Raw genomic sequence first — 57671 nt, forward strand, 5'->3', positions numbered from 1 at the left:
ACAGCAGAGCCAACGTGAACAACAAACGACTGAGGGCATTGAGCCTGACATAAGCCAGGCTCAATCACTCCAGATTACTGCGGAGCGTCAGCATCGGAGCTGCACAGGCAAGTCAGGTGACTCGAATCTGTACAGCACTCTGCGTCTTTTTACCATCTATGGCTCAACCGCGAAACTCGGCACGACCACGATACGCGGCCTTGGAGCCCAATTGCTCCTCGATGCGCAGCAGTTGGTTGTACTTGGAAACGCGGTCGGAGCGGCACAGCGAACCGGTTTTGATCTGACCGGCAGACGTGCCCACAGCCAGGTCGGCAATGGTCGAATCTTCGGTTTCGCCGGAACGGTGAGAGATGATCGCAGTGTAACCGGCAGCTTTGGCCATCTGAATGGCTTCCAGCGTTTCAGTCAGGGAGCCGATCTGGTTGAACTTGATCAGAATCGAGTTGGCAATCTTCTTGTCGATGCCTTCTTTCAGGATCTTGGTGTTGGTCACGAACAGGTCGTCACCGACCAGTTGGACTTTCTCGCCGATCTTGTCGGTGAGAACTTTCCAGCCATCCCAATCAGACTCGTCCAGACCGTCTTCAATGGAAATGATCGGATGCTTGCGCGTCAGCTCGGCAAGGTATTCGGCAAACTCGGCGGAGCTGTACTCGCCCTCTTCGCTGAGTTTGTACTTGCCGTTCTTGTAGAACTCGCTCGCCGCGCAGTCCAGCGCCAGGGTCACGTCGGTGCCCAGCGTGTAACCCGCATTGGCGACGGCTTCGGCAATAGCGTCGAGCGCGTCTTTGTTGGACGCAAGGTTGGGGGCGAAACCGCCTTCGTCACCGACAGCGGTGTTCAGGCCACGCGCCTTGAGCACTGCCTTGAGGTGATGGAAAATCTCGGTACCCCAGCGCAGGCCTTCAGCGAAGGTTTTGGCGCCGACAGGCTGGATCATGAATTCCTGGATGTCGATGTTGTTATCGGCATGCTCGCCACCGTTGATGATGTTCATCATCGGCACCGGCATGGAGTACACGCCCGGTGTGCCATTGAGGTTGGCGATGTGCGCGTACAGCGGCAGATCCTGATCCTGAGCCGCCGCCTTGGCAGCTGCCAGGGAGACCGCAAGAATTGCGTTTGCACCCAGGCTTGCCTTGTTCTCGGTGCCGTCCAGCTTGATCATCGCGTGATCCAGAGCCTTCTGGTCAACCGGGTCCTTGCCCAGAAGCAGGTCACGGATAGGGCCGTTGATGTTGGCTATAGCCTTCAGAACGCCCTTGCCCATGTAACGGCTCTTGTCGCCATCACGCAGCTCCAGCGCTTCGCGCGAGCCGGTTGAAGCACCAGACGGCGCGCAAGCGCTGCCAACGATGCCGTTATCGAGGACCACATCTGCTTCCACAGTGGGATTGCCACGGGAGTCGAGAACTTCACGACCTTTGATGTCGACGATTTTTGCCATTGTTGTAAACACTCCAAGATTGACGAAAACGACGCAGCTGGGAAAACAATGCTCGCAGTCAGACGCAGAAAAAGGCAGGTCTGAATGCGACAACCCCGTCACGAATGACGGGGAACGGCACTTTACCGGAGAACCCTGTTCAAGCGGTCTCTACGATCGGAAAACTTTTGACAAGTTCATCCAGTGACTTGAGCTGGGCCAGGAACGGCTCCAGCTTGTCCAGACGCAAGGCACACGGACCGTCGCATTTGGCGTTGTCAGGGTCCGGATGCGCTTCAAGGAACAGGCCGGCCAGATTCTGGCTGATGCCGGCCTTGGCCAGATCCAGGACCTGAGCGCGGCGGCCACCGGCAGAATCGGAGCGACCACCCGGCATTTGCAGGGCGTGTGTCACATCGAACAGGATCGGGTATTCGAACTGCTTCATGACGCCGAAGCCGAGCATGTCCACCACCAGATTGTTGTAACCGAAGCTGGAACCCCGCTCGCACAGAATCAACTGATCATTACCCGCCTCTTCGCACTTGGTCAGGATGTGTTTCATTTCCTGAGGTGCGAGAAACTGGGCTTTCTTGATGTTGATGACTGCTCCGGTCTTCGCCATCGCAACGACCAGATCGGTCTGACGCGACAGGAAGGCCGGCAACTGGATGATGTCACACACTTCAGCAACCACGGCCGCCTGATGAGGCTCGTGCACGTCGGTGATCAGCGGCACGTTGAAGGTGCGCTTGATCTCTTCGAAAATGCGCATGCCCTCTTCAAGGCCCGGCCCGCGGTAGGAATTTACCGAAGAGCGGTTGGCCTTGTCGAAGCTGGCTTTGAACACATAAGGGATACCGAGCTTTTCGGTCACCCTTACGTACTCTTCACAGACCTGCATGGCCATATCCCGGGACTCGAGTACGTTCATGCCGCCGAACAGCACCATTGGCTTGTCGTTGGCGATCTCGATCGAACCTACGCGAATTGTTTTCTGAGCCATGTGTGAAGTCCCTGTCAGGAGTTTTTCTGATGTTGAGCCAGTGCCGCCTTGACGAAACCGCTGAACAGCGGATGACCGTCACGGGGCGTGGAAGTGAATTCCGGGTGGAACTGGCAAGCGACGAACCATGGATGATCCGGTGCTTCGACCACTTCAACCAGCGCACCGTCGCCGGAGCGACCGGAAATCTTCAGGCCTGCCTCGATCAGTTGTGGCAGCAGGTTGTTGTTCACTTCATAGCGATGACGATGACGCTCGACAATCACGTCCTTGCGGTAGCAGTCGTGTACCAGCGAACCGGCTTCAAGCTGGCAATCCTGTGCCCCTAGACGCATGGTGCCGCCCAGATCGGAACTTTCGGTACGGGTTTCGACTGCACCGGTGGCATCTTCCCACTCGGTGATGAGACCCACCACGGCGTGCGCGCTGGTACGGTTGAACTCGGTGGAGTTGGCGTCTTTCCAGCCCAGCACGTTACGTGCGAACTCGATGACCGCCACTTGCATGCCCAGGCAGATGCCCAGATACGGCACCTTGTTTTCCCGTGCAAACTGGACGGCAGTGATCTTGCCCTCGACGCCGCGCAGGCCAAAGCCGCCTGGAACCAGAATCGCATCCACGCCTTCCAGCAGGCCGGTGCCCTGGTTTTCGATGTCTTCGGAATCGATATAACGCAGGTTCACCTTGGTACGGTTGGTGATACCGGCGTGGCTCATGGCTTCGATCAACGACTTGTAGGCGTCGAGCAACTCCATGTACTTGCCGACCATCGCGATGGTGACTTCGTGCTCGGGGTTGAGCTTGGCGTCGACGACCTTGTCCCACTCGGACAGATCGGCACCCTCGCATTGCAGGCCGAAGCGCTCGACCACAAAATCGTCCAGGCCTTGCGAATGCAGGATGCCCGGGATCTTGTAGATGGTGTCCGCGTCTTCAAGGGCGATAACCGCACGCTCTTCAACGTTGGTGAACTGAGCGATCTTGCGACGCGAGGACACGTCGATCGGGTGGTCGGAGCGGCAAACCAGTACATCAGGCTGCAGACCGATTGAGCGCAATTCTTTCACCGAATGCTGAGTCGGCTTGGTCTTGGTCTCGCCGGCAGTGGCTATGTAAGGCACCAGCGTCAGGTGCATCAGCATCGCGCGGCGTGCGCCCACTTCGAAACGCAACTGGCGGATGGCCTCGAGGAACGGCTGCGACTCGATGTCACCCACCGTACCGCCGATTTCGACCAGCGCCACGTCGGCATCGCCTGCACCCTTGATGATGCGGCGCTTGATTTCGTCGGTGATATGCGGAATGACCTGAATGGTCGCCCCCAGATAATCACCACGGCGCTCTTTGCGCAGGACGTGTTCGTACACACGGCCGGTGGTGAAGTTGTTGTTCTGGGTCATGGTGGTGCGGATGAACCGCTCGTAGTGACCAAGGTCCAGGTCGGTCTCGGCGCCGTCGTGAGTGACGAACACCTCACCGTGCTGGAACGGGCTCATGGTGCCTGGGTCCACGTTGATGTAGGGATCCAGTTTGAGCATGGTGACCTTGAGTCCCCGCGCCTCCAGGATGGCCGCCAATGAAGCCGAGGCAATGCCTTTCCCCAATGAAGAAACAACACCGCCCGTGACGAAGATGTAGCGCGTCATGAAAAACCCTAGAAGTCTGCGTTAAAGCGGTCAGAGCCGCCGGGGATAGCGAAGGAAGGCCGAAGCCCCCGATTACCGACAAAATTCACGGTGCACTCCCGAAACTGCTGCGTTGAAACCGACCGGCCGAAGCCAGTGTGGTGCGCGCTACATTTTAAGAATTACCCAGCAAACACTGGTTGGTAACCGGCAACTTGCGTTGTTTCAAAAGAACCAACAGAAGTTGTATCAAGAAGGGAGCGTAGTCTACCTGAAAGGGCCTTTCAGCTCAAACTTTGGTCGCTGGTCGGTACAACCCAGTGCAAACGCCAGCTTTCATTGGGCGAACCGTCCAGTCCAGGCAGGTTGGCGACGGCCAGCAGGTCATTATCGCAGTAGAGCAGCGGCAATCTGCCGCGCAGAAAAACCGGTACAGCCTGCTCATTTAGCAGCCGTTTTAGATCACGACTGCCGCGTCCGCCGAGGAGCATCAGCTCTCCTCCCTGCCGGTAGCGGATTTGCAGAGCGCCACACGGCGCATCACCTTCAAGGCTTACCCAGCCATTGCCCGGCAAGTGCAGCGGTGTGCGGCAGTCGGGCCAGTCTGTTACCCGGTGACAGTCGCGTCCCCAGTCAACCGGCACCCACCAAAGGCAGCCCTGCGCCCTGTGCAGCTCGCCATCGGCAAGCCGCCACAGCGGACGGGCATCCTGCGCCGCGTCGCGCAATGCCTCCCAGCCAGCCCAGTGATCGGTATCCGGCAGCCGCGTCAGCGGCGCAAGCCAATGGCGCAGTGCATTGCGCTGCCTTGCTGCGGACAGCACGGCAAGCGGGCCAATGCTCAGCACGGGCAAGCCAAGCCAGGCAAATGGCGTCGTGGCTTGGGCACTGGCCAGATCCTGCACGGCAAGCTCGTCCAGCAATTGCTGTGCTTCGCCAAGGTGGCCCGCAGTACGCGCCAGACTGGCCGCTGCCTGAGGCCATCTGGAGGTCAGCAATGGCAGCACGTCACTGCGCAAGAAGTTGCGCGAGAATCGGGAGTCGTCGTTGCTCGGGTCTTCGACCCAATTCAGGCCGTGCTGATGCGCGTAGCCTTCAAGTTCGGCACGAGACACTGCCAGCAGCGGTCGCACCAGATGCCCACGCCCCAGAATTCGCTGATCGGGCATGGCAGCCAGACCGCGTACACCAGCGCCGCGCAGCAGGCGGAACAACAGGGTCTCGGCCTGATCGTCACGGTGCTGGCCGGTGAGCAATACATCCCCCTCAGCCAGCCTGCCAGTGAAAGCGGTGTAACGCGCCTGCCGGGCAGCCTGCTCGATGCTCGCGCCAGGATCGACGCTTACCCGAACCAGCTCAAATGCCACACCCAGCGCCTGACAAACCTGCCGACAATGTTCAGGCCACGCATCGGCAGCGGCCTGCAGGCCGTGATGAACGTGGATGGCGTGTAAGACAGGCAGGGTTTCGCATTTGGCCAGTTCAGCCAGAAGATGCAACAACACCGTGGAGTCTAGGCCACCGGAAAAGCCGATATGCCAGGTTGGCGCGTTGCGCCAGGGAGCCAAAGCCTGAAGGAGCCTTGCAGGAAGGTCATGACCGCTATATGTGGAGGTGGTCATTGGTGTTTCTCACCGGACTTCGCTTATTCACGCACTGATCGGTCCAGTGCTCAAGCCAGCCCTTTCGCGAACAAACGAAGCGTCGCGCGGTTCGCTCCCACGTCCTTTGGGCAGAAGCCCGCAAGACGTGGAAACAATCGGGGCGACGCAGCTTACAGACCGTAGCTCATCAGACGGTCATAACGACGGGCCAGCAGCTCATCGTTATCGAACGCCTTGAGCATCGCCAACTGGCTGCTCAGTTCTTCACGAATCAACGCAGCGGCAGCAACCGGGTCGCGATGTGCACCGCCCAGCGGCTCGGCGATAACCTTGTCGACGATGCCCAGACCTTTCAGGCGATCAGCGGTGATACCCATCGCTTCAGCAGCATCCGGTGCCTTCTCGGCGGTTTTCCACAGAATCGACGCGCAGCCTTCCGGGGAGATTACCGCGTAGGTCGAGTACTGCAGCATGTTCAACTGGTCGCATACGCCAATCGCCAGCGCACCACCGGAACCGCCTTCACCGATAACAGTAGCGATGATCGGGGTCTTGAGACGGGCCATCACACGCAGGTTCCAGGCAATTGCCTCGCTCTGGTTACGCTCTTCCGCATCGATACCAGGATAAGCGCCCGGCGTATCGATAAAGGTCAGGATCGGCATCTTGAAGCGCTCGGCCATTTCCATCAGGCGGCAAGCCTTGCGATAGCCCTCGGGACGCGGCATGCCGAAGTTGCGACGAACCTTCTCGCGCACTTCACGACCTTTCTGGTGACCGATAACCATGACCGGCTGGCCGTCGAGACGGGCAATACCGCCGACGATTGCTGCGTCATCGGAGAAATGACGATCACCGTGCAGCTCATCGAACTCGGTAAAGATGTTTTCGATGTAGTCCAGCGTGTAGGGACGACGCGGATGGCGTGCCATGCGCGCGATCTGCCAGCTGGTCAGGTTGCCGAAGATGCTTTCGGTAAGCGTCTTGCTCTTGTCTTGCAGCCGGGAGATCTCGTCGCCGATGTTCAGCGAGTTGTCGTTACCCACCAAGCGCAGTTCTTCGATTTTGGCCTGCAAGTCCGCGATAGGCTGTTCGAAATCAAGAAAATTCGGGTTCATAGGCATCCGTCTTGGGTCGACGGCCAAGAGGCCGGCCGGTTGATCCGTCTGCGCCTTTCCTGTTCGGAACAGGCGCGGTCAGGTCGAAATTAAAATTCAGGGTTGAGCGCAAGTCGAGCCTGCGACGTTCAACGATACTGGAGAAAGACGTTCTCACGTCCGAACTGGTCACGCAGAGCTTGAATCAAGCTGTCAGCGGGATCAATCCGCCATGCTTCTCCCAATTGCAGCAATGCACGGGCGTCCTGCCCCGTGTAGTCCACTGTGATCGGACAGGCACCGCGATGGCGCTTGCACAGATCACCCAACCAGCGCAGCCGGTCGCCCTTGAGTGCTTCGGCGCGTACCGTCACTCGCAGGCTCTCGGCCAGATTGGTGCGCGCATCTTCGATACTCATGACCCGCTTGGCGCGCAACCGCAGCCCCCCGGAGAAGTCATCATTACTGACTTCGCCTTCGACCACCACCATAGCATCGGTCTGCAGCAGTGATTGAGCCGAATGAAACGCTTCGGCAAACAGTGATGCTTCAATGCGTGCAGAGCGATCGTCCAGGGTAATGAACCCCATCTTGTCGCCCTTCTTGTTCTTCATTACGCGCAAGGCAATGATCAGGCCGGCCACCGTCTGGGTGTCTCTGGCGGGCTTGAGGTCGATGATGCGCTGACGAGCGAAGCGGCGAATCTCGCCTTCATATTCATCGATCGGGTGACCGGTCAGGTACAGGCCCAGGGTTTCCTTTTCACCGCGCAGACGGTCCTTGAGGCTCAGCTCGCGGGTCTTGCGATGATTGGCGTAAACATCGGCATCCGCTTCAACGAACAGGCCGCCAAACAGGTCTGCGTGACCACTGTCGTGGCTGCGCGCGGTCTGCTCTGCCGCCTGAATCGCTTCTTCCAGCGCGGCAAGCAGCACCGAGCGGTTACGATCAATGTTGGCCTGATAGGCCTTGGGTTCCAGTTCGAAGTACGGCCCGAGACGATCCAGCGCACCGCTGCGAATCAGACCGTCCAGGGTTCGCTTGTTGACCCGCTTGAGATCGACGCGGGCGCAGAAATCGAACAGGTCCTTGAACGGCCCGTTCTGACGCGCATCGGTAATCGCCTCGACCGGCCCCTCGCCCACCCCTTTGATGGCACCAAGCCCGTAAAGAATGCGGCCATCATCGCTTACCGTGAATTTGAACTCCGATGTGTTCACGTCCGGCGCGTCGAGGCGCAGCTTCATCGTGCGCACTTCTTCGATCAAGGTCACGACCTTGTCGGTGTTGTGCATATCCGCCGACAATACCGCAGCCATGAACGGTGCCGGGTAGTGAGTCTTCAGCCAGGCGGTCTGATATGACACAAGTCCGTAGGCAGCCGAGTGGGATTTGTTGAAGCCGTAACCGGCGAATTTCTCCACCAGATCGAAAATGTTACCGGCCAGGTCCGGATCGATGTTATTGGTCTTGCAACCCTCAATGAAACCGCCGCGCTGCTTGGCCATTTCCTCGGGCTTTTTCTTACCCATTGCGCGACGCAGCATGTCTGCACCGCCGAGGGTGTAACCGGCCATGACCTGCGCGATCTGCATCACCTGTTCCTGATACAGGATAATGCCGTAGGTCGGTGCCAGTACCGGCTTCAGTCCTTCGTACTGATAATCGACGTGCGGGTAGGACAGCTCGGCGCGACCGTGCTTACGGTTGATGAAGTCGTCAACCATGCCCGATTGCAGCGGGCCGGGGCGGAACAGCGCCACCAGTGCGATCAAGTCTTCCAGACAGTCGGGCTTGAGCTTTTTGATCAGCTCTTTCATGCCGCGCGACTCTAGCTGGAACACAGCCGTGGTTTCGGCGCGCTGCAGCAGCTGATAGGTCGGCATGTCGTCGAGCGGGATGAACGCGATGTCCAGCGGCTCTTCGTTGACCTTGGCGCGGTCGCGGTTGATGGTCTTGAGCGCCCAGTCGATGATGGTCAAGGTGCGCAGACCGAGGAAGTCGAACTTCACCAGCCCCGCCGCCTCGACATCGTCCTTGTCGAACTGGGTTACCAGGCCGTCACCGGCCTCGTCGCAATAGATCGGCGAAAAGTCGGTCAGCTTGGTCGGGGCAATCACCACACCACCGGCGTGCTTACCGACGTTACGCACAATGCCTTCGAGCTTGAGCGCCATCTCCCAGATTTCCGCAGCTTCCTCATCCACCTTGAGGAAATCGCGAAGAATCTCTTCCTGCTCGTAGGCTTTTTCGAGGGTCATGCCGACTTCGAACGGGATCATCTTCGACAGACGATCCGCCAGTCCGTAAGACTTGCCCTGCACCCGCGCCACGTCACGCACCACCGCCTTGGCCGCCATGGAACCGAAGGTGATGATCTGGCTAACCGCATTGCGACCGTATTTCTCGGCCACGTATTCGATCACCCGATCACGGCCGTCCATGCAGAAGTCGACGTCGAAGTCAGGCATGGAAACCCGTTCCGGGTTCAGAAAGCGTTCGAACAGCAGATCGTATTCCAGCGGGTCGAGGTCGGTGATCTTCTGTACATAGGCAACCAGCGATCCGGCACCCGAACCACGACCCGGCCCCACCGGTACGCCATTGCTCTTGGCCCACTGGATGAAGTCCATCACGATCAGGAAGTAACCAGGGAAGCCCATCTGGATGATGATATCCAGCTCGAAATTCAGCCGGTCGACATACACCTGACGCTTGGCTTCGTAATCTTCGGTGGTGTCCTTGGGCAACAGGACGGCAAGACGCTCTTCGAGGCCATCGAACGAAACCTTGCGGAAATACTCATCGATGGTCATGCCATCGGGAATCGGGAAGTTGGGCAAAAAGTGAGTGCCCAGCTTGACGTCGATGTTGCAGCGCTTGGCGATCTCGACGGTGTTTTCCAGCGCCTCGGGCAGGTCGCTGAACAGCTCGGCCATTTCTTCCGGGCTTTTCAGGTATTGCTGATCGCTGTAGTTATGCGAACGACGCGGATCGTCCAGCGCCCGGCCTTCGCCAATACACACGCGAGTCTCGTGGGCTTCGAAATCAGTCTGCTTGATGAAACGCACATCGTTGGTCGCAACCAGCGGCGCACCGTGACGTTCGGCCAAGGCAACAGCGGCATGCAAGTGCTCTTCGTCATTGTTGCGATTGGTGCGCTGCACTTCGATATAGAAACGATCGGGAAATACCGCCATCCATTCGCGCAGCAGTTCGTCCGCCTCGCCGGGGTTGCCGCCGAGCAACGCCATGCCGATCTCGCCTTCCTTTGCAGCGGAAAGCGCAATCACGCCTTCACTGGCCTGCGCGACCCATTGGCGCTGGATGACGATCTGGCCGTTGCGCTGGCCTTCGATAAAACCACGGGAAATCAGTTCGGTCAGGTTCCGGTAGCCCTGGGCATTCATGGCCAACAGGCTGATGCGACTGAGCGCAGCGTCTTCATCCCTGCCCGCCAGCCACAAGTCGACACCACAGATCGGCTTGATACCAGAGCCTTGCGCGGCCTTGTAGAACTTGACCAGCGAACACATGTTGTTCTGGTCGGTCACCGCCACGGCAGGCATGTTCATGCCGGTCAGCGCCTTGATCAACGGTTTGACCCGGACCAGACCGTCAACCAGCGAGTATTCGGTGTGCAGGCGTAGATGAACGAAAGAAGCCGGCATGGTGATCCTATAAAACGCGAAAATACAAAAAACGAAGGGCAGGATTGTAACGGGCCCGGGATGAAACGTCAGTCCTGCAATAAACCGACTGGCAGCGGGATCGACCCGCCGATCATTATGGATGCTCGCGCTTCATGGGCTGCACGCACAGGTGCAAAGGAGCGTCGATGAATAGGCGTAGGCCCCAACCGGGCCAATGCCTCCAGGTGCACCGGGGTAGGATAACCCTTGTGCCCACCGATGCCATAACCCGGATAGATGAGTTCGAACGCTGCCATTTCCCGATCCCGGCTAACCTTGGCGAGAATCGATGCGGCCGCGATGGCAGGCACCTTGGAGTCGCCTTTTACAACCGGCGCAGAAGGCACTGACAACTGCGGGCAACGGTTGCCGTCGATGAGCGCCAGCTTCGGCGTGATACTCAACCCCTCGACGGCACGTTTCATGGCCAGCATCGTGGCGTGCAAAATATTCAATTCGTCGATTTCTTCAACTTCAGCCCGGGCAATGAACCAGCACAGGGCCTTCTCCTGAATTTCGACGTAGAGCTTTTCGCGCCGGGCTTCAGTCAGCTTCTTTGAGTCGTTGAGCCCGAGAATAGGCCGGGCAGGGTCGAGAATGACTGCCGCCGTCACAACCGCTCCGCACAGCGGGCCGCGGCCTACCTCATCAACACCTGCTACCAGATCCTCGACGAGTGTGAAATCCAGACCTGTTTGCATGATGGGCGACCTCACAGTGAAGACGACTGGCCGAGCAGGCTCAACACCGCATCAGCGGCCTGATTGGACGCATCTCGGCGCAAAATACGGTGAATGGCATCAAAGCCTGCGGTTTGCGCCTGACCGTCGTCGATCAGCGGCAGCAGCGTCCGGGCCAACGCTTCGGGGGTGGCGTCATCCTGCAGCAGTTCTGGCACCAGCAGGCGCTGGGCAAGCAGGTTAGGCAGCGACACGTAAGGGCTTTTGACCATCCGCTTGAGTATCCAGAAGGTCAGCGGCGCCAGACGGTAGGCCACCACCATCGGTCGCTTGTAAAGCAGGGCTTCCAGGGTCGCGGTGCCGGAGGCGATCAGTACCGCATCGCATGCGGCCAGCGCCACATGTGACTGACCGTCGAGCAGCGTGACTGGCAGATTGCGGCCTTGTAACAATTGCTCTATCTGAACCCGCCGCTGAGGGCTGGCGCAAGGCAGTACAAAACGCAGGCCAGGACGCTGCGCGAGAAGAAGCTCGGCAGCATCGAAAAACAACCCGCCCAGACGCCCTACTTCGCCGCCCCGGCTGCCCGGCATCAGCGCAACAACGGGCGCTTCCTGAGCAAAACCAAGCCCAGCGCGGGTCGCGGCGCGATCTGACTCCAAAGGGATGGTGTCTGCCAGCGGATGACCGACAAAGCGTACCGGTACGCCCTTCTCTTCATAGAAACGGGCTTCGAATGGCAACAATGTCAGCATCAGGTCACAGCCTTCACGAATCTTCAGCACACGCTTCTGACGCCAGGCCCAGACTGACGGGCTGACATAGTGCACGGTCTTGATCCCCGCGCGGCGTAGCTGAAGTTCGATATTGAGTGTGAAGTCGGGGGCATCGATGCCGATGAAGACGTCCGGCTTTTCCTTGATGAGGGTCTCTACCAGAAGCTTGCGCCGGGCCAGCAGCTCACGCAGCCTGCCTAGCACCTCGACCAGCCCCATCACCGACAGGCGCTCCATCGGGAAGTAGGACTGCATGCCCTCAGCCTCCATCAGCGGGCCACCCACGCCGATAAAACGGATATCGGGATGGCGCACCTTGAGGGCACGCATCAGGCCGGACCCGAGGATATCGCCGGATGCTTCACCAGCGACCAGAGCGATACATAATGGCTTGGTCATGATTAGCGAATGATACCGCGGGTCGACGTCTGGATAGACTGAAGGAATACGGCCACTTCAGGGAACTGCGCCGCCGGCTCAGCAAGGTCGGCCGCCGCCTGCGCGATGGTCAGCCCCTGACGATAGACCGTCTTGTAGGCTCTGCGCAGCGCATGAATGGCTTCTTCGGAAAAACCACGACGGCGCATGCCTTCGAAATTCATACTGCGCGCCTCGGCAGGGTTGCCAAACACCGTCACGAACGCCGGAACGTCCTTGCCAATGGCCGTACCCATGCCGGAAAAGCTGTGCGCACCGATGTGGCAGAACTGATGCACAAGGGTAAAACCGGACAGGATGGCCCAGTCATCGACATGAACGTGGCCTGCCAGTGCGGTGTTATTGACCAGAATCACGTGGTTGCCGATCACACTGTCATGGCCGATGTGCGCATAAGCCATGATCAGGTTGTGATCGCCGAGCGTGGTTTCAGCACGGTCCTGAACAGTCCCGCGGTGGATGGTCACGCCTTCACGGATCACGTTGTGATCGCCGATGACAAGACGGGTTTCCTCGCCCTTGTACTTCAGATCAGGCGTGTCTTCGCCCACCGATGAGAACTGGTAGATGCGATTGTGCTTGCCGATCCTGGTTGGTCCCTTGAGGACAACATGAGGACCGACGACTGTACCCTCGCCAATTTCCACACCGGCTCCGATGATCGACCAAGGGCCAACCTCCACGTTGTCGGCCAGAATGGCCGTCGGATCGATGATTGCGCGAGGGTCAATCAAACTCATAGTTTACGTTCCGCACAGATGATTTCGGCAGAGCATACCGCCTTGCCGTCAACTGTAGCCTTGCATTCGAATTTCCAGATCTGACGCTTGCTGCTCAGGAACTTCGCTTCAAGAACCAGCTGGTCGCCCGGCAGAACCGGTTGACGGAAACGCAGTTTGTCCGAGCCCACGAAATAATAGAGCGTACCGTCTGACGGCTTGGAGTCGAGCATCTTGAACGCAAGAATACCCGCAGCCTGTGCCATTGCCTCGATGATCAACACACCCGGCATGATGGGATGCTCAGGGAAGTGGCCGTTGAAAAAAGGCTCGTTGACGCTGACATTCTTGTAGGCGCGAATGTTCTTGTTCTCGATATCCAGCTCGGTCACGCGGTCCACCAGCAGGAACGGGTAACGATGAGGCAGATATTCGCGAATTTCTTTGATGTCCATCATTTCGAGGGGAAGCCTGTAGTAAAGATTAGGGGTGCGTCGCGACTGCGCAGCACCCCTCTACATCAAGGAGGCAGTTTATCGACTGTGCACGCTTGATATTAAAAAGGTATCAGCCATCAGATGAGCGATTATCGGAGCAGGTCACTGTCTCTACAGCCTTTTCGAGCTTTTGCAGACGCCGCGCCATGTCATCGATCTTGCGCAGACGGGCTGCGCTCTTGCGCCACTCGGCAGCGGGCTGCATTGCCGTACCCGACGAGTAGGAACCCGGCTCGGTAATGGAATGCGTCACCATCGTCATGCCGGTGATGAAAACACCATCACAGATTTCGATATGCCCCACCAGCCCTACACCGCCGGCCAGCATGCAGTGCTTGCCGATTATGGTGCTTCCGGAGATGCCGACACACGCAGCCATCGCTGTGTGATCGCCAACCTGTACGTTGTGGGCAATCTGAATCTGGTTATCCAGTTTCACGCCGTTGCCAATTCGCGTATCGGCCAAAGCACCGCGATCGATCGCCGTGTTGACGCCGATCTCGACGTCATCACCCAAGGTGACGCCACCGATTTGTGCAATTTTCTGCCAGACACCCTTCTCATTGGCAAAGCCGAAACCTTCACCGCCCAGCACCGCGCCCGACTGAATGACCACACGCTTGCCGATGCGCACATCGTGATAAAGCGTTACACGCGGTGCCAGCCAGCCACCTTCACCAATTTCGCAACGAGCACCGATGAAGCTGTGCGCACCAATGGTGACACCGGCTGCAATACGGGCACCGCTCTCGATAACTACGAAAGCGCCAATACTGGCGGCAGGATCAACCTGAGCATCGTCGGCAATCACTGCCGTCGGATGAACGCCCGCCACGCTTTTGGGCTTGGGGTCGAAAAAGTGCGAAATGCGCGCATAGGCCAGGTAAGGATCCGGGACCAATAGCGCATCTCCGGTGTAGCTGTCGGCATCTGCGGGCTTGAGCAGCACGGCAGCAGCCTGGGCATCAACCAGAAATTTACGGTATTGAGATTTTGCCAGGAAACTGATTTGACCAGGGCCGGCCTCTTGTAAAGCGGCCAGCCCGGTGATGTCCTTGTCCTTGTCGCCACGTAGCGTAGCGCCAAGGAACTCGGCCAATTGGCCGAGCTTGATGGTTATGCTCATGGTTACTTCAGCTGGTTCATGCGCTCGATGACCTGGCGAGTAACGTCGTATTGAGGCTTGACGTCAATCACTGCACCGCGCTCGAAGACCAGATCGAAACCACCTTTCTTGATGACTTCTTCAACAGCCTGATCCAGCTTTGGCTTCAACTGCTTGAGCATTTCACGGTCAGCAACTGCCTTGGCTTCGTTCAGTTCCTTGGACTGGAACTGGAAGTCCCGAGCCTTTTGCTTGAATTCAAGCTCCAGACGCTCGCGCTCAGGCTGAGCCATCTTGTCGCCGCCGCTGACCAGACGGTCCTGAATACCCTTGGCGCTGCTTTCCAGGCTTTTCAGCTTGGTCAGTTGCGGACCGAATTTTTTCTCGGCATCAACAGCGTATTTCTTGGCAGCGTCAGATTCCAGCAAGGCCATCTGATAGTTCAGTACAGCAATTTTCATGTCGGCAAATGCAGGGCTTGCAACCAGAACGGTTGCCAGCAGTACCAATTGAGTCAACTTACGCACAATACAACTCCTACAAAATTCGTTGCGTTATCAAAGATCAGACGCTTAGAAAGTCTGACCCAGGGAGAATTGGAAGACCTGTGTTTCTGCTTCGTCGTCCGGCTTCTTGATCGGCATCGCCAAGGCGAAGCTCAAAGGACCGAGCGCAGTGATCCAGGTGACACCGATACCCACAGAGCTGGCCATGCCGGAAAGGTCGATGTTGTTGCATTCGACGTTTTTACCACTGGCTGTCTTCCTGCTGGAATCGCAGTTTGTATCAAATACGTTGCCGACATCCCAGAACACGGAGGTGCGCAGGGAACGCTGGTCCTTGACGAATGGCAACGGGAACATGACTTCTACGCCACCCTGCACCAGGGCATTACCACCGAACGGCAGTGGATCCTGGTCCGGATCAGCCAACGTGCCGGGTTTTGAACCGTTACTCGGCGTACTACGCGGACCGAGCGTGCTGTCCTTGAAGCCACGAACCGAGTTGAAACCACCGGCATAGTAGTTCTCGTAGAACGGCAGACCCGAGGTCGAACCGTAGCCGTCACCGTAACCCAGCTCGGTGTGTAGACGCAGGGTGTAGTTATCGGTGATCGGGTGGAAGTACTGAGCACGGTAATCCAGCTTGAAGAACGACAGGTCGCTGCCCGGCAAGGTGGATTCAAACACCAGGCTTTGCGAGTGACCACGGGTCGCCAGTACGCCTTTGTTCAGAGTCGATTCAGACCAGCCAATCGAGCCCTTGAAGTTCAGGTACTTATCGCCTTCTTTTTCGACAAAGTCGAAGATCTCGTCAACGGTGTACTTGCCGGTCTTGATCTCATCCTGCTGCACGGTCAGGCCGTAGGTCAGGCGCGAGGTCTCGCTGATCGGGTAGCCGAGGTTGATACCGGCACCCAGGCTATCCACTGCGTAGCTTGCAACATCAACGTCAAGGTCATCGTAGTTGGTGGTGCGGTAGAACGCGTTGTAACCCAGGCTGACACCGTCCGGCGTGTAGTACGGATCGACGTAGCTGAAGTTGTAACGGCTCTGATATTCGCTGCGGGTCAGGCCGATGCTGACCTTGTTACCGGTACCGAGGAAGTTGTTCTGGCTGATCGAACCACCGAGGATCAGACCGGCGCTTTGCGCGAAGCCGACGCTGGCGGTGATCGAACCGGACGCCTGCTCTTCAACGGCGTAGTTCACATCGACCTGATCGTCGGTGCCTGGAACAGGTGGCGTCTCGACGTTGACTTCCTTGAAGAAGCCCAGACGGTCCAGACGGGTTTTCGACTGGTCAATCAGGTAGGTCGAAGCCCAGCCGCCTTCCATCTGACGCATTTCGCGACGCAGCACTTCGTCTTCCGACTTGGTGTTGCCGCGGTAGTTGATGCGGTTGACGTAGGCACGCTTGCCGGGATCGACCACGAAGGTGATGTCAACCGTGTGGTCTTCGTTGTTCGGGGTCGGCACGCCGTTGACGTTGGCGAAGGTGTAGCCTTCGTTACCCAGACGACGGGTGATCAGCTCGGACGTGGTGGTCATGACCTTACGCGAGAACACCTGACCCGGCTGTACCAGCAGCAGGGACTTGACCTGGTCTTCAGGAACCTTCAGGTCACCGCTGAGCTTGACCGACTTGACGCTGTATTTTTCGCCTTCGTTGATGTTGACCGTGATGTACACGTTCTTCTTGTCCGGCGTGATCGAGACCTGGGTCGAGGCGATATCCATGTTGATATAGCCGCGATCGAGGTAGTACGAACGCAGACGCTCAAGGTCACCCGACAGCTTTTCACGGGCGTACTTGTCATCATTCTTGAAGAACGACAGCCAGTTGCTGGTCTTGAGCTCGAACAGGTCGGTCAGGTCTTCGTCGGAGAAGACCGTGTTGCCCACCACGTTGATATGCTGAATGGAGGCGACGGTGCCTTCATTGATGTTGATTTTCAGGCCCACGCGGTTGCGCGGCTGTGGAACGACCTCGGCGTCAACCTCGGCAGAGTAACGGCCCTGGGCAACGTATTGGCGTTGCAGCTCGTTACGTACACCTTCAAGGGTTGCACGCTGGAAAATTTCACCCTCGGCCAGACCGGACTGTTTCAGCCCCTTCATCAGGTCTTCGGTGGAGATGGCCTTGTTGCCTTCGATTTCGATACTTGCAACCGAAGGACGCTCGACGACGTTGATGACGAGTACGTTGCCATCGCGACCCAGCTGGATATCTTGAAAGAAACCGGTTTTGAACAGCGAACGGGTAGCATCGACCAAACGACCATCGTCCGCCTGCTCGCCTACGTTCAGCGGCAACGCACCAAAGACACTGCCGGCGGATACCCGCTGGAGGCCGTTGACACGAATATCGGAGATGGTGAAGGACTCGGCGTGAACTTCAGCGATCATCAGTGCGGAAAGAACCGCAGTTAGCAGCAGACGTTTCATGAAGTCCTTTCTTATTCCAACTGGCAATAAACAAACTGCCGCAAAATGCGGCAGATTCGCAACTCGGCAAAGCGTTACAGTCGGCCCAGATCGTTGACCAGCGCGAGCAACATTACGCCCACCACCAGACTGATACCGATCTGCGCCCCCCAACCTTGAACCTTTTCCGAAAGGGGACGACCACGCGCCCACTCGATCAGATAAAACAGCAAATGCCCCCCGTCCAGGACGGGAATGGGCAGCAAATTCAGAACACCCAGGCTAATACTCAGATAAGCGAGGAAGTTCAGAAAATCTCCGATGCCCGACTGGGCCGAAGCGCCCGCCACTTTAGCAATGGTTATCGGTCCACTCAAGTTTTTTACCGAGAGCTCGCCGAACAACATTTTCTTCAGTGAGTCCAGGGTCAGCACACTCATGTTCCACGTGCGCTTTATCCCCTCGCCCATCGCGGCGAAAGGACCGTAGCTGACCTCGCGCAGCATTTCCGGTGGCCAATCGACAGCTTTGACGCCAGCCCCCAGATAACCCGCGGCCGCCTTGCCTTCGCCTTTCGCGGCGAGGGTTACAGGGACGTCCATTTGTACACCGTCACGCTCGATGCGCAGCGATACTTTTGCCTCAGGGCGCTCGCGCACCCGGTCAACAACCTGCTGCCACTCATTGAGCGGCTGACCGTCCATCGAAATCAGGCGATCTCCGGTTTTAAGCCCGGCACTCTGCGCCGGACCTTTCGGGTCGATCTCTGCCAGCACGGGCAACAAGGCCGGGCGCCACGGACGAATACCCAGCGACTTGATCGGATCAGGCTCTTCAGCCCCCCTGAGCCAGTCATTGAGTACCAGTTCACGAGACGTGTCGACCGTCGAACCCTGATCCCTGAGCTTCAAAGCGATGGTGCCGCTTTCACCCAGGCGGCGGACCAGTTGCAGATTCACCCCGGCCCAGCCCGACGTCGGCTCGCCATCGACTGCGACGATTTCCTGCCCGGCAGTCAGACCCGCCTGTTGAGCGATGCTTCCGGACTCGACGGCGCCGATAACCGGACGAACCTGTTCGCTGCCCATCATCGCCAGCACCCAGAAAAACGCGATGGCCAGCAGGAAATTGGCTGTCGGGCCTGCGATCACGATTGCGATACGCTGCCCGACGGTCTTGCGATTGAACGACTGGTCGGCAAGCTCGGGCGGGACATTGCCTTCGCGCTCGTCGAGCATTTTGACATAGCCACCCAGCGGAATTGCAGCGACCACATACTCGGTGCCCTGACGATCACTCCAACGCAGAAGAGGCGTGCCGAAGCCCACTGAAAAACGCAGCACCTTGACGCCACAACGCCTGGCCACCCAGAAGTGGCCGAATTCGTGGAAGGTCACCAGCACGCCCAACGCAATCAGGGTGCCGAGAATCATGTATAAAGCGCTCATCAGCCTTCTCCGGGTACCGACTGGTCGGCCAGTGTGTTAATCATCGCAGACTTCAAAAGCTGCCGTTGACGCACCACATCGACCCTTTCATTCAAATCCTGACGGGTCATCAGATCGCTATCGCCCGTTTCTTTCAAGCCATTGGCCCGCGAGCAAACGCGCTTTTGCATCCGCGGCAAACACCGCGTCGAGCCCTTCGACCGCAGTCACAGGCTCATGATTCAGAACCTCCTCGATAATACCGGCGATTTCCAGGTAACGGATACGCCCATCAAGGAATGCAGCGACGGCCACTTCATTGGCTGCGTTAAGCATGGCAGGCGCACTGCCTCCAGCCTCTGCCGCGTGACGCGCCAGCCGCAGGCAGGGGAAACGCTCCTCGTCGGGCTTCTGAAAATCAAGCTGGCCGATACGGAACAGATCCAGAGGCGCAACACCAGAGTCTACACGTGCAGGCCAGGCCAGTGCATTGGCGATGGGCGTACGCATGTCGGGATTGCCCAATTGAGCGAGTACAGAGCCATCAACATAATCGACCAGCGAGTGGATCACGCTCTGCGGATGGATGACCACCTCGACCTGATCCGGACGTGCGTCGAACAGCCAGCAGGCTTCGATCAGCTCAAGACCCTTGTTCATCATGGTCGCCGAATCAACGGAAATCTTGCGACCCATCGACCAGACAGGATGCGCGCAGGCCTGTTCGGGCGTCACATTCTGCAACTGTTCGAGCGGGGTTTCGCGGAACGGTCCGCCCGAGGCCGTCAACATGATCCGCCGGACACCCACAGCACCAAGCCCGCGAGCAAAATCGCCGGGCAGGCACTGGAAAATCGCATTGTGCTCACTGTCGATGGGCAGCAGCACTGCGCCGCTCTGCCGAACAGCCTGCATAAACAGGTCACCGGACATGACCAGCGCTTCCTTGTTGGCCAGCAAGACCTTCTTGCCCGCCTCGACCGCAGCCAGGGTCGGGCGCAGACCGGCAGCGCCGACAATGGCGGCCATGACTGCGTCGACGCGCGGGTGCGCGGCTACTTCACACAGACCACCCTCGCCTACCAGTACCCGGGTGTCGAGCCCGGCCGCAGCGAGGTCGTCCTGCAATTTACGGGCGGCGACCTGATCGGGAACCACAGCGTATTGCGGGGTATGCCGGACGCACAGGGCCAGCAACTCATCGAGACGACTGAAGCCCGTAAGCGCGAATACCTGATAAAGAGAAGGATGACGTGCGACGACATCCAGAGTGCTCAGACCGATAGAGCCTGTGGCACCCAGAATGGTGATGTGTTGCGGCCCACTCACATGACACCCCAGTCAGCGGCCCAGAGCAGAACCGCAAATACCGGAATGGCCGCAGTAAGGCTGTCGATACGATCCAGCACGCCGCCGTGCCCAGGCAGCAGGTTGCTGCTGTCCTTGACCCCTGACTGGCGCTTGAACATGCTTTCAGTCAGGTCGCCAATTACGGAGATGAACACAATCACAGCAGCGCCAAGCAGCCCGGCGATGAACTGAGCAACGGTCCAGTCGCGAGAAACACCCACAGCGGCCGTAATGCCCAGACTGACTGCCAGACCGCCGTATACGCCTTCCCAACTCTTGCCCGGACTTACCTTGGGGGCCAGCTTGCGCTTGCCGAACGCCTTGCCGGAGAAATAGGCACCAATGTCGGCAGCCCATACCAGCACCATCACCGACAGAATCAGCCAGTTACCCAGCGGCCACTGCTTGATCAGCACCAACCCCTGCCAGGCAGGCAGCAAAATCAAAAGACCGATCACCAGCTTGCAGGCCGCGCTTGCCCAGTGGTTGCTGGAGTCCGGATAGGTAAGGACCAGAAAGGTCGCCACGCCCCACCAGATGACGGCTGCGACGAGCACCCAGGGATCCAGCCCTGGCAGCAGATACATGAGGAATAGCAGAATTGCGACCACAGCCGCATAACCGATGCGCATCGACTGCGCAGCAAAACCTGCGAGCCGCGCCCATTCCCAGGAACCCAGCACGACAACCACCCCGATGAACAGGGCGAAGTACATGCCGGTCAGCAGGAAAAAACCGCACAAGGCGATCGGCAACAAAATGAGTGCCGTGATGATCCGTTGTTTCAGCATTAAGCCCGGGCCCCAGCCTCTACCTGTTCGCTGGTTTTACCGAAGCGACGTTGGCGAGAAGCGAAATCTGCCAGCGCGGCGCGCATGGCATCGTGTTTGAAGTCCGGCCAGAACAGGTCGGAGAAGTACAGCTCGGCATAGGCCAGCTGCCAAAGCAGGAAATTACTGATGCGGTGTTCGCCACCGGTGCGGATGCACAAGTCCGGCAACGGCAGATCGCCCGTTGCCAGACAGGTCTGCAGCAGCTCGGGAGTAATATCCTCCGGCTGCAGGTGCCCGGCCTGAACCTCGCGCGCCAGCCGCTGGGCAGCCTGTGCGATGTCCCACTGCCCACCGTAGTTGGCAGCGATCTGCAGCACGAAACGGCTGTTGCCGGATGTGCGCACTTCCGCCTCGCGCATTGCAGCCTGCAGCTCGGGATGAAAGCGCGAGCGATCGCCAATGATCCGCAGGCTGATGTCGTTCTCGTTCAGGCGCTTGGTTTCGCGGCGTAGCGCCGTGAAGAAAAGCTCCATCAGCGCACCAACCTCTTCGGCCGGGCGCTGCCAGTTTTCACTGGAGAACGCGAACAGTGTCAGCACCTCGACCCTGGCTTCGGCACACACCTCGATAACGGCACGCACAGCGTCGACGCCCGCCTTATGGCCAGCGACGCCTGGCAGCAGGCGCTTCTTGGCCCAGCGATTATTACCATCCATGATAATCGCGACATGGCGCGGTACCGAAGACGGCACGGCCGGTTTTATCTTTTCCATGAAAGCGTCCGAAACCTTAAACAGCCATCAGATCAGCTTCTTTCTGCTTGACCGCAACTTCGATTTCCGCAACGAACTTGTCGGTCAGCTTTTGCACGTCGTCAGCCGCACGACGCTCTTCGTCTTCGCTGATTTCCTTCTCCTTGACCAGATCTTTCAACTGGCTCAGGGCGTCACGACGAATGTTGCGTACAGCGACACGAGCGTCTTCAGCGGCATCGCGTGCCTGCTTGGTGAAGCCCTTGCGGGTTTCCTCGGTCAGGGCCGGCATGGAGATCAGCAGCAGCTCACCCAGGTTAGTCGGGTTGAAGCCCAGACCGGAGCTCTGGATAGCCTTGTCGACAGCGGCAAGCATATTACGCTCGAACGCCACGACCTGAAGAGTGCGCGAGTCCTTGACGGTCACGTTGGCAACCTGGCTCAGCGGCGTGTCGGCACCGTAATAAGGAACCATGACACCACCCAGAATGCTCGGGTGCGCCTTGCCGGTGCGGATTCGGGTGAACGCGTGGGTCAGCGACTCCAGACTCTTCTGCATGCGGGTCTGAGCGTCTTTCTTGATTTCATTGATCATTGTTGGGCTTCCTCGATCAGGGTCCCTTCAGCGCCACCATGGACGATATTCAGAAGGGCACCCGGCTTGTTCATGTTGAAGACGCGCAATGGCATCTTGTGGTCGCGACACAGGCAGATTGCGGTCAGATCCATCACGCCCAGCTTGCGATCCAGCACTTCATCGTAAGTCAGATGATCGAACTTCTCGGCATTCGGGTCCTTGAACGGATCTGCGGTGTACACGCCATCCACCTTGGTGGCCTTGAGCACTACATCGGCGTCGATCTCGATCGCACGCAGGCAGGCAGCCGAATCGGTCGTAAAGAACGGATTACCCGTACCCGCAGCAAAAATCACCACTTCCTTGGCGCTGAGATGGCGCATGGCCTTGCGGCGATCATAATGATCGGTCACACCCAGCATGGAAATGGCCGACATCACGATGGCCGTGATATTAGCGCGCTCCAGCGCATCGCGCATTGCCAGGGCGTTCATCACAGTGGCCAGCATGCCCATGTGGTCGCCGGTTACCCGATCCATACCCGCAGCACTCAAGGCCGCGCCACGGAAAAGGTTACCGCCGCCGATCACCAGGCCGACCTGAACACCGATACCGACCAGCTGGCCGACTTCCAGCGCCATACGGTCCAGCACCTTGGGGTCAATGCCGAACTCTTCCGAGCCCATGAGGGCCTCACCGCTGAGCTTGAGTAGAATGCGTTTATAGCGAGCCTGATAACCACTGCCCTGCTGAGCCATTGCGAATCTCTCCTGCGGCGTTTTCTGAAAAAAATCTGTGCCGGCTATTTCAAGCCTGCGCTTACTTTAGCTTGACGCTCTGCGAGCGTCGGGAGAATGCAGCCTTGTGAGCACAATCTCCAAGGAAAATTTCCTTTTCTCTTTCGACAAAGAGGCCGCACGCGTGAGCGGGCAGCCTCTTTGGGGCGACAGTTGAAAAACCGTCTTACTGCTTGGCAGCAGCCAGCTGTGCAGCCACTTCGTCAGCGAAGTTATCAACTGGCTTCTCGATGCCGTCGCCTACTTTGAAGTAGGTGAAGGAAACGATTTCAGCACCGGCTTTCTTGGCCAGATCACCGACCTTGACTTCCGGGTTCTTGACGAAGGCTTGCTCGACCAGGCTGGCTTCTGCCAGGAACTTGGTGATACGACCGCCAACCATTTTCTCAACGATGTCAGCCGGCTTGCCTTTGATCTTGTCTTCGTTCAGTTGCAGGAAGACATTCTTCTCGCGCTCGATCGCTTCGGCAGACACTTCCGAAGGGAACAGGAACTCGGGGTTGCTTGCCGCTACGTGCATGGCGATATCTTTGGCCAGCTCGACGTCGCCACCCTTGAGGGTAACAACTACGCCGATCTTGTTGCCGTGCAGGTAAGTACCTACAACATCACCTTCGATACGCTTCAGGCGACGGATGTTGACGTTTTCGCCAACCTTGCCGACCAGTACCAGACGTGCAGCTTCCTGAGCTTCGATCAATGGAGCGGCATCAGTCATCTTCTCAGCGAAGGCTTTTTCGACGCTTTCAGCAACGAAAGCCTTGAAGTCGTCTTGCAGGGCCAGGAAGTCGGTCTGCGAGTTGACTTCGATGATGACAGCGGCTTTACCGTCGTCCTTGATGGCGATAGCGCCTTCAGCAGCCACGTTACCTGCTTTCTTGGCGGCCTTGATGGCGCCGGAAGCACGCATATCGTCGATTGCTTTTTCGATGTCGCCGCCAGCCTTGGTCAAGGCCTTTTTGCAATCCATCATGCCTTCGCCGGTACGCTCGCGCAGTTCTTTGACCAACGCTGCAGTAATCTCTGCCATTTCAAAATCCTCTTGGATAGGTCTTCAACCATTCCACCCGGTTCGCCGGGCGTGCAATTCTTGAAAAATCAGGGTGGCAGCAACACATGACAGCAAGGTCATGGCTACAGACCGACAAATCATTTCCTAGGTGGCAAAAAGGGGGCTAAGCCCCCTTTTCGCGTACTGAGTAAACGCCAGGCGTTTGTACTCAGCCTTCTACAGCAGCTGCAGCTGGAGCTTCTTCGACGAATACGTCGGTGCCGCCAGCAACATTGTTACGGCCACGGATAACAGCGTCAGCCATCGAACCCATGTACAGCTGGATGGCGCGAATGGCGTCATCGTTGCCCGGGATGATGTAGTCAACGCCTTCCGGGCTGCTGTTGGTATCGACAACGCCGATAACCGGGATGCCCAGCTTGTTGGCTTCAGTGATCGCGATGCGCTCGTGATCAACGTCGATAACGAACAGTGCGTCTGGCAGACCGCCCATGTCCTTGATACCACCCAGGCTGCGATCCAGTTTTTCCAGATCACGGGTGCGCATCAGGGCTTCTTTCTTGGTCAGCTTGGCGAAAGTACCGTCTTCGGACTGTACTTCCAGCTCGCGCAGACGTTTGATCGACTGACGGATGGTCTTGAAGTTGGTCAGCATGCCACCCAACCAGCGATGGTCGACGTACGGCGAACCGCAACGTGCTGCTTCTTCAGCAACGATCTTGCCAGCGGAACGCTTGGTGCCGACAAACAGAATCTTGTTTTTGCCCGAAGCCAGGCGCTCAACGAAAGTCAGAGCTTCGTTGAACATAGGCAGGGTTTTTTCAAGGTTGATGATGTGAATCTTGTTACGCGCGCCGAAAATGTACTTACCCATTTTCGGGTTCCAGTAACGGGTTTGGTGACCGAAGTGCACACCGGCCTTCAGCATATCGCGCATATTGACTTGGGACATGATAGTTCCTTGATAAGTCGGGTTAGGCCTCCACGTATCCCAATGACCAACCAATGGCATCTGCCAAGGGCACCCAGGTCATCGTGTCGACACGTGTGTGGGTTTGTGCTTCAAGGACGGACCTTGGAAAGCGGCGCATTTTATATCACAAAAGGGAAGAGAACGGAACTCCCATAAAGTGCTTGTTTTGCGGTGACTTTGCAGCTTCATGGACAGCCTATAGAAGGAAGCGATGATTACCCGGCACTGGCGGTCTGATAGAATTGCGCCTTTGCGCACCAACCGCGTGCCAGCCACGCCGAGAGATTCTGTATGACCATCACCCTCAAAACCCCGGAAGACATCGAAAAGATGCGCATCGCCGGTCGCCTGGCCGCCGATGTACTGGAAATGATAGCGCCTCACGTAAAGCCCGGTGTGACCACCGAAGAGCTGGACCGCCTCTGCCACGATTACATCGTCAACGAGCAACAGGCGATCCCTGCCCCGCTGAACTACAAAGGCTTCCCCAAGTCGATCTGCACCTCGATCAATCAGGTGGTCTGCCACGGCATCCCGAGCGACAAGAAGCTGAAGAACGGCGACTCGCTCAACATTGACGTTACCGTCATAAAGGACGGGTACCACGGAGACACCAGCAGAATGTTCCATGTCGGCACCGTTCCGGTATGGGCCGAGCGCCTGTCGAAAGTGACTCAGGAATGCCTGTACAAGGCCATCGAAATCGTCAAACCCGGCACTCGCCTGGGTGACATCGGCGCGGTTATTCAGAAACACGCTGAAAAGAACGGTTTCTCCGTGGTTCGTGAATTCTGTGGTCACGGCATCGGCAAGGTGTTTCATGAAGAGCCGCAGGTCATGCACTTCGGCGAGGCCGGAACCGGTATCGAGCTGCAGGAAGGCATGACCTTCACCATCGAGCCGATGATCAACCAGGGACGCCCTGAAACCAAGATTCTTGGCGATGGCTGGACGGCGATCACCAAGGACCGCAAGCTCTCGGCGCAATGGGAGCACACGCTGCTGGTAACCGCCGACGGTTACGAAATCTTCACTTTACGCAGCGACGACACTATTGCACAAAAAGCCCCCTGACCGGAGGCTGCACGACTGAACACCCGACCCGACGTGAGGAATACTGCTCCATGCCGCAAGTAGATCCAGACTTGTTCGATCGTGGCCAGTTCCAGGCCGAACTGGCCTTGAAAGCCAGCCCCATCGCTGCGTTCAAGAAGGCTATCCGCAGGGCGAAAGACGTCCTCGATGATCGCTTCAAGTCGGGGCGCGACATTCGGCGACTGATCGAAGACCGGGCATGGTTTGTGGATAACATCCTGCAGAAGGCCTGGGATCAGTTCGAATGGAGCGAAGACGCCGATATCGCCCTGCTTGCAGTGGGCGGCTACGGGCGCGGCGAGCTGCACCCGTACTCGGACATTGATCTGCTGATCCTGCTGGACAGTGATGACCACGAAGTTTTTCGCGAACCTATCGAGCGGTTTCTGACGCTGCTCTGGGACATCGGCCTGGAGGTCGGGCAAAGCGTGCGCTCTGTCAATGAATGTGCGCAGGAAGGCCGTGCCGACCTGACTGTCATCACCAACCTGATGGAAAGCCGCACCATCGCCGGCCCCGAGCATCTGCGCCAGCGCATGCTGGAAGTCACCAGCACCGAGCACATGTGGCCTAGCAAAGAGTTCTTCCTTGCCAAGCACGCCGAACAGAAAAAGCGTCATCACAAGTACAACGATACCGAATACAACCTGGAACCCAACGTCAAGGGATCGCCCGGCGGCCTGCGCGACATTCAGACCATTCTGTGGGTTGCGCGACGCCAGTATGGCACGCTGAATCTGCACGCACTGGCAGGCGAAGGCTTCCTGCTGGGCAGCGAAAACGCCCTGCTCGCCTCCTCTCAGGAGTTTTTGTGGAAGGTGCGTTACGCGCTGCACATGCTGGCGGGACGCTCCGAGGACCGGCTTCTGTTCGATTATCAGGTCCGCATCGCAGGCTTGCTGGGCTATGAAGACAACGATGCAAAGCTGGCCATAGAGCGTTTCATGCAGAAGTATTACCGCGTGGTCATGAGCATCGCCGAACTCAGCGATCTGATCATCCAGCATTTCGAAGAAGTGATTCTTTCCGACGACAGCGGCACAGCACAGCCGATCAATTCGCGCTTCCAGCTGCACGACGGCTATATAGAAGCCACCAACCCGAACGTCTTCAAGCGCACCCCATTTGCCATGATCGAGATCTTCGTGCTCATGGCCCAGCATCCCGAGATAAAGGGCGTGCGCGCCGACACCATTCGTTTGCTGCGTGAACATCGGCACCTGATCAACGATGATTTCCGTAACGATATTCGTAACACCAGCCTGTTCATCGAGCTGTTCAAGTGCGAGATAGGCATTCATCGCAACCTGCGCCGAATGAACCGCTACGGCATTCTCGGGCTGTATCTGCCGGAATTCGGCCATATCGTCGGGCAGATGCAGCACGACCTGTTCCACATCTATACCGTCGATGCGCACACGCTGAATCTGATCAAGCACCTGCGCAAGCTGCAATACACCGAAGTCTCCGAAAAATTTCCGCTGGCCAGCAAAATCATGGCTCGCCTGCCAAAGCCGGAGCTGATCTACCTGGCCGGGCTGTACCACGACATTGGCAAGGGCCGCGGCGGCGATCACTCTGAGCTGGGCGCAATAGATGCACAGGCGTTCGGTACGCGCCATCATCTGCCCGACTGGGACACCCGCCTTATTGTCTGGCTGGTGAGCAACCATCTGGTCATGTCGACCACCGCACAGCGCAAGGACCTTTCAGATCCACAGGTCATTCACGATTTCGCCCAGTTCGTTGGCGACGAAGTGCATCTGGACTATCTGTATGTGCTGACCGTTGCCGACATCAACGCGACCAACCCGACCCTCTGGAATTCGTGGCGCGCCAGCCTGCTGCGCCAGTTGTACACCGAGACCAAGCGCGCCTTGCGCCGTGGCCTGGAAAACCCGGTTGATCGCGAGGAGCAGATCCGTCGCACCCAGACCGCAGCGCTGGACATCCTGGTACGTAACGGCACCGACCCTGACGATGTCGAGCAACTCTGGTCAGCGCTGGGAGACGATTATTTCCTGCGCCACACCGCTGGCGACGTCGCCTGGCACAGCGATGCCATCCTGCAGCAGCCAGCCGACGGCGGCCCGCTGGTGCTGATCAAGGAAACCACACAACGGGAATTCGAGGGCGGCACGCAAATATTCATTTACGCCCCGGACCAGCATGATTTCTTCGCTGTGACCGTGGCGGCGATGGACCAGTTGAACCTGAACATTCATGACGCGCGCATTATCACGTCCAGCAGCAAATTCACCCTCGACACCTATATCGTCCTCGACAACGAAGGTGGTTCGATCGGCGACAATCCGGAACGCGTTCAGGAAATCCGCAACGGCCTGACCGAAGCGCTGCGCAACCCGGATGATTACCCGACGATCATCAAGCGCCGCGTGCCTCGCCAGCTCAAGCATTTTGCTTTCGCACCGCAAGTCACCATTCACAATGACGCCCAGCGCCCGGTGACGGTACTTGAACTACTGGCACCTGACCGCCCCGGCCTGCTGGCGCGCATCGGCAAGATCTTCCTGGAGTTCGATCTGTCATTGCAGAATGCCAAGATTGCGACCCTGGGCGAACGCGTGGAAGACGTGTTCTTCATCACCGACGCGAACAATCATCCGCTGTCCGACCCACAGTTGTGCAGCCAGTTGCAGGACGCAATCGTCAAGCAACTGAGCGTCAACTCAGAGCCCGGCCATGACTTGCGGATCAGCATATGAGCACTCGGCCAAACGAATCGACTCAACGCAGCCCATTGAGGAACACCCCACATGAATAACGCGATGCAACTGCTTCAGCCTTACCCTTTCGAGAAGCTGCGCGCCTTGCTGGCCGGCGTAACGCCCAACCCGGAAAAGCGCCCTGTTGCATTGTCGATTGGTGAGCCTAAGCACCGCTCACCCGATTTCGTCGCCAAGACACTGGCAGACAACCTCGATCAGATGGCGGTTTACCCGACCACGCTGGGTATCCCGGCGCTGCGCGAAGCCATTGCCGGCTGGTGCAACCGTCGATTCGGCGTACCACAGGGCTGGATCGATCCGGCACGCAATGTATTGCCGGTCAATGGCACACGCGAAGCGCTGTTCGCCTTCACCCAGACAGTGGTCAATCGTAGCGATGACGGCCTGGTGATCAGCCCGAACCCGTTTTATCAGATCTATGAAGGCGCCGCCTTTCTGGCCGGAGCCCAGCCTCACTACCTGCCATGCCTGAGCGATAACGGTTTCAACCCCGATTTCGACGCAGTCAGCGCGGACACCTGGAAGCGCTGCCAGATCCTGTTCCTGTGCTCGCCGGGTAACCCGACCGGAGCACTGATTCCGGTTGAAACCCTGAAAAAACTCATCGCCCTGGCCGATGAACATGACTTTGTCATTGCTGCGGACGAATGCTACAGCGAGCTGTACTTTGATGAGCAGACCCCACCGCCTGGCTTGCTCAGCGCCTGCGTCGAGCTGGGTCGCCAGGATTTCAAGCGTTGCGTGGTGTTCCACAGCCTGTCCAAGCGTTCCAACCTGCCAGGCCTGCGTTCAGGTTTTGTGGCCGGTGATGCCGACGTTCTCAAGGCCTTCCTGCTGTATCGCACGTATCACGGCTGCGCCATGCCGGTACAGACTCAACTGGCCAGCATCGCTGCCTGGAATGACGAGGATCACGTACGCGCGAACCGGGACTTGTACCGTGAAAAATTCGATGCCGTGCTCGACATCCTCGCGCCAGTGCTCGACGTCCAGCGCCCGGACGGGGGTTTTTACCTATGGCCGAATGTCGGCACCGATGATGCTGCATTTTGCCGAGACCTGTTCATCGATCAGCATGTGACTGCAGTACCGGGTTCATACCTTTCCCGCGAAGTGGATGGCGTCAACCCGGGTGCCGGCCGGGTTCGCCTGGCGCTCGTGGCACCTTTGGCCGAGTGCGTCGAAGCCGCCGAACGTATCCGCGCATTCCTGAGCAAATAAAAAGCCAAGCTTCAGGAATACAGCCCCGCCGCCTGCGTTGTGCGGCGGGGTAATTAGTTACCACCTGCTACACCCTGCACAAACGTACCTTCAACCTTCATTTTTCAGGCTTCCTGAAAGGAAGCGAACTACGATGAAGGTCAACCCCATGTCCGCACCCACCACACAGGGCATAAAGCTGCCTGCATCCTGCGCCATGCGCAGTGCAACGAATCATCAAGCCTCGTACGAAACCGCCATTCGCGAAAACCCAACCAACGCGGCAATCACTCCCACTTACGAATCAGAAACAGGCTATGACACCGAGGAGTCAACGCGCATGGCACGTCTTCTGGTGTCGTTCAGCAAATACTGGGCACGCGGTCGGACTCTGAAAATTCTTTTCCAGAAAGACCCTCCTGCCATTCTGACGACACCCATCGTCGACGCTGCGAAGAAGTGGCTGCCTCACATAAGTCTGAAATTCGAGTTTGTGACAGGCGGGGCCAGCGATATTCGAATCGGCTTCAACGAACATCTGAACTGGAGCGCCATAGGCACTGATGCCCTGTTGGCCGAGCAGAATGAAACCACCATGGAATTCAACGTCAAGGAGCTGTACACGGCAGAGCTGAAACCCATGCCGGACTTGACGCGTATCGTGCTCCATGAATTCGGGCACGCCTTGGGAGCAGTTCACGAGCACCAGCATCCTCAGGCAAACATCCCCTGGAACGAATCGCTTCTACGCCCCCTGCTTTTGCAATCCGGATTGACTGACGAAGAAATCAATACCAATTTTTTCGACAAGTACGAAGCTGCTGATTTCTACCATTCGGCTTACGACCGTGATTCTGTCATGCATTACGATATTCCCAACGGCCTGACCCTTGGCGACTTTGAAATTATCAACACAGGCAAGACGCTCAGCCCTGACGACATCGAAGTGATGGGCTCCATATACGGGGACCGGAAGAACTCAAAGTTTGAAACGCGGTGACAGGACATCGCAAAGAAAATACTGATCGTCAGGCAGTGACGCGCAAGCAGTGCCTGCAGGGCGCTGGCCGACAGCCCTGCGGAACTCGCCAGTAACCGGATTTGAGCCATCGCGCCACGTACTTCACCCCGTGTGGCGCGATGGCTTTACAGCGATACCGGTCACTGTCGTGTTCGCAATTTTTCCGCAACCCACCCGACCGCCCAGCTTACCGGGTCATGGGACTGCATGGGCAGCAACGGCTTTCCTTCACGGGCGGCCAGCCTGCCTTGCGTCTCAGCCTCACCATGAATCCAGATCGTACTTTGCTTGAACCCCTCGGCACGTTGACGTTCCCTGTAATAACGTTGCCGGACAAGCGCTTCTTGACGCTTTCTCTCTTGTTCAGACATAACGCACCCAGCCTTTAAATGGAAAGCAATAATTGCCCGCCCGGGCTTGCCACTCAAGCGTGGAAGGGTGAAGTTTTCTTAATGACAGTTAGGGTTATTATCTAGTTTTTGTTCAGTCTTTGTACCAGCGCTGTCACAACACGATGCGGTCTGACGTGGCATAATACCCGGCTAAATTGCGAGGAGAGAAAGTGGGGAGTATCGAGCAAGATCAGCCACCCCACCCCAAAACGATGACTTACACTCTATTTGGCATCAAAGCCTGCGACACCATGAAGAAGGCCCGCACCTGGCTCGACGATAATTCCGTGAGCTACGATTTTCATGACTACAAGACACAGGGCATCGACCGGGAACACCTCGCGCAGTGGTGCAATGAACACGGCTGGCAGGTCGTGCTGAACCGCGCAGGTACTACCTTTCGCAAGCTCGATGACGGACAAAAGGCCGATCTCGATCAAGCGAAAGCCATAGAACTGATGCTCGCGCAGCCGTCCATGATCAAGCGTCCGGTGCTTGATCTGGGCAATAAAACCCTGATCGGCTTCAAGCCCGACCTGTATGCAGCGGCTTTACAGTAAGCCAGAGCGCTACTGAAAGCCCCTTGATAAAGCCAAGAGGTATTTACATGTCCACTACCCTGTTCAGCCTGGCCTTCGGCGTCGGCACTCAAAATCGTCAAGGCTCATGGCTCGAAGTATTTTACGCTCAGCCGCTGATCAATCCTTCCGTAGAACTGGTCGCGGCCATCGCGCCTGTTCTGGGTTACACCAACGGCAATCAGGCAATCACCTTCAATGTCGACCTGGCATACAAGCTGGCCGAGGCGGTCAAATCCGTGGACGCGACCCAGGCCGCGCTGCTGACTCGTCTGGCGGAAAGCCAGAAGCCGCTGGTTGCCACCCTGCTGGCTGAAGACGCAACCCTGACGTCGACTCCAGAGGCTTACCTCAAGCTGCACCTGCTGTCGCATCGCCTGGTCAAGCCACACGGCCTGAACCTGGCAGGTATCTTCCCGTTGCTGCCAAACGTAGCCTGGACCAGCCAGGGCGCGGTCGACCTCGCCGAACTGGCCGAACGTCAGCTTGAAGCACGCCTTAAAGGCGAACTGCTGGAAGTGTTCTCGGTCGACAAATTCCCGAAAATGACCGACTACGTCGTACCGAGCGGCGTTCGTATCGCTGACAGTGCTCGCGTACGTCTGGGCGCTTACATCGGCGAAGGCACCACCGTCATGCACGAAGGCTTCGTCAACTTCAATGGCGGCACCGAAGGCCCGGGCATGATCGAAGGCCGCGTTTCTGCAGGCGTATTCGTCGGCAAGGGCTCTGATCTGGGTGGCGGCTGCTCGACCATGGGCACGTTGTCGGGTGGCGGCAACATCATCATCAAGGTTGGCGAAGGCTGCCTGATCGGTGCCAACGCCGGCATCGGTATCCCGCTGGGTGATCGCAATACCGTGGAATCGGGTCTGTATGTGACAGCCGGCACCAAGGTCGCGCTGCTCGATGAAAACAACGAACTGGTCAAGATCGTCAAGGCACGCGAGCTGGCAGGTCAGAACGACCTGTTGTTCCGTCGCAACTCGCAGACCGGCGCAGTGGAATGCAAAACCCACAAGTCGGCCATCGAGCTGAACGAAGCACTGCACGCTCATAACTGATGCTGTGTGCGGGTTCAAGGCTGCGGACTTGAACCCGCCTCCACACGCTGGACGAACAATGCCCCTCATTTCTCCCTGGCGTGGCGACTTCCCCGCTATCGCCGCCCTGCAACGGCAAGGCCAGACCTATCTGGACAACGCCGCCACCACGCAAAAACCCCAGGCGCTGATCGATGCCCTGACTCATTACTACGTCAACGGTGCCGCCAACGTGCATCGTGCCCAGCATCTGCCGGGCGCACACGCCACCCAGGCGTTCGAAGCCAGCCGTGGCAAGGCCGCGCACTGGCTGAATGCTGGCGAGAGCGGACAAATCATCTTTACCCACGGAGCCACTTCTGCGCTCAACCTGCTGGCCTATGGGCTGGAGCATAGTTTCACTGCGGGCGACGAGATCGCCATTAGCGCACTGGAACATCACGCCAACCTGCTGCCGTGGCAGCAACTGGCTCAGCGCCGCGGCCTGAAACTGGTGATACTGCCACTCGATCCCGATGGCGTGATCGACTGCCATGCTGCGGCCAGCCTGATCGGCCCTCGCACGCGCCTGCTCGCAGTCAGTCAGTTGTCCAACGTGCTCGGCACCTGGCAGCCGCTTGCCCGCCTTATCGCACTGGCGAAGGCGCAAGGTGCGCTCACGGTGGTGGACGGATCACAAGGTGTGGTGCATGGGCGCCATGATGTACAGGCACTGGGCTGCGACTTTTATGTATTTTCCAGCCACAAGCTTTATGGCCCTGAAGGGCTTGGTGTGCTGTATGGACGCAACGACGCGCTACCGAGCCTGACGCACTGGCAGTTCGGCGGCGAGATGGTGCTAACCACCGATTATCAACACGCGAAATTTCGCCCGGCACCGCTGGGCTTTGAAGCGGGCACCCCGCCCATCGCCAGCGTGATCGGTTTGGGCGCTACGCTGGCTTACCTGGAAAGCCTTGATCATCAGGCGGTCGCGGAACATGAAGTAAATCTGCACCGTCGCCTGCTTGAAGGCCTGCAAAGACGTGAAGGTATTCAGGTATTAGGCTCACCCGACCTGGCACTGGCCAGTTTCGTCGTGGACGGCATACACAGCGCCGATCTGGCTCATCTACTGACCGAACAGGGTATTGCCGTGCGCGCTGGTCGTCACTGCGCGATGCCACTGTTCGATACGCTCGGCCTGCCCAGCGCAATTCGTGTTTCGCTGGCGCTCTACAATGATTCAGATGACTTGCTGCGGTTTTTCAGCGCACTGGATCAGGCACTGGAGCTGCTTCGATGAGCCTTCCCGCATTGGCGCAGACCGCGCTCGACAGTTTTTCCCAGCCACAGAGCTGGGAACAGCGTGCACGCCTGCTCATGCAATGGGGGGATCGCCTCCCCTCGTTGAGCGATGAAGAAAAGACGGGCGACAATCTGGTACACGGCTGCGAAAGCAAGGTCTGGCTGACCGGCGAAGTCAGCGCAGGTGCCTGGCTGTTCCGGGCCAGCAGCGACGCCCGGCTGATTCGCGGTCTGGTGGCGCTGCTGCTGGCCCGCGTTAACGGTCTGTCGGCCCCGGAGCTGGAAGCCGTGGACTTGCCTGACTGGTTCAGTCAGTTAGGCCTTGGTCGCCAGCTCTCGCCGTCACGCAGCAACGGCCTGAATGCCGTACTGCAGCAGATGCGCAAGCTGACTCAAGCCTGATCGGGCGTTGCAACCGCTGGCTTGACCCGCTCTGAAGGCCGTCGCGCACCTGCAACCAGCTTGTCCACTGCACGCGTGGCGGCGACCATGCCGAACGTGGCAGTGACCATCATCACCGCGCCGAAGCCGCCTGCACAGTCGAGCTTTACGCCCTCACCGACGAACTTCTTTTCCAGGCAAATGCTGCCATCAGGCTTGGGGTAGCGAAGTTGCTCGCTGGAAAACACGCAAGGCACGCTGTAGTGGCGGTTCGGCGTGCGTGAAAAGCCATAGTCGCGACGCAAGGTGGAACGTACCTTGGAGGCCAGCGGATCGTTGAACGTGCGGTTCAGGTCGGCGATCTGAATCAGGGTCGGATCGATCTGCCCACCGGCCCCACCGGTGGTGATCATCTGGATCTTGCGCCGTTTGCACCACGAAATCAGTGCTGCCTTGGCGTTGACGCTGTCGATACAGTCGATCACGAAATCCATGTCCGGGGTGATGCACTCAGCCATCGTATCGCGGGTCACGAAATCAGACACCGCATGCACGATGCAATCAGGATTGATCGCGCGAATCCGCTCGGCCATCACTTCGACCTTCGGCCGACCGACTGTGCTGTCCAGTGCATGCAATTGGCGGTTGCTGTTGCTGACACAGACGTCGTCCATGTCAAACAGCGAAATCTCGCCGACGCCACTGCGCGCCATGGCTTCGGCCGCCCACGAGCCCACGCCGCCGATACCGACCACCGCCACATGAGCCGCGCGCAGGCGCGCCAGCCCGTCAATGCCGTACAAACGGGCGATGCCAGCGAAACGTGGATCTTCTGCGCTCATGATCAATACCTCAAAAACCGGCGCGCATTATAGGGGTTTGTCGGGGGTTAAGGCACCCGGCTTGTCGCCCCGTCGAAATCAGGGCTGACGGGGCAGAAACTATCTCGGGCCTCTCATATAACCCCTTTCGCTCCGCACAAAGCCTCTACAAACATATTTGTCCGAGCCGCGAGCAAATAAGAGACGAGACTTCCGGTCCGGGCCTGAGATTCTGGATAGCCATGCTGTTCGCACAATTAATCCCTTATCTGGCAGCCATCATTATTGCCGTCCTGTCTGCTCGCACGACCCGCCCTCCCCTGTCGACTGCTTGACCTATCCACAGCGCACAATAAACGACGGCCCCAGGTCGTCGTTTTGCTTTAAGATATCCGCCTTTTCGCGCCCAAAGTCTTGCTACCGGAGTTCTGTACATGACTGCCCCTACCGACCTGTCGCCCACCCTTCAACTTGCCTGCGATCTGATCCGCCGCCCGTCAGTGACGCCGGTCGATGCGGACTGTCAGGCAGTGATGATGCAACGCCTGGGCAATGCCGGCTTCAAGCTGGAGCCCATGCGTATCGAAGACGTCGATAACTTCTGGGCCACTCACGGCACTACCGACGGCCCGGTACTGTGTTTCGCAGGTCATACGGACGTGGTTCCTACCGGTCCGGTGGAGAACTGGCAGAACGACCCGTTCGATGCGTTGATCGACGAGCACGGCATGCTCTGCGGACGCGGCGCAGCAGACATGAAAGGCAGCCTGGCAGCCATGCTCGTGGCCGCCGAGCGCTTTGTAGCCGATCACCCGAATCACAAGGGTTCGGTGGCATTCCTGATCACCAGTGACGAAGAAGGCCCGGCGCACCACGGCACCAAGGCTGTCGTCGAACGTCTGGCAGCGCGCAAGGAGCGTCTGGACTGGTGCATCGTCGGAGAACCTTCGAGCACTACGCTGGTGGGCGATGTGGTCAAGAACGGGCGTCGCGGCTCGCTGGGCGCCACCCTCACCGTGCGCGGCAAACAGGGCCATGTGGCTTACCCGCATCTGGCGAAGAACCCTATTCACCTAGCAATGCCGGCACTTGCCGAACTCGCCGCAGAGCACTGGGACCACGGTAACGATTTCTTCCCGCCGACCAGCTTCCAGATCTCCAACCTGAACGCCGGCACGGGTGCAACCAACGTCATCCCGGGCGATCTTGTAGCGGTTTTCAACTTCCGCTTTTCGACCGAGTCGACCGTCGAAGGCTTGCAGCAGCGTGTCGCCGCTATCCTCGACAAGCATGAGCTGGACTGGCATGTGAACTGGGCGCTGTCCGGCCTGCCGTTCCTGACCGAGCCGGGCGCATTGCTGGATGCCGTGTCGTCCAGCATCAAAAGCGTCACGGGCCGCGACACCAAAGCCTCGACCAGCGGCGGAACCTCCGACGGCCGATTCATCGCAACCCTGGGTACGCAAGTGGTTGAGCTGGGCCCGGTCAACGCAACGATCCATCAGGTCAACGAGCGGATTCTGGCCAGCGACCTCGATGTGCTGACCGAGATCTACTACCAGACCCTGGTCAAGTTGCTCGCCTGATGCTGACCTGCCCGATCTGCTCTGCGCCGCTCAGTACCGCCGACAACGGCGTGGTATGTCCGGCCTACCACCGCTTCGACCGTGCACGTCAGGGGTATCTGAACCTGTTGCCGGTGCAGCACAAGAACAGCCGCGACCCCGGCGACAATCAGGCCATGGTCGAAGCACGGCGGGACTTCCTCAACGCCGGGCATTACGCCCCGGTAGCCCGGCGGCTGGCTGAACTGGCCGCCGAGCGCTGCCCCGCGCACTGGCTGGACATCGGCTGCGGCGAAGGTTATTACACAGCGCAAATAGCCGAGGCCTTGCCCCACGCCGACGGTTATGCGCTGGACATCTCCCGCGAAGCCGTGAAACGTGCCTGCCGTCGTGATCCCAGGCTGACCTGGATGGTTGCCAGCATGGCCCGTGTACCCTTGCCGGATGCCAGCTGCCAGTTTCTGGCCAGTGTGTTCAGCCCGCTGGACTGGCTTGAAGCCAAACGCTTGCTGACGCCAGGCGGCGGACTGATGAGGGTTGGTCCGACCAGCGAACATCTCATGGAGCTGCGTCAGCAGCTTTACGATGAGGTCCGCGATTATGCCGACGACAAGCACCTGTCTCTGGTGCCACACGGCATGCAGTTGCAACACAGCGAAACCCTGCGCTATACGCTGAAGCTGATCGACGGCCAGTCCCGTGCCGATCTGCTGGCCATGACGCCTCACGGGTGGCGCGCCAGCGCCGAGCGACGGACTGCCGTCATTGAGCAATCAGGACCTTTCAAGGTCACCGTTTCCATGCGCTACGATTATTTCGTGCTGCAATAAGCATTCAACAGAGGCACCCATGCGCCAACCCGATATCGAGATTTACCTGAAAGACGAAGACGTCGACCACAAGGCCATCGCCCAATGGCTGAGCGTCGCCCTGGGCCCGTGCAGCGACTGGAACCAGAAAGGCCAGACCTGGAAGTGCAAGGCCGGCAATGTGACCGTAACCTGGCTGCCCAGAGCAGTCGGCAAATGGAACAGTCTGCATCTGGACAGCGATCAGACCCCGTGGGAAGACGACATCGCCTGCGCCCGTGCGGCATTCAAGGCCTTGAACGTCGAAGTACGTTGCGCCCCGGGCACTTGGGTTGAAGAAGAAAGCGACGAGACTGCCGACCGCTGGATACGCGTGAGTGCCGACGGCGAGGAAGAAATCACCTGGCGCACTTCGTAAGCCTTTCGCAGCGACGGTATCAGGATGTGCCGTCGCGGCTCTCGAAGGTGGCCGCTCAGTCTTTACTCTTCTACAGACACCAGGCTTTTTGCCGATCGCTTCGGGATACGTCACACTGACACCCATCTCGGGCAGTCGCCCGTCCCTTACTCAGCAGAAGCCGTATGACCCGTTCTCCGTTCCGTCGTCTTGTGTTCGGCACCCTGCGCCGATTGTTGTATCTCTGGGTGCGCTCGGAAACCATCAATCAGTCGTCTTTTACGCTCAACCTGGACCGTAGCCGTCCGGTGTTCTATGCCCTGCAGTCGCCGTCTATAAGCGATCTGGCGGTGATCGACACAGAATGTCGCAAGGCTGGCCTGCCTCGCCCCGTATTGTCGGTAGCGGTCGGCAACCTGATAGAGCCAGCTGCATTCTTTTACCTGACCCCGGCACCTGACTGGCTTGGCCGCCAGGACAAGCGCGGCGCACCGCCGACACTGGAACGTCTGGTCGCAGCCGTGAGCCAGAACCCCGGCGAAGATGCGCAGATCATCCCGGTCAGCGTGTTCTGGGGCCAGTCGCCAGACCGCGAGTCCAGCGCCTGGAAACTGTTGTTCGCCGACAGCTGGGCGGTAACCGGCCGGTTGCGCCGTCTGGTCAGCATCCTGATTCTGGGCCGCAAGACCCGTGTACAGTTTTCCGCGCCCATTCACATCCGCGAGCTGGTGGGTGAAAACAAAGGTTACGAACTGACCCTGCGCATGACCCAGCGTCTGCTGCGCGTGCACTTTCGCAACCTGAAAAGCGCGGTCATCGGCCCGGACGTTTCGCACCGGCGCACGGTGGTCAAAGGACTGCTGGACGAGCCGCTGGTCAAGCAGGCGATCATCGAAGAAGCCGAACGGGAGAACATCACCCAGGACAAGGCACGGGACCGGGCGCTGAGCTACGGCAACGAGATCGCCTCGGACTATACCTATTCCGTCATCCGCTTCATGGAAGTCGTCCTCAGCTGGTTCTGGAACAAGATTTACGACGGCATCAAAGTCAGCCACATCGAAGGCGTGCAGGAAGTGGCGCCAGGGCATGAAGTCATTTACGTCCCTTGCCACCGCAGCCATATCGATTACCTGCTGCTGTCCTATCTGTTGTTTCGCAACGGGCTCACGCCGCCGCACATCGCTGCCGGCATCAACCTGAACATGCCGGTCGTCGGCAGCCTGCTGCGCCGTGGCGGGGCGTTTTTCATGCGCCGCACATTCAAGGGTAACCCGCTGTATACAGCGGTTTTCACCGAGTACCTGCACACGCTGTTCATCAAGGGTTTCCCGGTCGAATACTTTGTCGAAGGCGGTCGCTCGCGGACCGGGCGAATGTTGCAGCCCAAAACCGGCATGCTCGCCATCACCCTGCGCAGCTTCCTGCGCAACTCGCGGATGCCGATTGTGTTCGTTCCGGTGTACATCGGCTATGAGCGCGTGCTGGAAGGCCGTACTTATCTGGGCGAATTGCGCGGAGCGACCAAGAAGAAAGAGTCGATCTTCGACATCTTCAAAGTCATCGGTGCGCTGAAGCAGCGTTTCGGCCAGGTATCGGTGAACTTCGGCGCCCCCATCAAGCTGGCCGAATTCCTTGACGGCGAACAACCGGACTGGCGCGAACAGGCGCTGGCACCGCAATTTCGCCCGGAATGGCTGAGCGAAACCACTCATCGGCTGGGTGAGCGTGTGGCCCAGCACCTGAATGAAGCCGCCGCCGTCAATCCGATGAACCTGGTTGCTGTGGCCTTGCTGTCAACGCAAAGGCTGGCGCTGGACGATCAGGCCATGGAGCGTGTTCTCGACCTCTACCTGACGTTGCTGCGCGCCGTACCTTACTCACCACACACCACATTGCCGGAAGGCGACGGGCGCTCACTGATCGAGCACGTCAAAGGCATGGACCTGCTCGCCGAACAAAAAGATGCACTGGGCAAAATTCTGTACCTCAACGAACAGAATGCAGTCCTGATGACGTACTACCGCAACAACGTCCTGCACATCTTTGCCCTGCCCTCACTGCTGGCCAGCTTTTTCCAGAGCTCGTCGCGCATGAGCCGCGACCAGATTCTGCGCTACACACGTGCGCTGTATCCATTCCTGCAATCGGAACTGTTCATTCGCTGGCCGCTGAGCGAGCTGGATGAGGTGGTCGATCAATGGCTGGCTGCGTTCGTCGAGCAAGGCTTGCTGCGCTTCAAAAAGGACGTCTATGTGCGTCCGGAGCCCAGCTCCCGCGAGTTCGTGCTGCTGACCCTGTTGTCACGGGCCATCGCGCAGACCCTGCAGCGCTTCTACATGGCAATCGCCTTGTTACTCAACAGTGGACAGAACACATTGAGCGCCGAACAGCTGGAAGACCTGTGCACGGTCATGGCCCAGCGCCTGTCTATTCTGCATGGCCTTAATGCACCAGAGTTCTTCGACAAGAGTCTATTCAGGCACTTCATCCAGACCTTGCTGGACCTGGGCGTGCTGCGCAAGGACAGCGCCGGCAAGCTGAGCTATCACCCGATGCTGGGCGAACTGGCAGAAGGTGCGGCCAAGCGGGTGTTGCCGGCCGAAATCCGTCTGTCGATACGGCAAGTGGCGTTACACAGCAATGAAGAAGAGCAGGATGCGGGAAATGGTGAAGGGGTAGCGTAGGGCTTTTCCGCAATTAGCCGGGGATCTTTAGACACGTGTTTTATGCTCCCCGGCCGCTGCTAAGGTGTGGTTTGTACCCATGACTGGTACTCATCACACTCAATAAGAAATTGAAATGTCCAGCGAACCCCTGGTAAGTGAAGCCCGCGAAAAACAGATTACCCAGCAAGTGCCATTGCCGTTTGAACTGGGCTATGCCGCAGGACCAGAGCGGTCTGAAGATCAAGGTCATTCAAGTGAACGGTTGATTGTTCTTCGCTGCAAAGGCTTTCATCAACGGCGCGTTTTCAGCGCGCCGTTGATGTTTTTGTTGCTGCGCACCGCATCATTTCCATCGGCACTAAACAGCACTGTTTCCTTTCGGGCTTCGGGTGGATACCGCAAGTTCCTGATACGCTTGATCCCGTACCCACTTCTCACAAGGACGCTCTCATGCCTCGCTTTTCGTTCACCTTCGCTGGTCTATGCGCCGGTCTGCTGCTGTCGGCCAACGTCTTCGCCCTGTCGCTGAACGACCTCTCGCAATCGGATGCGACCGGTGGTCTCAAAGACGCGCTGACCCAAGGCGCACAGGTCGCGGTCAAACAGCTCGGTGTTCCCGGCGGTTTCAGCAAGAATGAAGCGGTGCGTATCGAGCTGCCAGGCAAACTCGGTCAGGTCGCGAAAAAAATGAAAATGCTCGGCATGGGTGCTCAGGTCGATCAGCTGGAAACCAGCATGAACCAGGCCGCCGAAGCTGCAGTGCCTCAGGCTCAGGCGTTGTTGGTAGACGCCGTGAAAAAGATGAGCGTGACCGACGCCAAGGCCATTTTAAGCGGCGGGAAGGACTCGGCCACCCAGTACCTCAACAGCACCAGCCGCGAACAGATCCGCGCCAAGTTCCTGCCTATCGTCAAGAAATCCACCGATCAAGTCGGTCTGGCACAGAAGTACAACGCATTCGCTGGCAAGGCGGCGGCATTTGGCGCGCTGGACAGCAAAAATGCCAACCTTGAAAGCTACGTGACCGAACAAGCGCTGAACGGGCTGTTCGAGATGATTGCAAAACAGGAAGAAAGTATTCGCGCCAACCCGGCGGCGGCCGCTACAGGCCTGGCGAAGAAGGTATTTGGCGCGCTTTGAGTGCAGGGTGCGCCTGTACTCACGGGCGCATCTGCGTTTGATTCGGGCTCAGGCCGTCTACGCTACAGGCGCTATGCACCGCTATCGTCTGTGACTGCCTTAGGCTTCAAGGCCTTCTTCGGGTAGATGTCGTAGCGGCTGGATTTTCCATCCAGCGCATAACCTGGCTTGGGCCCGTCAATGCACGGGGCCTTGCGCGGGCGTTTGACCACAACACGGTGAGTGGCAAGCGCAAGAGCCGCTTCCAGCAACGCAGGCGCATCCATGTCATCGCCGACCAGAGGCCGGAACAGGCGCATTTCCTTTTTGACCAGAGCGGTTTTTTCCCGATGCGGGAACATCGGGTCGAGGTAAATGACCTGCGGCGGCTCCGCTGTCCAGCCACGAATGATTTCAATGGAGTTGCCGGTCAACAAATGCATCCGGGCAACGATCGAACCCACATCACGATCATCGCGTCCGCGCGCCAGACCGTCTTCCAGCAGTGCAGCAATAATCGGCTGACGCTCGATCAGGCTCAGCTCACAACCAAGACTCGCCAGCACGAACGCATCCTTGCCCAAACCTGCCGTGGCATCCAGCACGCTGGGACGAACGCCTGGCTGAATACCGACGGCCTTGGCAATCATTTGCCCGGTGCCACCGCCAAACAGACGACGATGTGCCACTGCACCCTCGACAAAATCAACTCGCACAGCGCCAGGCGCATCGTCGCCCAACTGCTGCAATTGCAGGCCATCGTCGGTTGATTGCAAGGCAAAATCAGCTTCCGCGTCGTGCAACGGCAGGCCCAGACGCTGCGCCCAACGCTCCGCCTGCTCCTGTCCTGCGACCGCGAGCGCTTCGACCCGGATACGACTGCCTGCTTGCTGCTCAATCATTGCGTCTACACACTCAAAAATTGTTAATGATCGGCAAAGTCTGCCGATAACCAAGTATCCGGCATTTTGCCAGACCCAAGGCCAGTACTGATCGCTATGTCAGAGATTGTTCAATCATCCATCGGCTATTTGTCGCACTCAGGCGACTTTAGCGTTCGCAACAGCCGCACACTGGGTGGTGTGACGCAGCTGTGGTCGGATGCATTTGCCCGAGCGATGGCGGATCAGGTCAGCGAAAGCACTCCAGTGCCGGTGCACCCGACGGCCGTTGAAGTGGATGTTGAAACAGGCGAACCGGTCGCTGGCGCAAAAACCCTGAGTAAGATTGTCGAGCAACGGGCCTGCCCGGTCACCGACACCGAGGTCAAACCACCTGAGCCGCTGTTCCTGCCAATTGCCGAGTTCGACCTTGACTTGCTGCCGCCGCCTGCCGAGCCCTTCAGCATGGCTGAGCTGATTGAACAACAACGTCATCTGGAATTCGAGAGCCACTGGGTACGCCCTACCGTTCTGAACCCGTACAGCGACAGCGTCAACCCGGGCCCCGGCCCTCAACCGCGCCCATTGCACCTGCCAATCGCCGAATTCGAATGGGAACTGGCCGACAAGCCTGCCCTGCCCCTGGATGAGCAGACCATTGCTGCCCAACAACGCCAGTTCGACTACGAGAACGGCTGGGCTCGCCCGCTGATCCTGCAGAATCTGCGGATGGCGGCATAAGCCCCAACGCTCTTCAGGCTCGCTACCTACACACCGACCAGCGCCCCATGTCGACGTGAAAATGATCGCGATGCGCCGCGTTGTATTCAGGCCCGAGCACCGTACTGAAGTTTTTGCAGGCGCCGTCACGTAACAGCCTCAGAAAACGCCCCTTGTCCCCTTCGTCGTCCCAATCCTTAAGAACCCCGATGCGCTGACCGTCTGCGAGGCGAAAACCTGCCATATCCAGTGCATTGGCGGTCGCGTGCTGACTTAGTCGGCCGTTGGCGCGGTTGTAGATGTTGCGGCAGGCAAAGCTGCCCAAGTGATCTATCCGCGCTACCCGCTGGCCGAAAACCGCTTGGGCAGCGGGCTGCAAGGTGTGGACATCGAACAGCGCATAGGCCACCGCCAATGGGCAACTGGCCAAAAAGCTGCTGCTCAACGCCACGTCGCCGCCCTGAATGCGCAGGGTATTTTCCAGAGGGCAGCGAGCAGAAGGTTCACTGTCGGCCTGACGACTGAAACGCAGCCCGGACGTACTCAGCACCTGGTCGCACAGCGCAGGGTCGTTCTGCAGTCGTGACAGCTTGTAAGACGTCAGAAAGTTGGGCTCGGCCCGCACATCCAGCGGCGCCCAGGGGTTCCAGCGCGCAGGTACATCGACCCAGCCGCGCCAGACTGCGAACGCCCCCATTGCACAGATCAGCAGGAATACCAGAAGCACACGCATGCTCAGCCCATGCCCCAGACAACAGGGGTGAATTTGAAGAAGGGTTTGTAAATGGCAAGCAAACAGCGCAGTTGCGAATCCATTAGCGGGCTCTCCACAAGGTCGGGCTCTGTCAACCCACACCTGGAAGACCTCAGAGCAAGCCCAACTGTTCCACCTGAGGCCCGCGATCCAGCTCGAACAATGCCGGCAAGCCAGGCAATCGCGCCATTAGTTGCTGGTGAAAGCGCATGGCCTGCTCGGCAGCCTTGATGTTGTCAGGGGTGTGCAGGAAGACATAAGGCGTGCGCCCCTCTTCGATCCACACGGCGACCTTTTCCACCCACTGCACCAAAAACTGATCATTGGCCTCCAGGTCAGGACCGCCGATGAAACGGACCTGGGGAAACAGCGTCAGCGCAGCAGGACGAGGCGGCACCTTGGGCTTTTTCGATTGCGCGTGCAGGACTGCGGGATCGCTCGAGACACAGCTGAACAATGCCCGGGAGTCGAGACAGATGCGCTCGACGCCTCGATCCAGCAGCAGGCGATTGAGCATGCGCTCTTCATCACCCTTCATGAAAAACGCGATGTTGCGTACTTCTACGGCGAGCGGCACATTGAGTTCATCAAGAAAACCGGCCAGCTCGGCCAGACGCTGCGGTGTAAAGCTGGCGGGCAACTGCAGCCAGAACGGTGCGATCCGCCCACCCAGAGGCGCAAGCAGACGGATGAATTCCTCAGCGGCGCCCACCTGCTCACGAAGGTCGCCGTTATGACTGATGTCTTTATGGAATTTGGCGGTGAAACGAAAATCATCGGGCATCGTTTCTGCCCAGCGCTGCACTGTAGTGGCGGCGGGACGGGCGTAAAATGTGGTGTTGCCTTCGACAGCGTTGAATACCTGAGTGTAGAGATTCAGGAAATCATTCGGGCGGGCATCTTCGGGATACAGCGAATCGCGCCAGGCGTTTTCACTCCATGACGGACAACCTAGGTAGTAAGGCAGGCGAGACACGGTCAAACGTGAAGATCGAGCCCCGATACTTCAAGGTCCCAATCGACAAAGCTGGCGGTGGTCAGGTAGCTGGCCAGCGCGTGAGCGACACGAGAGCTCATGGAGCGCGGGAAAATGATGTCTTGTGGACGCGCAGGCACGTTGGCAGTGCTGCCAATCGGTGAATCACCCGCATCGCGACGAGCCTGCGCCGGAGGCGGCGGCAACTCGGCATCAACTACGACTTCCTCGAAAGAACCTTCAACGGTCGAAGGCGTCTTCTGCGGCTTTCGCTTGATGGGGTAAGAGCGTGATGAGGTTCCGTCTATGCGCATCAATTATATACTCGGCGTCGATAGTGGCAATTTAGCGTTACTGCCTTGTAGTTCGCAAATTGCTTAACGATAACTAGACCACACATATTGCAAATTGTTTTCGCCAAATGAGATTAAAGACCATTCAGACGATAAACGGTAGATGGCGAATTGATATTTTTCCAGCTATAGACGGAATAGTATGACTTGGACAGGCACGACAGCAGAACACTGTGGCGTGCCTTGAAGCCAATCACATCAACGCGCTTTGGGCGTTGCAACCTTATCGCGCAGATAGACCGGCTGGGCGTCGTCTGCCGGCAGGGCTTCGCCACGCGCCCAGGCGAAGGACGCCAGCGTCAGCAAGTCCTGCGCATGGGGCAGCATGCCTGCGTCATGACCGGCCAGACTGACCGGGATGCGCTCGGCATAGCCCCAGCCAGTACCGGCTCCAAACCATTGTCCACTGGTGTGCGCAGGCAGTGTCGCCAACTCGGGCGCCATGACCGCCTCGTTGCCGAGCAGACGCATCTCCCCGGCTGTCTCGTGATAGCAACCCCAATACACCTCATCCATGCGCGCATCAATGGCCGATGCCACCTGGGACACGCCATGCTCACGAAAGGCACGCTGGGCCAGCACGGCAAGATTGGAAACAGGCAATACCGGGCGCTCCAGCGCGAACGCCAGACCTTGCACGACACCAATGGCAATGCGCACGCCGGTGAAAGCGCCAGGGCCGCGCCCGAACGCGATGGCATCCAGCGCCGACATCGCAATGCCCGCCTCGGCCATCAGGCTTTTGATCATGGGCAGCAGCCGCTGGGCATGCAGGCGCGGGATCACCTCGTAGTGGCTCAGCACTTTGCCATCGTGCAGCAAAGCGACCGAGCAGGCTTCAGTGGCGGTGTCCAGGGCCAGCAAGGTGGTCATCGGTGTTTCCGTCATGGTCAGGGTGAAAAAGTGCAGCAGTATAAATGACAAATGGCCCGCAAGCGGGCCATTTATTGTTCAGACTGAAAGTCTTACTTCAGGGCTTCCAGTACTTTTGCAGTGATCTCTTCAACCGAGCCGACGCCAGGAATATGGCTGCACTTGGGCTTGCCATCCTTCGCTTCCAGCTTGCTGTAGAACTCGACCAGCGGCTTGGTCTGGGCATGGTAGACCGACAGACGATGGCGCACGGTCTCTTCGACGTCGTCCTTGCGCTGCAGCAGCGGTTCGCCAGTCACATCATCGATACCCTCGACTTTCGGCGGGTTGAAGATGGTGTGATAGATGCGACCAGAGCCTTCGTGAACCCGGCGGCCCGACATGCGCTTGACGATTTCTTCGTCATCAACGGCGATTTCCAGCACGTGGTCGATTTCCAGACCTGCTTTCAACAGGGCTTCGGCCTGAGGAATGGTGCGCGGGAAGCCGTCGAACAGAACGCCGTTCGCACAATCCGGCTGGGCCAGACGATCCTTGATCAGACCAATGATCAGGTCATCGGAAACCAGACCACCCGAGTCCATGACGCTCTTGGCCTTCAGGCCAAGCTCGGTTTCAGCCTTGACTGCAGCGCGCAGCATGTCGCCTGTCGAAACCTGCGGGATGCCGAACTTTTCAGTGATGAATTTTGCCTGAGTACCTTTACCGGCCCCGGGAGCTCCTAGCAGAATCACGCGCATCGTCATGCTCCTCAAAATTTTTATAGTGAAATCAACGGATTCGCCTCGGGGGCCAATCTAAAAATAATCAGGCCAACAGGCCGAAAGGCTGATCAAGATACACAGCCGACCGAGGCCGCACAAGCCGCCAAAAGTCGCATTAACCGCGTGCGCACCGGCTTGCGCGCCCCGATTGTCGAGCGGCGTGATCTGTATCAACGTTTCCGGCAGGCCAGCCCGCAAACCCGGCATTGCCAATGCCGGGCCAAAACGGCCCGGCAATTAAAGTAATGCGCGTGTTCAACCAGTGTTACGCAGACCGGCAGCGATCCCGGCTACAGACACCAGCAGCGCCAGTTCCAGAGGGCTGTCCAGACTGGCTTCGCGACTGCGGGAGCGGGACAACAGCTCGGCCTGGAGCAAATGCAACGGGTCGAGATAGGTGTTGCGCAGACTGATGAATTCCAGCGTTTCAGGGCTATGCGCCAGCAGTTGCTTCTGCCCGGTCAGCCCCAGAACCACATTGCACGCCTGCGACAATAGGTCGCGTAATTGTGCGCCTAAATGTTGCAGCTCAGCACTGACCAGACGCTCGTCATAGAGTCGGGCAATGTCCGAATCGGCTTTGGCGAGGACCATTTCCAGCATGTCGATGCGGGTTCTGAAGAACGGCCACTGTTCGCGCATCTGCGCCAGCACCGTACCCTCGCCGCGCTCCAGAGCCTTGCTTAGCGCAGCTTCCCAACCCAGCCAGGCGGGCAACATAAGACGCGTCTGCGTCCAGGCGAAAATCCACGGAATGGCGCGCAGGCTTTCCACGCCACCTTCGCGGCGCTTGGCCGGGCGACTGCCGAGTGGCAAACGCCCCAGTTCCTGCTCGGGCGTTGCCTGACGGAAATACTCGACGAACTCAGGGTTCTCGCGCACTACCGCGCGATAGGCACTGACCCCGTCAGCGGCCATCTGGTCCATCATTGTCCGCCACGCTGGTTGCGGAGGCGGTGGCGGCAGCAGGGTCGCCTCCAGCACCGCTGCCAGATAGAGATTGAGGTTCTGTTCGGCGATGTCCGGCAGGCCGAATTTGAAACGAATCATTTCCCCTTGCTCGGTGGTCCGGAAGCGCCCGGCTACCGAACCTGGCGGCTGCGACAGAATCGCCGCATGCGCGGGACCGCCACCACGACCAACCGTACCGCCGCGACCGTGGAACAGCAGCAGTTCGACCTGCTGCTCGCGACAGATCTCCACCAGCTTTTCCTGCGCGCGGTACTGGGCCCAGGCCGCCGCCGTAGTGCCCGCGTCCTTGGCCGAGTCGGAATAACCGATCATGACTTCCTGCGGGCCGTGCAGACGCGAGCGATAGCCCGGCAAGCCGAGCAGCGTCTCGATCACCGGCCCGGCGTTATCGAGGTCAGCCAGGGTCTCGAACAACGGCACCACACGCATCGGCCGTTGCAGCCCGGATTCCTTGAGCAGCAACTGCACGGCCAGCACGTCGGATGCCGAACCTGCCATCGAAATGACGTAAGAGCCCAGCGAAGCTGCCGGAGCTGCTGCCACTACCCTGCAGGTTGCCAGCACTTCTGCGGTGTCGGCTGCCGGTTTGAAGTAGCTTGGCAGCAACGGTCTGCGGTTGTTCAGTTCGCGCAACAGAAAGTCGATGCGGGTCTGCTCGTCCCACTCCTCGTAGCGACCCAACCCCAGATAATCGGTAATTTCAGTCATCGCGGCACAGTGGCGACTGGAGTCCTGGCGGACATCCAGACGCACCAGAAACAGGCCGAACGTGACGGCACGGCGCAGGCAATCCAGAAGCGGCCCGTCGGCAATCACGCCCATGCCGCACTCATGCAGCGACTGGAAGCACAGCAGCAGCGGGTCCAGCAGCTCGCGGTTGTCTCGCAGCACCGCTTCAGGCGCAGGCAAGGCCTCGCTCAATGAGGCATTGGCCCAATTGCGCGTCGCGCGCAGGCGCTCACGCAGACGCTTGAGTTCTGCCCGATAAGGCTCGGCACTGTCACCGACGCTGGCCCGCAAGGCGTCGCTGGCCTGCTGCATCGACAGCTCTGCGGCCAGGTTATCCACATCACGCAAATAAAGGTCAGCCGCCATCCAGCGCGCCAGCAACAACACTTCACGGGTAACCGCGGCCGTGACATTCGGGTTGCCGTCACGGTCTCCGCCCATCCACGAGGCAAAGCGGATCGGCGCGGACTCCAGAGGCAAATGCAGGCCGGTGGCTGCGTGCAATGCATGGTCAGCCTTGCGCAGGTAATTCGGAATGGCGTGCCATAGGGAGTGCTCGATAACCGCAAAACCCCATTTGGCCTCATCAACCGGCGTGGGCCGGATACGCCGGATCTCTTCGGTATGCCACGCCTCGGCGATCAGACGCTGCAAGCGCGAGGTAATCTGTGCGCGCTCGGTGCTGTTGAGGTCACGATGATCGAGCGCGGCCAACTGCGCAGCAATCGCGTCGTATTTCTGAATGAGCGTGCGGCGTGCCACTTCGGTGGGGTGAGCTGTCAGCACCAGCTCGATTTCCAGCTTGCTCAGCTGACGCGCCAGAGCTTTAGGCGTGTGACCTTCCGTTTTCAGGCGGTCAAGCAGCTCGGGCAGCACCCGCGACTCAAACGGCAGAGGCTGGGTATCGTCACGACGATGCATGAGCTGATACTGCTCGGCAATATTGGCCAGGTTGAGAAACTGATTGAAAGCGCGGGCCACAGGCAGAAGTTCGTCATCACCCAGCCCGTCGACACTGGCGCTGAGTTGCTCGGCACCTTCTGCAGAACCGCGCCTGCCCGCCTTGGCGCCCTTGCGAATACGTTCGATCTTGTCGAGGAATTCAGCGCCTCGTTGCTCACGAATCGTGTTACCCAACAGCTCACCCAGCAGGTGAACGTCTTCGCGCAGACGCGCATCGATATCGGCCATCGTTCCTCTCCCGGTTTTTGTCTGGGCTCAGTTGCGTACCCGCAAAACAGCGCGGGCGTACGTGAATTCAAATCCGCATGCCAACAGTGCACCAAAAGCCTGCGATTGGACAAATGGTTCAACAAAAAGCCGCACCTCAGTGCCTGATTAATTCTGCATCGACGTCCGTTCACATGTCGACCAACATGCTGACCGCTTTCTGAAGCCCCCTGAAAATTCCTGACCACGCAGTAGATATTTATCTGAACTATTCAAAAACCGCGCAGGTCGGAGCCTTTAACCATTACAGGAAAGCCCGAAAGGCAGCAGGCGGTTGTACGACCTCATGCCCGGACTTGATGCAACAACTGTCATGGATAACCACGTTCGGAGTCAGACAATGGAGTTGATCACCATGAACACCTTAACTGCCAAAACCAAGTTCAAAGGCCTGCGCGGTCTCAAGCTGGCTGCGCTGGCGCTCGGTAGCACCTTTATCCTCGCCGGTTGCGCAGGTAACCCGCCATCCGAGCAATATGCAGTTTCGCAATCGGCCGTCAACAGCGCTGTCAGCGCCGGCGGTACCGAATTCGCAGCGGTGGAAATGAAGTCGGCTCAGGACAAGCTCAAAGAAGCTGATCTGGCCATGCAGGATCACAAGTACGACGAAGCTCGCCGTCTGGCTGAACAAGCCGAGTGGGACGCTCGTGTAGCAGAACGCAAATCTCAGGCCGCCAAGGCTGCCAAGGCTGTGCAGGATGCTCGTCAGGGCGTCAACGAACTCCGTGAAGAAGGCCTGCGTCAGGTGCAGTGATTGCCCTGAACCCTTTCTGTTTTCATGAATTCGTAACTGATTAAAGGACGACAATATTATGCGTAAACAATTGATGATCCCTGCTCTGCTGGCCATGAGTGTTGCCCTGGCAGCCTGTGCAACCAAGCCAAACCCTAATCTGGAACAGGCTCGCAGCAACTTCACCGCGCTGCAGACCAACCCGGAAGCCACTAAAGTCGCGGCGCTTGAAACCAAGGACGCCAGTGAATGGCTGGCCAAGGCAGAACAGGCTTTCCGTAACGATGATGACGTCAAGAAAGTTGACCAACTGTCTTACCTGACCAACCAGCGCGTAGAACTGGCCAAGCAGACCATTGCCCTGCGCACCTCCGAAGCGGCTCTGCAGAACGCTTCTGCTGACCGCGCCAAGGCACGCCTGGAAGCTCGTGATGCTCAGATCGCTGCGCTGAAAAACAGCCTGAACGCCAAGCAGACCGAACGCGGTACGCTGGTAACGTTCGGTGACGTGCTGTTCGACTACAACAAGGCCGATCTGAAGCCGACCGCTCAAGGCGACATCGGCAAGCTGGCTGCTTTCCTTCAGGAAAACCCTGATCGCAAAGTGATCGTTGAAGGCTACACCGACAGCACAGGTTCTGCTTCCTACAACCAGTCGCTGTCCGAGCGCCGCGCCAATTCGGTTCGCATGGCACTGGTACGTATGGGTGTAGATCCAGCGCGCGTTGTGACCATGGGCTACGGCAAGGAATATCCGGTTGCTGACAACACCAGCAACTCGGGCCGTGCCATGAACCGTCGTGTGGAAGTTACTATCTCCAACGACAACCAGCCTGTTGCACCGCGCTCGTCGATGAAATAAGCGACTGAGCCGCTGCACTCAAGCCCCGCCTGCGCATACAGGCGGGGCTTTTTAATGCCGAAAATTATCGCCGTCTTTATTGCTGTGGCGTCTGCTGGCCGACGCACCGCACCGCTTGCCTGTGGTCATCAATCAAAACGCCTGACAAACCCTTTCGCGACGTGTCGAACAGCACCAGCACGCCATCAACGCATTGCGCCACCTCGTCCGCTGGCGTCGCGGCGATCTTGTAGTCCTCGCCAGGCACGGTCTTGAGCAGGGTGAACTCACTGAGCAATAGCGCATCTTCAGGCTTCGCAAAATGCAGATAGCCGTAAAACCACAGGCAGCCGACGGTGCCGATGACTGCACCGACAGCGCTGAGGATCATGCCGTTGACGTTACGCTCGCGACTCATGGCGCTGGCGGTGTAGCTGGGGTCGGATAGTTGGGCACTTGCGCAAGGCGACGCAGGCCGTTGAAATGCGTCGGGTCGTCCAGATAGCGCAGCATCACCTGACGCCAGAGAGGGTCGGCGAACGTCTGTACGTGCTCGCCACGGGTCAATTGCAATACCCGCGGTGGAGGCGCCGCCTTGTACAGCTCGATGCCGTTGGCGAGCGGCACCAGTGTGTCGTCCATGCTGTGAAAGATCAGCATCGGTGTGCCGGCCAATCGTGGCAGGCCGTTGACGGCGCTGTCGGCCTCCGGGATCAGCCAGGACAAGGGCGTCTTCAACGGCCAGGTCAGCCACGACTTGCTCAGCGAGTTTCGCGCGACGCTGCGGTAGCTGGCCGGCACGCTGTCCAGCACCAACGCCTTGAGCCGCGAGCGCTCCTGCGGGTGTTCTGACAGGTAATGCACCGCCAGTGCTCCACCAATGCTTTGCCCCAGAACCACAAGGGGTTTGCCTTGCACTTGCGGTGCAGTGTTCAACCAGTCGAAAGCGGCCTGAACATCCTGATAGACCGCCGGCAGGCTCGGCTCGCCCTGCGACTCGCCATAACCGCGGTAATCCACCATCAGCACCTGATAACCCTGCTCGGGCAACCACCAGACGCCACCAAGATGCCAGGACAGGTTGCCGCCGTTGCCATGCAGATGCAGCACCGTACCCTTGACCGGTACACCCTCTTTCGCGGGCAGCCACCAGCCATGCAGGCGCGTACCATCGGCGGCGGTGAGGTTCACATCCTGATACTGCAGGCGCGCCTTGTCGGGTGTGAACGGAACACCTTGCTCGGGGTAGAACAGCATCGAACTGCAACCGGTGAGTGCGAGGAACAGGGTGAAGATGCCGAGCAGTTTCAAATGGGGTTTCCTTGCTGTTTTCATCGCCACATCACCGCCGTGCTGGCGCAGAGCAATGGCACGATAGTTACAAGATTATCGTTCCTCACGCTCCAGCGTGGGAATGCCGTTCTGGACGCTCTGCGTCCGATCCTGACTGTGCAGCGCGGCGCAGATTTGTGACGCGGAGCGTCACCCACTGCGTGCCAACGCGGAGCATTGGCACGATAGTCAGTTCGGCCTACAAAATATTCGAGTAGTCCGCTTCGATACGGTCCAGGCTCAGGTGGTTGAGGAAGTTGGAGAAGCACATCCAGGCCGATAGCGCGTTCATGTCACGGAACTGCTCAGGCAGGTATTTGGGTGCCACCACCAGCCCTTCATCCACCAGTTGGCGCAGGCTGCGCATGTCTTCCAGCGTGGTCTTGCCGCAGAACAGCAGCGGCACCTGTTCGAGCTTGCCCTTGCGCACGGCAAGCTGAATATAGTTGTAGACCATGATGAAGCCTTTCAGATAGGACAGGTCTTTAGTGAACGGCAAGCCGTTGGGCACCGAGCCGCGGAATACGCGACTGGCGTTGCCGTAGCTCTCCGACATGCCGAAGCCCTGCTCGCGGTAAAACTCGAACACCTGCAGAAAATCAGCACCCTGCTCGGCCATGTGAATGGCACGGGTACGATTGGTCAGCTTGCGCAAACGGCTGGGGTAGGAGGCGAAGGCGATGACTTCCATGAGAATCGCCAGGCCTTCCTGAGTGACCGTCGATGAGGGCGGACCTTTGGACAGGAACGTACAGATCGGCTGGTTTTGCCCGTTCAACGTGGTGCCGACGTGTACCAGCCCTTCGTGAACCTCCAGCGCCCGTACATCACGCTCATTGAACATCGCGTCGGTGCGGATCTTGATGTAGTCGGCACCCGCGGCCGCGTCGGCGACGATACCGTCGGACTCGAAAACCCGAATGGTCTCCTCGGCCTCACCGAACACACGATTCAAACGCGATTGCAGCAGCGAAACAGCGTCCTTGGCCGTGAGCGTTTTCGGCTCGTCCTTGAGATCACCACGCCCGGCGATGTTGTTCAGGTAATCCGAGAGCATCAGGCCCAGATCGGCCAGCGTCGGGTCACCGGCGTGAAAGGCATCGGACGCAGCGCCATACAGCTCCTGCGAGATCAGCCCGAAGTCAGGCGTGCCACGCGCTTCGAGCATACGCACCACCATGCGGTACTCACGGCACATGCGGCGCATGATCTGCCCGACCGGGTTGAACTGCCCCAGTTGACGCGTGACATCCCGCTCGATGTTCTGAAACTCTTGTTTCAAGGCAACCGAATCGAAGCCCAGCGGGCGGTTTTCGTAATAGGCACGGTCCACGGCAGGAAGCGCCTTGCCCTTGGCGGCCAGAAACTCCTTGCGAACTGTCTCATCCCATTTAACTGCATCCAGAATGCGAATCGGCGTCTGTGCAACGACGATCCGATCCGATAACGCACGAATAGTCTGTTGATACTCGTCCACCGGTACTCCTTGGCTGGCTGTTTCGCTACTGCTCGGCGGCATGAGAACACGCCACCGCTGGAAAATATCGAAATTGGCAGGGTCGTCAAGCCGTCTGAACCGCCGACCCAGAGCACGTCGAACGAAGTATAGTCACCCTCGAACCGGCTGCGGCGTCCCCAGAACCAGACGCATCTGCCGGGTCAGAATACAGAGCATTTCTTCGTCCGCCTGACGCTGTGGGCCATGCAGCAGGCCTTGATACTCAATGCGCCGGATAAGCCCCGTCAACACCTGAGCGTCCTGATAGGGCTGCAACGAACCAATCACCTGAAAGAACTGACAACTGCCCTGCAGCAGAATTTCCTGATGGGCCATCACCAGCGGGGTCAGACGCGGGTTGATCAGCGCTTCGTGGTAGAACGCCTGTTCGGCGATCAGGTAGTCGCGCCGGGTCAGCAATTGATGCCGGATATGCTCCATCACCATACGCGCAATATCGTCAGCCAGCCGAAATCGATCGGTCGGGCTGCCCGAACTACGGCTCATCATCTCACGCAGAATACCTTCAGTGTTCTGCCAAAGCCGCGCCAGGTAATCGGCACTGCGCTGTACATACTGGGCGAAGGCATCGGTCAGCAGGTCATTGATGTCCTTGAAGTAATAGGTGGTTGCCGACAACGGTACGCTGGCCTCAGCGGCCACTGCGCGATGACGTACAGCGCGCACGCCGTCGCGTACCACGATACGCATGGCCGCATCGAGAATGACCTGCCTGCGTTGTTCACTGCCTTCGCGGGCCGCCTTGCGGCCTTGATACTTGACACTTTTGGCCACCGCGCTCGCTACTCCGGCGGCCCCTTCTCTGGCAATCGTCACGACAGCTTCCTTTTTAAATCGTCCTGAAAAACACCTAAAAAAAAGCCGCCCATTGAAGGCGGCTGTTTTTTCATTGATTACGCTTGCGGGCGCATGTGCGGAAACAGAATGACGTCGCGGATCGAAGGCGAGTCGGTGAGCAGCATCACCAACCGGTCGATGCCGATCCCCTCGCCCGCAGTGGGCGGCATGCCGTACTCCAGCGCACGGACGAAGTCGGCGTCGTAGTGCATGGCTTCGTCGTCACCGGCATCCTTGTCGGCCACCTGAGCCTGGAAGCGTTCGGCCTGATCTTCGGCGTCGTTGAGCTCGGAGTAGGCATTGGCGATTTCACGGCCGCCGATGAACAACTCGAAACGGTCGGTTACGCTCGGATTTTCGTCGTTGCGACGAGCCAGCGGAGAGACTTCGAACGGGTACTGAGTGATGAAGTGCGGCTGTTCCAGCTTGTGCTCGACCAGCTCTTCGAAAATCATCACCTGCAATTTGCCCAGGCCTTCGAAGCCGAGCACCTTGGCACCGGCCTTTTTGGCAATGGCACGTGCCTTGTCGACGTCCTGCAGATCGGCAGCGGTCAGATCCGGGTTGTACTTGAGGATCGAGTCGAACACCGACAGGCGCACAAACGGTTCGCCGAAGTGGAACACCTTGTCGCCGTAAGGCACGTCGGTGGTGCCCAGAACCAGTTGAGCCAGTTCACGGAACAGCTCCTCGGTCAGGTCCATGTTGTCTTCGTAATCAGCGTAGGCCTGGTAGAACTCGAGCATGGTGAACTCGGGGTTGTGCCGGGTCGAAACGCCCTCGTTACGGAAGTTGCGGTTGATCTCGAAGACTTTCTCGAAACCACCGACCACCAGACGCTTGAGGTACAGCTCCGGCGCAATGCGCAGGAACATTTCCATGTCCAGCGCGTTGTGGTGGGTTTCGAACGGCTTGGCTGCCGCACCGCCGGGAATGGTCTGCAGCATCGGCGTTTCGACTTCAAGGAAGTCGCGCTTCATCAGGAAGCTGCGAATGTGAGCGATAACCTGCGAGCGCACACGGAAGGTCTCGCGCACGTCTTCGTTGACGATCAGGTCGACGTAACGCTGGCGATAGCGCTGCTCGGTGTCGGTCAGGCCATGGTGTTTGTCGGGCAGCGGACGCAGCGACTTGGTCAGCAGGCGAACGGTGGTCATCTCGACGTACAGGTCGCCCTTGCCGGAGCGTGCCAGGGTGCCTTCGGCAGCAATGATGTCGCCCAGGTCCCAGGTTTTCACTTCAGCCAGGGTTTCTTCAGGCAGGGTCTTGCGGTTGACATAGACCTGGATGCGCCCGGTCATGTCCTGGATCACCATGAACGAGCCACGGTTGAGCATGATGCGACCGGCTACCTTGACCGGAATCGCTGCCTCTGCCAGTTCTTCCTTGGTCTTGTCGACGTACTGTTTCTGCAGGTCGTTGCAGTAGCTGTCGCGGCGGAAGTCGTTGGGGAAGGCCTGACCCTTGGCACGGCCTGCAGCAAGCTTTTCCTTGCGCAGGGCGATCAGGGTGTTTTCTTCCTGTTGCAGGGCTTGCGGGTCGAGTTGTTGGTCGCTCATGTCTTTAAATATTCCATCACAGGTTCGCCCTCGTCTTGCAACGAGGGGCTTGAGGTGTCGGCTGACGGTTTACAGCCCTTGCTTGAGGCTCGCGATCAGGTATTCGTCGATATCGCCATCAAGCACCTTGTCGCAGTCGCTGCGTTCGATATTGGTCCGCAGGTCCTTGATACGCGACGCGTCAAGTACATAGGAGCGAATCTGATGACCCCAGC

The 57671-nt window shown here is 58.5% G+C and carries 52 protein-coding genes (1 of these 52 only partly in view); 16 read left to right on the forward strand and 36 right to left on the reverse strand.

The annotated features are described in order from the left end of the window. Positions 1-163 precede the first annotated feature (163 nt). The 21 genes from eno to rpsB form a co-directional block, all read right to left on the reverse strand. Entirely contained in the window at positions 164-1450 is a 1287-nt protein-coding gene (eno, locus tag AO068_RS00310; protein WP_058407348.1) for a phosphopyruvate hydratase, read from the reverse strand. A gap of 139 nt (positions 1451-1589) precedes the next feature. Further along, positions 1590-2435 (reverse strand): 3-deoxy-8-phosphooctulonate synthase, encoded by an 846-nt coding sequence (gene kdsA / locus AO068_RS00315; RefSeq protein WP_004666021.1) that lies wholly within the window; start codon positions 2433-2435, stop codon positions 1590-1592. A 14-nt stretch (positions 2436-2449) separates the two neighbouring features. After that, positions 2450-4081 (reverse strand): CTP synthase, encoded by a 1632-nt coding sequence (locus AO068_RS00320; protein WP_002554712.1) that lies wholly within the window; start codon positions 4079-4081, stop codon positions 2450-2452. A 263-nt stretch (positions 4082-4344) separates the two neighbouring features. Then, positions 4345-5682 carry a tRNA lysidine(34) synthetase TilS gene (gene tilS, locus AO068_RS00325; RefSeq protein WP_058407349.1) on the reverse strand — a complete coding sequence of 446 codons (1338 nt, stop codon included), beginning with the start codon at positions 5680-5682 and terminating at the stop codon, positions 4345-4347. Between the two features lie 152 nt (positions 5683-5834). Continuing rightward, positions 5835-6782 carry an acetyl-CoA carboxylase carboxyl transferase subunit alpha gene (gene accA, locus AO068_RS00330; protein ID WP_058407350.1) on the reverse strand — a complete coding sequence of 316 codons (948 nt, stop codon included), beginning with the start codon at positions 6780-6782 and terminating at the stop codon, positions 5835-5837. 128 nt (positions 6783-6910) lie between these two features. Then, positions 6911-10432, reverse strand: coding sequence for a DNA polymerase III subunit alpha (dnaE, locus tag AO068_RS00335; RefSeq protein ID WP_002554715.1), 3522 nt, complete (start codon positions 10430-10432; stop codon positions 6911-6913). Between the two features lie 68 nt (positions 10433-10500). Beyond that, entirely contained in the window at positions 10501-11154 is a 654-nt protein-coding gene (gene rnhB / locus AO068_RS00340) for a ribonuclease HII (RefSeq protein ID WP_058399658.1), read from the reverse strand. An 11-nt stretch (positions 11155-11165) separates the two neighbouring features. After that, on the reverse strand, positions 11166-12308 hold the full coding sequence (gene lpxB / locus AO068_RS00345; RefSeq protein ID WP_058399657.1) for a lipid-A-disaccharide synthase: 1143 nt from the start codon (positions 12306-12308) through the stop codon (positions 11166-11168). 2 nt (positions 12309-12310) lie between these two features. Further along, positions 12311-13087 carry an acyl-ACP--UDP-N-acetylglucosamine O-acyltransferase gene (lpxA, locus tag AO068_RS00350; protein WP_002554718.1) on the reverse strand — a complete coding sequence of 259 codons (777 nt, stop codon included), beginning with the start codon at positions 13085-13087 and terminating at the stop codon, positions 12311-12313. Then, a complete protein-coding gene (fabZ, locus tag AO068_RS00355) occupies positions 13084-13524 on the reverse strand; it encodes a 3-hydroxyacyl-ACP dehydratase FabZ (protein WP_002554719.1) in 441 nt (146 codons plus the stop codon). The genes lpxA and fabZ overlap by 4 nt, the downstream gene beginning before the upstream one ends. A gap of 109 nt (positions 13525-13633) precedes the next feature. Further along, entirely contained in the window at positions 13634-14689 is a 1056-nt protein-coding gene (lpxD, locus tag AO068_RS00360) for a UDP-3-O-(3-hydroxymyristoyl)glucosamine N-acyltransferase (RefSeq protein WP_058399656.1), read from the reverse strand. Positions 14690-14691: 2 nt separating this feature from the next. Further along, positions 14692-15195 (reverse strand): OmpH family outer membrane protein, encoded by a 504-nt coding sequence (locus AO068_RS00365; protein WP_002554721.1) that lies wholly within the window; start codon positions 15193-15195, stop codon positions 14692-14694. A 45-nt stretch (positions 15196-15240) separates the two neighbouring features. After that, entirely contained in the window at positions 15241-17616 is a 2376-nt protein-coding gene (gene bamA / locus AO068_RS00370) for an outer membrane protein assembly factor BamA (RefSeq protein ID WP_032616028.1), read from the reverse strand. Between the two features lie 74 nt (positions 17617-17690). Then, positions 17691-19043 carry a sigma E protease regulator RseP gene (rseP, locus tag AO068_RS00375; protein WP_011169295.1) on the reverse strand — a complete coding sequence of 451 codons (1353 nt, stop codon included), beginning with the start codon at positions 19041-19043 and terminating at the stop codon, positions 17691-17693. A gap of 117 nt (positions 19044-19160) precedes the next feature. Next, positions 19161-20351: a 1-deoxy-D-xylulose-5-phosphate reductoisomerase gene (gene ispC, locus AO068_RS00380; RefSeq protein WP_057402177.1), complete on the reverse strand. Its 1191-nt coding sequence runs from the start codon at positions 20349-20351 to the stop codon at positions 19161-19163. Next, positions 20348-21163 carry a phosphatidate cytidylyltransferase gene (locus AO068_RS00385; RefSeq protein ID WP_058407351.1) on the reverse strand — a complete coding sequence of 272 codons (816 nt, stop codon included), beginning with the start codon at positions 21161-21163 and terminating at the stop codon, positions 20348-20350. The genes ispC and AO068_RS00385 overlap by 4 nt, the downstream gene beginning before the upstream one ends. Then, complete coding sequence (uppS, locus tag AO068_RS00390; RefSeq protein WP_058407352.1) at positions 21163-21918, reverse strand: polyprenyl diphosphate synthase; 756 nt, start codon at positions 21916-21918, stop codon at positions 21163-21165. The genes AO068_RS00385 and uppS overlap by 1 nt, the downstream gene beginning before the upstream one ends. A 16-nt stretch (positions 21919-21934) precedes the next feature. Then, a complete protein-coding gene (frr, locus tag AO068_RS00395) occupies positions 21935-22492 on the reverse strand; it encodes a ribosome recycling factor (RefSeq protein ID WP_004657953.1) in 558 nt (185 codons plus the stop codon). Next, entirely contained in the window at positions 22489-23232 is a 744-nt protein-coding gene (gene pyrH, locus AO068_RS00400) for a UMP kinase (protein ID WP_002554728.1), read from the reverse strand. Before pyrH ends, frr begins: the two co-directional genes overlap by 4 nt. A 205-nt stretch (positions 23233-23437) precedes the next feature. Continuing rightward, the gene (gene tsf, locus AO068_RS00405) at positions 23438-24301 is read right to left on the reverse strand and encodes a translation elongation factor Ts (RefSeq protein WP_058407353.1); all 864 of its coding nucleotides are present in this window, start codon (positions 24299-24301) and stop codon (positions 23438-23440) included. Positions 24302-24491: 190 nt separating this feature from the next. Continuing rightward, a complete protein-coding gene (rpsB, locus tag AO068_RS00410) occupies positions 24492-25235 on the reverse strand; it encodes a 30S ribosomal protein S2 (RefSeq protein WP_002554730.1) in 744 nt (247 codons plus the stop codon). 312 nt (positions 25236-25547) lie between these two features. On the opposite strand from rpsB, the gene map reads away from it, so the two are divergent. From map to AO068_RS00430, 4 genes are all read left to right on the forward strand, one after another. After that, on the forward strand, positions 25548-26330 hold the full coding sequence (gene map, locus AO068_RS00415) for a type I methionyl aminopeptidase (protein ID WP_002554731.1): 783 nt from the start codon (positions 25548-25550) through the stop codon (positions 26328-26330). 50 nt (positions 26331-26380) lie between these two features. Continuing rightward, a complete protein-coding gene (locus AO068_RS00420; RefSeq protein ID WP_058399653.1) occupies positions 26381-29077 on the forward strand; it encodes a [protein-PII] uridylyltransferase in 2697 nt (898 codons plus the stop codon). Between the two features lie 51 nt (positions 29078-29128). Beyond that, entirely contained in the window at positions 29129-30322 is a 1194-nt protein-coding gene (dapC, locus tag AO068_RS00425; RefSeq protein WP_058399652.1) for a succinyldiaminopimelate transaminase, read from the forward strand. Between the two features lie 133 nt (positions 30323-30455). Beyond that, complete coding sequence (locus AO068_RS00430; protein ID WP_058407354.1) at positions 30456-31301, forward strand: matrixin family metalloprotease; 846 nt, start codon at positions 30456-30458, stop codon at positions 31299-31301. Between the two features lie 161 nt (positions 31302-31462). On the opposite strand, the gene AO068_RS28720 is transcribed toward AO068_RS00430, so the two are convergent. Beyond that, positions 31463-31693: a hypothetical protein gene (locus AO068_RS28720; RefSeq protein WP_058399650.1), complete on the reverse strand. Its 231-nt coding sequence runs from the start codon at positions 31691-31693 to the stop codon at positions 31463-31465. Positions 31694-31926: 233 nt separating this feature from the next. Here AO068_RS28720 and AO068_RS00440 point away from each other — a divergent pair, with 233 nt between their 5' ends. Genes AO068_RS00440 through AO068_RS00455 form a run of 4 tightly spaced genes read left to right on the forward strand, consistent with a single transcriptional unit; the run spans position 31927 to position 35024 of the window. After that, complete coding sequence (locus AO068_RS00440; protein WP_002554735.1) at positions 31927-32274, forward strand: ArsC family reductase; 348 nt, start codon at positions 31927-31929, stop codon at positions 32272-32274. A 47-nt stretch (positions 32275-32321) separates the two neighbouring features. Next, complete coding sequence (gene dapD / locus AO068_RS00445; RefSeq protein WP_002554736.1) at positions 32322-33356, forward strand: 2,3,4,5-tetrahydropyridine-2,6-dicarboxylate N-succinyltransferase; 1035 nt, start codon at positions 32322-32324, stop codon at positions 33354-33356. A gap of 58 nt (positions 33357-33414) precedes the next feature. Further along, positions 33415-34620: an aminotransferase class V-fold PLP-dependent enzyme gene (locus tag AO068_RS00450; RefSeq protein WP_058407355.1), complete on the forward strand. Its 1206-nt coding sequence runs from the start codon at positions 33415-33417 to the stop codon at positions 34618-34620. Next, positions 34617-35024 carry a SufE family protein gene (locus AO068_RS00455; RefSeq protein WP_058407356.1) on the forward strand — a complete coding sequence of 136 codons (408 nt, stop codon included), beginning with the start codon at positions 34617-34619 and terminating at the stop codon, positions 35022-35024. Before AO068_RS00450 ends, AO068_RS00455 begins: the two co-directional genes overlap by 4 nt. Here the strand turns inward: AO068_RS00455 and tcdA are convergent. Then, entirely contained in the window at positions 35015-35845 is an 831-nt protein-coding gene (tcdA, locus tag AO068_RS00460) for a tRNA cyclic N6-threonylcarbamoyladenosine(37) synthase TcdA (protein WP_058407357.1), read from the reverse strand. The two genes, AO068_RS00455 and tcdA, sit on opposite strands and share 10 nt — an antisense overlap. Before the next feature lie 413 nt (positions 35846-36258). On the opposite strand from tcdA, the gene dapE reads away from it, so the two are divergent. The 5 genes from dapE to AO068_RS00485 all read left to right on the forward strand — a co-directional run bounded on the left by dapE (position 36259) and on the right by AO068_RS00485 (position 42404). After that, positions 36259-37410 carry a succinyl-diaminopimelate desuccinylase gene (gene dapE / locus AO068_RS00465; RefSeq protein ID WP_058399647.1) on the forward strand — a complete coding sequence of 384 codons (1152 nt, stop codon included), beginning with the start codon at positions 36259-36261 and terminating at the stop codon, positions 37408-37410. Beyond that, entirely contained in the window at positions 37410-38219 is an 810-nt protein-coding gene (locus tag AO068_RS00470; protein WP_058407358.1) for a putative RNA methyltransferase, read from the forward strand. The genes dapE and AO068_RS00470 overlap by 1 nt, the downstream gene beginning before the upstream one ends. A 19-nt stretch (positions 38220-38238) precedes the next feature. After that, positions 38239-38616, forward strand: a complete 378-nt coding sequence (locus AO068_RS00475) for a hypothetical protein (RefSeq protein WP_058407359.1) — start codon at positions 38239-38241, stop codon at positions 38614-38616. Positions 38617-38780: 164 nt separating this feature from the next. Continuing rightward, entirely contained in the window at positions 38781-41282 is a 2502-nt protein-coding gene (plsB, locus tag AO068_RS00480; protein ID WP_058399644.1) for a glycerol-3-phosphate 1-O-acyltransferase PlsB, read from the forward strand. Between the two features lie 432 nt (positions 41283-41714). After that, complete coding sequence (locus tag AO068_RS00485; protein WP_002554745.1) at positions 41715-42404, forward strand: DUF4197 domain-containing protein; 690 nt, start codon at positions 41715-41717, stop codon at positions 42402-42404. A 71-nt stretch (positions 42405-42475) separates the two neighbouring features. On the opposite strand, the gene AO068_RS00490 is transcribed toward AO068_RS00485, so the two are convergent. Next, the gene (locus AO068_RS00490; RefSeq protein WP_058407360.1) at positions 42476-43285 is read right to left on the reverse strand and encodes a class I SAM-dependent methyltransferase; all 810 of its coding nucleotides are present in this window, start codon (positions 43283-43285) and stop codon (positions 42476-42478) included. 96 nt (positions 43286-43381) lie between these two features. On the opposite strand from AO068_RS00490, the gene AO068_RS00495 reads away from it, so the two are divergent. Beyond that, positions 43382-44005, forward strand: coding sequence for a hypothetical protein (locus AO068_RS00495; protein ID WP_002554747.1), 624 nt, complete (start codon positions 43382-43384; stop codon positions 44003-44005). A gap of 22 nt (positions 44006-44027) precedes the next feature. On the opposite strand, the gene AO068_RS00500 is transcribed toward AO068_RS00495, so the two are convergent. The 6 genes from AO068_RS00500 to ppc all read right to left on the reverse strand — a co-directional run bounded on the left by AO068_RS00500 (position 44028) and on the right by ppc (position 50596). Beyond that, positions 44028-44717, reverse strand: a complete 690-nt coding sequence (locus tag AO068_RS00500; RefSeq protein ID WP_058399641.1) for an extensin-like domain-containing protein — start codon at positions 44715-44717, stop codon at positions 44028-44030. A gap of 133 nt (positions 44718-44850) precedes the next feature. Beyond that, positions 44851-45714, reverse strand: coding sequence for a DUF72 domain-containing protein (locus AO068_RS00505; RefSeq protein ID WP_122259219.1), 864 nt, complete (start codon positions 45712-45714; stop codon positions 44851-44853). Between the two features lie 2 nt (positions 45715-45716). Then, complete coding sequence (locus AO068_RS00510; protein WP_002554750.1) at positions 45717-46028, reverse strand: hypothetical protein; 312 nt, start codon at positions 46026-46028, stop codon at positions 45717-45719. Positions 46029-46265: 237 nt separating this feature from the next. Continuing rightward, positions 46266-46940, reverse strand: a complete 675-nt coding sequence (tsaB, locus tag AO068_RS00515) for a tRNA (adenosine(37)-N6)-threonylcarbamoyltransferase complex dimerization subunit type 1 TsaB (RefSeq protein ID WP_058399639.1) — start codon at positions 46938-46940, stop codon at positions 46266-46268. A gap of 92 nt (positions 46941-47032) precedes the next feature. Continuing rightward, positions 47033-47680, reverse strand: a complete 648-nt coding sequence (gene adk, locus AO068_RS00520; RefSeq protein WP_002554752.1) for an adenylate kinase — start codon at positions 47678-47680, stop codon at positions 47033-47035. A gap of 279 nt (positions 47681-47959) precedes the next feature. After that, positions 47960-50596, reverse strand: a complete 2637-nt coding sequence (ppc, locus tag AO068_RS00525; RefSeq protein ID WP_058407361.1) for a phosphoenolpyruvate carboxylase — start codon at positions 50594-50596, stop codon at positions 47960-47962. Between the two features lie 379 nt (positions 50597-50975). On the opposite strand from ppc, the gene AO068_RS00530 reads away from it, so the two are divergent. Together AO068_RS00530 and AO068_RS00535 are read left to right on the forward strand one after the other, a co-directional pair. Continuing rightward, on the forward strand, positions 50976-51389 hold the full coding sequence (locus AO068_RS00530; RefSeq protein WP_004657980.1) for a DUF4398 domain-containing protein: 414 nt from the start codon (positions 50976-50978) through the stop codon (positions 51387-51389). 58 nt (positions 51390-51447) lie between these two features. Then, positions 51448-52230, forward strand: coding sequence for an OmpA family protein (locus AO068_RS00535; RefSeq protein WP_002554755.1), 783 nt, complete (start codon positions 51448-51450; stop codon positions 52228-52230). A gap of 76 nt (positions 52231-52306) precedes the next feature. Here the strand turns inward: AO068_RS00535 and AO068_RS00540 are convergent, their stop codons facing one another. The 6 genes from AO068_RS00540 to prfB form a co-directional block, all read right to left on the reverse strand. Further along, a complete protein-coding gene (locus AO068_RS00540; protein WP_058407362.1) occupies positions 52307-52627 on the reverse strand; it encodes a hypothetical protein in 321 nt (106 codons plus the stop codon). Beyond that, on the reverse strand, positions 52624-53520 hold the full coding sequence (locus AO068_RS00545; protein ID WP_058399636.1) for an alpha/beta hydrolase: 897 nt from the start codon (positions 53518-53520) through the stop codon (positions 52624-52626). Before AO068_RS00545 ends, AO068_RS00540 begins: the two co-directional genes overlap by 4 nt. A gap of 220 nt (positions 53521-53740) precedes the next feature. Then, positions 53741-55060 (reverse strand): flavohemoglobin expression-modulating QEGLA motif protein, encoded by a 1320-nt coding sequence (locus AO068_RS00550; RefSeq protein WP_177342336.1) that lies wholly within the window; start codon positions 55058-55060, stop codon positions 53741-53743. A gap of 90 nt (positions 55061-55150) precedes the next feature. Then, positions 55151-55876: a TetR/AcrR family transcriptional regulator gene (locus AO068_RS00555; protein ID WP_005743405.1), complete on the reverse strand. Its 726-nt coding sequence runs from the start codon at positions 55874-55876 to the stop codon at positions 55151-55153. Positions 55877-55953: 77 nt separating this feature from the next. Further along, positions 55954-57456, reverse strand: coding sequence for a lysine--tRNA ligase (lysS, locus tag AO068_RS00560; protein WP_005732488.1), 1503 nt, complete (start codon positions 57454-57456; stop codon positions 55954-55956). 69 nt (positions 57457-57525) lie between these two features. Beyond that, positions 57526-57671, reverse strand: a protein-coding gene (gene prfB / locus AO068_RS00565) for a peptide chain release factor 2 (RefSeq protein ID WP_122259221.1) (it continues 950 nt past the right edge of the window). Within the gene, positions 57526-57671 belong to an annotated coding region that runs on past the window's edge; the region does not span the whole gene.

Origin of the sequence: Pseudomonas sp. ICMP 3272 (genome assembly GCF_001466905.1) — a bacterium.
Taxonomy (GTDB): Bacteria; Pseudomonadota; Gammaproteobacteria; order Pseudomonadales; family Pseudomonadaceae; genus Aquipseudomonas; species Aquipseudomonas amygdali.

Excerpts from the sequence above, each read along its gene's own strand:
- eno (WP_058407348.1), bottom strand. The coding sequence starts at position 1,450 with ATGGCAAAAATCGTCGACATCAAAGGTCGTGAAGTTCTCGACTCCCGT.
- kdsA (WP_004666021.1), bottom strand. The coding sequence starts at position 2,435 with ATGGCTCAGAAAACAATTCGCGTAGGTTCGATCGAGATCGCCAACGAC.
- AO068_RS00320 (WP_002554712.1), bottom strand. The coding sequence starts at position 4,081 with ATGACGCGCTACATCTTCGTCACGGGCGGTGTTGTTTCTTCATTGGGG.
- tilS (WP_058407349.1), bottom strand. The coding sequence starts at position 5,682 with ATGACCACCTCCACATATAGCGGTCATGACCTTCCTGCAAGGCTCCTT.
- accA (WP_058407350.1), bottom strand. The coding sequence starts at position 6,782 with ATGAACCCGAATTTTCTTGATTTCGAACAGCCTATCGCGGACTTGCAG.
- dnaE (WP_002554715.1), bottom strand. The coding sequence starts at position 10,432 with ATGCCGGCTTCTTTCGTTCATCTACGCCTGCACACCGAATACTCGCTG.
- rnhB (WP_058399658.1), bottom strand. The coding sequence starts at position 11,154 with ATGCAAACAGGTCTGGATTTCACACTCGTCGAGGATCTGGTAGCAGGT.
- lpxB (WP_058399657.1), bottom strand. The coding sequence starts at position 12,308 with ATGACCAAGCCATTATGTATCGCTCTGGTCGCTGGTGAAGCATCCGGC.
- lpxA (WP_002554718.1), bottom strand. The coding sequence starts at position 13,087 with ATGAGTTTGATTGACCCTCGCGCAATCATCGATCCGACGGCCATTCTG.
- fabZ (WP_002554719.1), bottom strand. The coding sequence starts at position 13,524 with ATGATGGACATCAAAGAAATTCGCGAATATCTGCCTCATCGTTACCCG.
- lpxD (WP_058399656.1), bottom strand. The coding sequence starts at position 14,689 with ATGAGCATAACCATCAAGCTCGGCCAATTGGCCGAGTTCCTTGGCGCT.
- bamA (WP_032616028.1), bottom strand. The coding sequence starts at position 17,616 with ATGAAACGTCTGCTGCTAACTGCGGTTCTTTCCGCACTGATGATCGCT.
- rseP (WP_011169295.1), bottom strand. The coding sequence starts at position 19,043 with ATGAGCGCTTTATACATGATTCTCGGCACCCTGATTGCGTTGGGCGTG.
- AO068_RS00385 (WP_058407351.1), bottom strand. The coding sequence starts at position 21,163 with ATGCTGAAACAACGGATCATCACGGCACTCATTTTGTTGCCGATCGCC.
- uppS (WP_058407352.1), bottom strand. The coding sequence starts at position 21,918 with ATGGAAAAGATAAAACCGGCCGTGCCGTCTTCGGTACCGCGCCATGTC.
- frr (WP_004657953.1), bottom strand. The coding sequence starts at position 22,492 with ATGATCAATGAAATCAAGAAAGACGCTCAGACCCGCATGCAGAAGAGT.
- pyrH (WP_002554728.1), bottom strand. The coding sequence starts at position 23,232 with ATGGCTCAGCAGGGCAGTGGTTATCAGGCTCGCTATAAACGCATTCTA.
- tsf (WP_058407353.1), bottom strand. The coding sequence starts at position 24,301 with ATGGCAGAGATTACTGCAGCGTTGGTCAAAGAACTGCGCGAGCGTACC.
- rpsB (WP_002554730.1), bottom strand. The coding sequence starts at position 25,235 with ATGTCCCAAGTCAATATGCGCGATATGCTGAAGGCCGGTGTGCACTTC.
- map (WP_002554731.1), top strand. The coding sequence starts at position 25,548 with ATGACCATCACCCTCAAAACCCCGGAAGACATCGAAAAGATGCGCATC.
- AO068_RS00420 (WP_058399653.1), top strand. The coding sequence starts at position 26,381 with ATGCCGCAAGTAGATCCAGACTTGTTCGATCGTGGCCAGTTCCAGGCC.
- dapC (WP_058399652.1), top strand. The coding sequence starts at position 29,129 with ATGAATAACGCGATGCAACTGCTTCAGCCTTACCCTTTCGAGAAGCTG.
- AO068_RS00430 (WP_058407354.1), top strand. The coding sequence starts at position 30,456 with ATGAAGGTCAACCCCATGTCCGCACCCACCACACAGGGCATAAAGCTG.
- AO068_RS28720 (WP_058399650.1), bottom strand. The coding sequence starts at position 31,693 with ATGTCTGAACAAGAGAGAAAGCGTCAAGAAGCGCTTGTCCGGCAACGT.
- AO068_RS00440 (WP_002554735.1), top strand. The coding sequence starts at position 31,927 with ATGACTTACACTCTATTTGGCATCAAAGCCTGCGACACCATGAAGAAG.
- dapD (WP_002554736.1), top strand. The coding sequence starts at position 32,322 with ATGTCCACTACCCTGTTCAGCCTGGCCTTCGGCGTCGGCACTCAAAAT.
- AO068_RS00450 (WP_058407355.1), top strand. The coding sequence starts at position 33,415 with ATGCCCCTCATTTCTCCCTGGCGTGGCGACTTCCCCGCTATCGCCGCC.
- AO068_RS00455 (WP_058407356.1), top strand. The coding sequence starts at position 34,617 with ATGAGCCTTCCCGCATTGGCGCAGACCGCGCTCGACAGTTTTTCCCAG.
- tcdA (WP_058407357.1), bottom strand. The coding sequence starts at position 35,845 with ATGAGCGCAGAAGATCCACGTTTCGCTGGCATCGCCCGTTTGTACGGC.
- dapE (WP_058399647.1), top strand. The coding sequence starts at position 36,259 with ATGACTGCCCCTACCGACCTGTCGCCCACCCTTCAACTTGCCTGCGAT.
- AO068_RS00470 (WP_058407358.1), top strand. The coding sequence starts at position 37,410 with ATGCTGACCTGCCCGATCTGCTCTGCGCCGCTCAGTACCGCCGACAAC.
- AO068_RS00475 (WP_058407359.1), top strand. The coding sequence starts at position 38,239 with ATGCGCCAACCCGATATCGAGATTTACCTGAAAGACGAAGACGTCGAC.
- plsB (WP_058399644.1), top strand. The coding sequence starts at position 38,781 with ATGACCCGTTCTCCGTTCCGTCGTCTTGTGTTCGGCACCCTGCGCCGA.
- AO068_RS00485 (WP_002554745.1), top strand. The coding sequence starts at position 41,715 with ATGCCTCGCTTTTCGTTCACCTTCGCTGGTCTATGCGCCGGTCTGCTG.
- AO068_RS00490 (WP_058407360.1), bottom strand. The coding sequence starts at position 43,285 with ATGATTGAGCAGCAAGCAGGCAGTCGTATCCGGGTCGAAGCGCTCGCG.
- AO068_RS00495 (WP_002554747.1), top strand. The coding sequence starts at position 43,382 with ATGTCAGAGATTGTTCAATCATCCATCGGCTATTTGTCGCACTCAGGC.
- AO068_RS00500 (WP_058399641.1), bottom strand. The coding sequence starts at position 44,717 with ATGCGTGTGCTTCTGGTATTCCTGCTGATCTGTGCAATGGGGGCGTTC.
- AO068_RS00510 (WP_002554750.1), bottom strand. The coding sequence starts at position 46,028 with ATGCGCATAGACGGAACCTCATCACGCTCTTACCCCATCAAGCGAAAG.
- tsaB (WP_058399639.1), bottom strand. The coding sequence starts at position 46,940 with ATGACCACCTTGCTGGCCCTGGACACCGCCACTGAAGCCTGCTCGGTC.
- adk (WP_002554752.1), bottom strand. The coding sequence starts at position 47,680 with ATGCGCGTGATTCTGCTAGGAGCTCCCGGGGCCGGTAAAGGTACTCAG.
- ppc (WP_058407361.1), bottom strand. The coding sequence starts at position 50,596 with ATGGCCGATATCGATGCGCGTCTGCGCGAAGACGTTCACCTGCTGGGT.
- AO068_RS00530 (WP_004657980.1), top strand. The coding sequence starts at position 50,976 with ATGGAGTTGATCACCATGAACACCTTAACTGCCAAAACCAAGTTCAAA.
- AO068_RS00535 (WP_002554755.1), top strand. The coding sequence starts at position 51,448 with ATGCGTAAACAATTGATGATCCCTGCTCTGCTGGCCATGAGTGTTGCC.
- AO068_RS00540 (WP_058407362.1), bottom strand. The coding sequence starts at position 52,627 with ATGAGTCGCGAGCGTAACGTCAACGGCATGATCCTCAGCGCTGTCGGT.
- AO068_RS00550 (WP_177342336.1), bottom strand. The coding sequence starts at position 55,060 with ATGCCGCCGAGCAGTAGCGAAACAGCCAGCCAAGGAGTACCGGTGGAC.
- lysS (WP_005732488.1), bottom strand. The coding sequence starts at position 57,456 with ATGAGCGACCAACAACTCGACCCGCAAGCCCTGCAACAGGAAGAAAAC.